Below are 56,513 nucleotides of genomic sequence, written 5' to 3' on the forward strand. Positions count from 1 at the left end.
CCGGGTCGAGGAGCCCGACGAGCGCGGCGACGTCCTTGGCCTCCCACGCCCGCCGGAACTCGCGGACCACCCCGGCCCGGCCGGACGATCCGGGCGCCTCGGCCGTGGACGCCCGGATCCGCCGCCGCGCCGAGGTCGCCAGCTGCCGGCAGGCCGCCGGTGTGCGCCCGACGACCTCGGCGACCTCGGCGAACGGGTAGCCGAACACGTCGTGCAGCACGAAGGCGACCCGCTCGGCCGGGGTCATCGCATCGAGCACCACGAAGGAACGCCATGGTCACCGACTCGTCCAGCGTCACCTGCGAGGCCGGGTCGGCCGGCCCGGCGGGCTCGGGCAGCGGCTCGGGGACCCAGTCCCCGACGTAGTGCTCGCGCTTGGCGCGGGCCGAACGGAGCTGGTCCAGGCACACCCGCCCGGCGACCCGGGTCAGCCAGGCGCCCGGATTCACGACAGCGCGGCGTCCCTCGTCGGAGAGGCCGTACCACCGGGCGTAGGCCTCCTGCACGGCGTCCTCCGCCTCGGCCAGCGAGCCCAGCAGCCGGTAGGCGAGGTTGAGCAGCTGCCGACGCTCACGGACGACCGCGTCGATCGCGGGATCGGTTCCGTCGGTCATCGGACCCTCCGTTTCCTGTCCATCCTTGCCCTGACCGACGTGCGAACCGCCCCGGTTGTGAGGCCCGACCTCACAACACGACCGGGTACGTCGTCGAACCCGGTGAGCCGCACGGGCTCCACGACACCCCAGGGGGAGACGATGACAGACCAGGCCACCGCGGACCGCGAGCGCGTCTACGAGCTCCGCCACCTCGACACCACCCCGTCCGCGGACGCCGCGCCGGGTCCGGCCGTGTCGTTCGCCGAGGCGGTTCCCGCGGAGCGTCTGGAGGCGGCGGCCGCGGCGCTGACGGCGCACGGCTTCGCCGTGGAGATCCTCGACGACGCCGCAGCCGCACGCCGCCGGGTCCAGGACCTGCTCCCCGCCGGGGCGACGGTGTTCACCTCCGCGAGCGAGACGCTGCGGCTGTCGGGCATCGACGCCGACATCAACGCCGGTACCCGGTACGTCCCCGCCAAGCCGCGGGTCCTGGCGATGGACCGTGGCACTGCCGCCGACGAGATCCGCCGGCTGATCTCCGTGCCGGACGTCGTGGTGGGCAGCGTCGCCGCGGTCACCGAGACCGGCTCGATCGTCGTCGCGTCGGGCAGCGGCAGCCAGGTCCCGGCGTATGCGGGCGGCGCGGGCCGGGCGGTGTGGGTGGTCGGGGCGCAGAAGGTGGTGCCCGACCTCGCCACCGCGCTGCGCCGGATCGAGGAGCACGCCCTGCCGCTGGAGAGCGTCCGTGCCAGGGCGGCCTACGGGCGGCCGAGCGCGGTCAACAGCCTGCTCGTGCTCAACGCCGAGCAGCGCCCCGGCCGCGCGACCGTCCTGCTGCTGCGGGAGGCGGTGGGGTACTGACCGGCCGACACGATCCCGGGCCCCCGCGCACACAGACTTACGCAGTTGCTAATGTCTGCAATTGATGAGCGCGTGTGAAGATAGGACGCCGAAGGAGGTGGGCGTTGATGAGCACGCCGCTGTATCAGGCGAAGGCGGAGTTCTTCAAGACGCTCGGCCACCCGGTGCGGATCCGGGTGCTGGAGCTGTTGAGCGTGCGCGAGCACGCCGTGTCGGAGCTGCTCGCCGAGATCGCCGTCGAGCCGGCGAATCTCTCCCAGCAGCTGGCCGTGCTGCGCCGGGCCGGTCTGGTCCGCACGCGCAAGGAGGGCTCGGCGGTGTTCTACTCGCTGACGGGCCCGGAGGTCTCGGAGCTGCTCGCCGTCGCGCGGGCGATCCTCACCGGCGTCCTGTCCGGGCAGGCGGAGCTGCTCGAGGAGCTGCGGCTGGCCTGAACCCCGACCGGGCCGGGGCGGCCCGGTGCTGAGCCTGGGGCGGGCGATCCGGCGGGTCGGCCGGATCGCCGAACCCGCGCCGGCCGCGGCCGAGGTCCCCGCGATGGCCGGTGAGCTGGCCGGGTCGGTGCAGATCCGCCACGTCGACGCGGGATCGTGCAACGGGTGCGAGGTGGAGATCGGCGCTGCGTTCGGGCCGGTGTACGACGCGGAGCGCTACGGCGCCCGGCTGGTCGCATCGCCCCGGCACGCCGACGCACTCGTCGTCACCGGCGTGGTGACCCGGAACATGGCCGAACCGCTGCGCCGGACCTACGAGGCGGTGCCCGAGCCGAAGGTCGTCGTCGCGGTGGGGGACTGTGCACGCAACTGCGGCGTGTTCGCCGGGGCGTACGGCGTCGTCGGGTCGGTCGCCGACGTCGTCCCGGTCGATCTGGAGGTCGCCGGCTGCCCACCGCGCCCGGAGACGATCGTGGCCGCGCTGCGACTGTTGACCGGCCGGTGAACGGGGTGGGTTCGTGAACGCGGTGGGCTGGGCCCTGGTGTCCGCGCTCACCGTCGCACTGGCCGGGACCGTGGCGGCCCCGCTGGTGCCGCGCCGCCCCCGGCCTGCCGTGACCGGGCTGAGCGTGGTGGCGGCGGGGTTGGGGGGCGCCGTTGCGGGCGTGGTCGCGATGACCGGTACGACCTGGTCGTTCGCGCTCCCCGAACTGCTTCCGCTGATCGGTCTGCAGCTCGACGTCGATCCGTTGTCGGGGGTGTTCCTCGCGGTGGGTGGCGCCGTGGCGGTCGCCGCCGGCACCTACGCGATCGGGGCCGCGCGCCACGGCCTCGACGGACCCGGCGTGCAGGCCGCACTGCCCGCGTTCGTCGGGTCGCTGCTCCTGGTCCCGGCCGCGGGCAGCGTCGGGACGCTGCTGTACTGCTGGGAGCTGATGGCGCTGACCTCGCTGGTGCTCGTCGTCGCCGAGCACCGGGAGCGTCGCGCGGTGGCCTCGGCCGGGCTCTGGTACGCGGTCATGACCCACGCCGGGTTCGTGGCGATCATGGTCGGGTTGCTGGTCGCGGCGGGCGGGGCCGGCGACGGCTCCTTCGCCGCGCTGCGCGCCGCCGCGGACGGGTTGTCGCCCGCGGCGGCGAGCCTGGCCTTCCTCGCCTGCCTGGCCGGGTTCGGGTCGAAGGCAGGCATGGTGCCGCTGCACCCGTGGCTGCCGCGGGCCCATCCCGAGGCGCCGAGCCACGTGTCGGCACTGATGTCGGCGGCGATGGTGAACCTGGGCGTCTACGGGATCGTGCGGGTCGGTGTCGACCTGCTCGGCGGCGGCCCCTCGTGGTGGTGGGTGACGGTGCTCGTGCTCGGTGCGGCCTCGGCGGTGTACGGAATCCTGCAGGCCGCGGTCGGCAGCGATCTCAAACGGCTGCTCGGCTACTCGACGACCGAGAACATGGGCCTCGTGCTGGTCGGTGTCGGCGCGTGCGGGATGTTCGCCGCCGGCGGCAACCGGGCGCTCGCCGGGCTGGCGCTGACCGCCGCGCTGCTGCACGTCATGACGCACGCGGCGTTCAAGACCGTGCTGTTCCTGTCCGCGGGCTCGGTCCTGCACGCGACCGGGACGCGTGACCTGGACGCGCTCGGCGGGCTGCGCCGCCGGATGCCCGTGACGACGGCGGCGTTCGGCCTCGGCGCGCTGTCGGCGTCGGCGCTGCCGCCCGGCGCCGCGTTCGTCAGCGAGTGGCTGCTGCTGCAGGCGCTGATCCACGGGCTGCCCGCACCCGGCGTGGTGCCCGCGGTGGTGCTGCCGCTCGGGGTCGCGGCGATCGCACTGACCGCCGGGCTCGCCGTCGCGACGTTCGTGAAGGCGTTCGGGATCGGGTTCCTCGGCCGGCCGCGCGGCGGGGGAGCGGCGAGCGCCACCGAGAGCGGCCCGACACTGCTCGGCGGGATCGTGGTGGCGGCGCTGGCCTGCGTGGCGCTCGCCGTCGGCCCGACGGCCGTGCTCCCGACGCTGGCCGAGGTCGCAGGTGCCGTCGTGCACGCCGCGCCCGCGGTCACCGGGACGGTCGCCGTCGAGCTCGTCGGGGTCACCGGCGTGCTCTCGCCCGTGCTCCTGGTCGCGGCGCTGGTCGCGGCGACGGCGACGGTCGTGGTCTTCGCGCGGCTGGCGGCCCGCCGCCGTGACCGCAGGCAGGCGCGCCTGTGGGACTGCGGGGCCGGGCCGCTGTCCTCACGCATGGAGTACACGGCGACGTCGTTCGCCGAACCGCTGCAACGGGTGTTCGACGACGTGCTGGCCCCGGAGCAGGACGTCGACGTGAGCCACCACCAGCAGTCGCGGCACCTGGTCGCCGCGGTGGCCTACCGGCGCACGCTGCCCGACCGGGTCGAACGCCGGCTCTACACTCCGCTGCTGCACGCGGCGACGGCGTGGGGCCGTGCCGGGCGCAACCTGGCGACCGGGAGCGTGCACCGCTACCTCGGCTACGGGTTCGTCACGCTGTGCGGGCTGCTCGCGCTGCTGGTGGTGACCAGGTGAGCGCCCTCGGGGTCGCCGGGGGCGTGCTGCAGGCGGTGGTGGTCGTCGGCGGGGCGCCGCTGCTGGTGGGTCTGATGCGCCAGGTCCGGGCCCGGCTGGAGGGCCGCGCCGGGCCGGGCGTCGGTCAGCCCTGGCGGGACCTGCGCAAGTTGGCGCGCAAGCAGTCGATCTCCCCGCGGGGCACGACGGAGGTCTTCCGGGCCGCCCCGGTGCTGCTCGTGGCGATGACCCTGGTCGTCGCGGTCGTGGCCCCGCTGGTCACCACCGCATCGGCGGTGCCGGGCGTCGCGGACCTGTTCGTCGTCGTCGCGCTGCTCGCCCACGCCACGGTGGTGATCGCGCTCGCCGGGCTGGACAGCGGGACCGCGTTCGGCGGGATGGGCGCGAGCCGGGAGGTGACGGTCCTCGCGCTGGTCGAGCCGACGGCCCTGGTCGCGATCTTCGCGCTGTCGGTCCCCACCGGCTCGACCAGCCTGCCGACGATCGTCGGCACCGCCCTCGACGACCCGCAGCGGCTGATCTCACCGACCACCGTGCTGGCGGCGGCCGCGCTGGCGACCGTGATCGTGGCCGAGACCGGCCGGCTGCCGGTGGACAACCCGTCGACCCACCTCGAGCTGACGATGATCCACGAGGCGATGGTCCTGGAGTACGCGGGCCCGGACCTCGCGCTCGTCGAGCTGGGCTCGGCGATGCGGCTGTCGGTCTACCTCGGGCTGTTCACCTCGCTGTTCGTGCCCTGGGGGATCGCCACCACCGCGACCCCGCTCGCCCTGGCCGTCGGCGTCGCCGCGCTCGTGGTCAAGGTCGCGCTGGTGGGCGCGGTGCTGGCCGCCGCCGAGGTGTTCCTGGCCAAGCTGCGGTTGTTCCGGGTGCCCGAGCTGCTGGCCGGGTCGTTCCTGCTGGCCCTGCTCGCCGTCGCCACCGCCTACGTCCTCGGCTGACCGAACCGATGCCAGGTGGAGGACACACCGGAATGGAGCACACGGCCATGAGCCCTCCCGCCCTCGCGCTGCTCGACGTCGCGGCAGGCGCGCTGCTGCTCACCGCCGTGCTGGTGGTGTGGCGGCGCGACCTGCCGACGATCCTGCGGATCTTCACCGCGCACGGGGTCGCGCTCGGAGCGCTGGTCGGGGTGCTGGCCTGGGCGCAGCACTCCGTCGAGCTCGGGCTCGTCGCGGTCGGGGTCCTGGCGGTGCGCGGGGGACTGCTGCCGTGGCTGCTGCGCCGCGCGCTCGCCGCGGCGGGACCTCTCCGCGAGGTGCGGCCGGTGCTCAACGTCGCGGCGTCGCTGCTGGCCGTCGCCGCGCTCGTGCTGCTGGCCTTCTCCGTCTCGGTCCCGCTCGTCGAGCTCGGCGGGTCGCCCGCGACGCGCGCGGTCCCGGTGGCGGTCGCCGTGGTCCTGATCGGGCTGCTCGTCCTCGTGACCCGCCGGCACACGGTCTCCCAGCTCGTCGGCTTCCTCCTGGTGGACAACGGGATCACCGCCGCCGGGTTCCTCACCACGTCGGGCATCGGGCTCGTCGTCGAGGTCGGGGTGGCGCTGGACGTGTTGCTGGTGGTGCTCGTGCTGCAGGTACTCGCGGGGCGGATCCGCGACACCTTCGGCGACGTCGACCTCGGCGAGCTGCGGGAGCTGCGGGACCGATGACGACACCCACCCTCACCGCGCTCGCGGTCGCGCCGATCGCCCTCCCGGCGCTCACCGCCGGCGGCTGCGCCGTCGCGGGCCGGCGCACGGCAGGCGTCGCGGGCATCGGCTGCGCGCTCGCCATGCTGACCGCCGCGGCCGTCCTCGCCGTGCACGTCGTCGGCGCCGGACCCGTCGCGACCGCCGGGCTGCGGGTCGATGCGCTCAGCGCCTTCATGCTGGTCGTGATCGGCGCGGTGGCGACCGTCGCCGCGACCGCGATGCCCGCGCACGTGGCGACGGAGGTCGCCGCCGGGCGACTCACACCGAGCACCGCCCGGCGCCAGGGCGTGCTCGTGCACGCGTTCCTGGCCGCGATGGCCCTGGCCGTGCTGGCCGCGGACCTCGGGGTGCTGTGGGTCGCGGTCGAGGCGACGACCATCGTCACCGCCTTCCTCGTCGGCCAGGGGCGCACCCGGGGCGCGGTGGAGGCCGCCTGGAAGTACGTCGTCATCTGCTCCACAGGCATCGCGCTGGCGCTGCTGGGCCTGGTGGTGCTCAACCACGCCGCCGCGCACGCGGCCGCCTCCGCGGGGGGCGACGGGCCTGGTCTCGACTGGGCCGGGCTCGTCGTCGCCGCTCCCACCCTCGATCCCGACGTCACCCGGATCGCGGTGGTCCTGCTCCTGCTGGGCTTCGGGACGAAGGCCGGGCTCGCCCCGCTGCACGCCTGGCTGCCCGACGCGCACAGCCAGGCGCCCGCCCCGGTCTCCGCGCTCATGTCCGGTGTCCTGCTGGCCGTGTCGTTCTCCGCCGTCCTGCGCGTCAAGGTCGTCGCCGACGCCGCGCTCGGCCCCGGGTTCACCCGGGCGCTGCTGCTCGGCGCAGCCCTCGCCTCCCTCGTCGTGGCGGCGTCGCTGCTGCTGGCCCAACGCGACTACAAGCGGATGCTGGCCTACTCCAGCATCGAGCACATGGGCTTGCTGGCCCTCGGCGCAGGCATCGGCGGACCGGCCGCGACCGCGGCCGTGCTGCTGCACATGCTCGGCCACGGGCTGGCCAAGAGCGTCGCGTTCGTCGGCGCCGGCCGGATCGCCCAGCTCACCGGAACCAGCCGGATCGACCGCGTGCGCGGGCTCGTCGCGACCCAGCCCGGCCTGGCGGCCGCGACGGGCCTCGCGGTGCTGGCCCTGCTCGGGTTGCCGCCGTTCAGCCTGTTCGCCAGCGAGGTGGCGATCGTGCGGGCCGGGCTGGGCGGCGACGCCGGACCGGCCGTCGGCTGGGCCGTCGTCGCCGCGCTGGTGCTCGTCGTCGTGATCGGGGCGGCGCTGCTGCGCCACACCGGGGCAATGCTGCTGGGGCCCGCACCGGACGGGCCCGGGGCGGCGGCCGCGTCCCGGCGGCTGCCACGGGCCACGGCGTTCGCCCTGGCCGCCGGGCTGATCGCCGTCGCGGTGCTCGGTGTGACGGCGGGCCCGCTCACCGAGCTGATCACCCAGGCCGCGCAGACCCTCACCGGAGCACCGTGACGACATCGACCTCCGCCCACCCCGGCCCGCGTCGGATCGTCTCGACGGTGCCCGCCGACGCGCTGCCCGAGCGCGCCGCGGCACTGCTCGCCGGGGGCGCCCGGCTCGCGCTCGTCGCCGGGCACGACGACCGCCCGTCCGGCGGCGGCCTGCGCACGGTCCACCTGTTCGTGCAGCCCGGAGTGGACGTGCGCACCGAGCTGCACGTCCACCTCGATCCCGGCAGACCGGCCATCCCGAGCCTGGCCGCGCTGTCGTTCCCGGCCGGCCGGTTCGAACGCGAGCTGCGCGACCTGTTCGGCATCGAGCCGGCCGGCCACCCGCTGCCGCGCCGGCTCGTCCGGCACTTCCACTGGCCCCGCGGCTGGTACCCGATGCTGTCCGACGCCGGTCCGGCCCCGGCGTTCGGCGACCCCGACGGCCCCTACCCGTTCCGCCCGGTGGACGGGCCCGGCGTCTACGAGATCCCGGTCGGGCCCGTGCACGCCGGCATGATCGAGCCGGGACACTTCCGCTTCTCGGTGGTCGGCGAGACGATCCTCAAGCTCAAGGCCCGGCTGTGGTTCGTCCACCGCGGGCTGGAGAAGCTCGTCGAGGGCCGCGACCCGGCCGACGCGCTCGAGATCGCCCAGCGGGCGAGCGGTGACACCACCGTGGGCCACGGGGTCGCGTTCTGCCAGGCGGTCGAGGACGCCCTGGGCGTCGACGTCGGCCCGCAGACCCACCGGCTGCGCGCGGTGCTGCTGGAGCTGGAGCGGCTCTACAACCACGTCAACGACCTCGGTGCGCTGTGCAACGACGTCGGCCACGGCATCCTGAACGCCCACGCCCAGCGTGTCCGGGAGCGGCTGCTGCGGCTCAACGACCAGGTCACCGGACACCGCCTGCTCCGCGGCGCCGTCGTCCCCGGTGGCGCGGCCGTCCACGCGCTGCCCGATCCCGCGGTGCTCGCCAGGGTGGCCGCCGACGTCGCGGAGATCGCGGGTCTCGCGCTCGGGCACAGCGTCGTCCACGACCGGTTCGCCGGCACCGCGGTCCTGACCCGCGACCAGGCCGCCGAGCTCGGCACCCTCGGCTACGTCGCGCGCGCCAGCGGCCTCGCCGTCGACGCCCGCCACGACCACCCCACGCTCCCCGGTGAGCTGCCCCGGGCCACGCACACCCACACCGGCGGTGACGTGCTCGCCCGCTTCCAGGTGCGCCGCGAGGAGATCGATCTCGCCGTCGCGACGATCGCCGCCCTGGCCGAACGTCTCGACGGACCGGCCCACCGCGTGGACCCGCACGCCCGGCCCGGCGCGGGCCGCTCGGGGGTGGGCCGCTCGGGGGTGGGCATCGTCGAGGGTTGGCGCGGCACCATCACCCACCGTGTCGAACTGGCCGACGACGGCACGGTGCGCCGCCTCAGGATCGTCGACCCGAGCTTCTTCAACTGGCCCGCGCTGCCGGTCGCGCTCGCCGACACGATCGTTCCCGACTTCCCGCTGGTCAACAAGAGCTTCAACCTCTCCTATGCCGGCAACGACCTCTAGCCGGAACGCCGGTGCCCGGGCCGCGGGGGAGCGCTCCGTCGACGCTGCTGTTGCAGATCATGGAAACTGTCGATCCCGGCAACCCGGTAGGGTGACACCGTGTGCGGGACACGTCGCCCATCCGGGGCGAGCGGGATGCGGGGGCGTGAGCCGTCGGGCCCAGCCGCATCCGGGGGGACCTCGACGATGGTGATGTGCAGACAGCACCACCGCACGCGGCGAGGGCGGCCGGAGCCGGGCCCGACATGACGACGCCGCAACGCCCGAACCTGTTCCGCTGGCTCTGGTACGCACTCGGGGGAGCCCTTCCCGCTCGCCACCGCGAGTGGGTCCTCCACGACGCGACCCGCCCCACGTGGCAGCTCCGCCATTTCGCCCGGGCCTGTGTGCAGCTCGGGCTGATCACGGTGCCGGTCCTGCTGCTGGTCCCCGGCCCGCTGTGGGTCAGAGCACTCGCCACCCTGCTCGGATGGCTCGTCGCCCTGCAGTACGTGCTGTTCACCGCCGACGGGTCCGTCGAGCACCGGGTCCGCCGGGCCGGCTACGCACCGGGTACCGCGCAACGGATCCGCGACGAGGCCAACGCCGACGAGCGGGCATCGGCCGCCGCACGCTACGCCCGTCGGTACCGTTCCTGACCCGTGTGCGCGCCGTCGTCGGCCTGCTCGACGCCTCCCGTCTGATGCAACGACGACCTCGGTAATGTCATAAGATCGATTATCGGATCGCCGGGTGGCGGGGCGGCTGGGGCGGACGAGGCCTTCCGTCGAGCTCGTCGGGCCGACGGGCCGACCCGATGCCGAGGCCTCGCAGGGACGCGTCCCGGACGTCGAGTCCGATGCGCGATGGTGAGCCTGACGCGGTCGCGCCGAGCCGGGGTGTCGACCCCGGAAGTCCTGTGGGACACCGAGTCCTGCCATCCCGGGAACCCGGGCCGAACACGTCGGAACTGTCATAATCACCCGCCCGACCCGCGTCCCCGTTCGTCGCCGCGTGCGGCGGATCAGGCTCCGACGTACGCCGCGAGGTGCTGGCCCGTCAGCGTCGACCGGTCGGCCACCAGCTCGGCGGGTGTGCCCTCGAAGACGACCGTGCCGCCGTCGTGCCCGGCGCCGGGGCCGAGATCGACGATCCAGTCGGCGTGCGCCATGACCGCCTGGTGGTGCTCGATGACGATCACCGACTTACCGTCGTCGACGAGCCGGTCCAGCAGGCCGAGCAGCTGTTCGACGTCGGCCAGGTGCAGGCCCGTCGTCGGCTCGTCGAGGATGTAGGTGCCGCCCTTCTCCCCCATGTGTGTGGCCAGCTTGAGCCGCTGGCGCTCACCCCCGGACAGCGTCGTCAGCGGCTGCCCGATCGTGAGGTACCCGAGGCCGACATCGACCAGACGTTCGAGGATCTTGTGCGCGGCGGGGACCTTGCCGTCGCCCGCGGCGAAGAACTCGGCCGCCTCGGCCACCGGCATGGTGAGGACCTGGCTGATGTCCTTGCCGCCCAGGTGGTAGTCGAGCACCGCCGAGTCGAAGCGCTTGCCCTCGCACACCTCGCAGGTGGTGGCGACGCCGGCCATCATCGCGAGGTCGGTGTAGATGACGCCGTTGCCGTTGCAGTTGGGGCAGGCGCCCTCGGAGTTGGCGCTGAACAGCGCGGGCTTGACCCCGTTGGCCTTGGCGAACGCCTTGCGGATGGGTTCGAGCAGGCCGGTGTAGGTGGCGGGGTTGCTGCGCCGTGAGCCGCGGATCGCGCCCTGGTCGACGGCGACTACGCCGTCACGGCCGGCCACCGAGCCGTGGATCAGCGAGCTCTTGCCCGAGCCCGCGACGCCGGTGACGACGACGAGGACGCCGGTGGGGATGTCGACGTCGACACCGCGCAGGTTGTGGGTGTCGGCGCCCCGGATCTCGATCGCGCCGGTCGCTGACCGTACGGACTGCTTGAGGGAGGAGCGGTCGTCGAGGTGGCGGCCGGTGAGGGTGCCGCTGGCGCGCAGGCCCTCCACGGTGCCCTCGAAGACGATCTCTCCCCCGCCGCTGCCGGCGCCGGGCCCGATGTCGACGACGTGGTCGGCGATCGCGATGGCCTCGGGCTTGTGCTCGACGACGAGGACGGTGTTCCCCTTGTCGCGCAGCTGGCGCAGCAGCGCGTTCATCCGCGCGATGTCGTGGGGGTGCAGGCCGACGGTGGGTTCGTCGAAGACGTAGGTGACGTCGGTGAGCGACGACCCGAGGTGGCGGATCATCTTGGTGCGCTGGGCCTCCCCGCCCGACAGGGTGCCCGAGGGGCGTTCCAGCGACAGGTAGCCGAGACCGATGTCGACGAACGAGTCGAGGGTGTGGCGCAGCGTCGTCAGCAGCGGCGCGACGGAGGGCTCGTCGAGGTCGCGGACCCATTCGGCGAGGTCGCTGATCTGCATCCGGCAGGCGTCGGCGATCGAGATGCCCTTGATCGTCGAGGACCGGGCGGCCTCGGACAGCCGGGTCCCGTCGCACTCCGGGCACGTCGTGAAGGTGGCGACGCGCTCGACGAACGCGCGGATGTGCGGCTGCAGGGCGTCGATGTCCTTGGACAGGTACGACTTCTGGATCGACGGGACGAGCCCGGAGAAGGTGAGGTTGATGCCCTCGACCTTGATCTTGGTGGGCTCCTTGTACAGCAGGTCGTTCAGCTCGCGCTTGGTGTACTTCGCGATCGGCTTGTCGGGGTCGAAGAAGCCGCAGCCGCGGAAGATGCGCCCGTACCAGCCGTCCATGCTGTAGCCGGGGATCATGACGGCGCTCTCGTTGAGCGACTTCGTCTCGTCGTAGAGCGCGGCGAGGTTGATGTCGTTGACGGAGCCGCGGCCCTCGCAGCGAGGGCACATGCCGCCGGTGATGGAGAACTCGCGGCGCTCCTTCACCTTCTGGCCGGCCTTCTCGATGGTGACGGCACCGGCGCCGCTGATCGAGGCGACGTTGAAGGAGAAGGCCTGCGCCGAGCCGATGTGCGGGGTGCCGAGGCGGCTGAACAGGATGCGCAGCATGGCGTTGGCGTCGGTCGCGGTGCCGACGGTGGAGCGCGGGTCGGCGCCCATCCGCTGCTGGTCGACGATGATCGCCGTGGTCAGGCCGTCGAGGACGTCGACGTCGGGGCGCCCCAGCGACGGCATGAAGCCCTGGACGAACGCGCTGTAGGTCTCGTTGATCAGCCGCTGGGACTCGGCGGCGATCGTGTGGAACACCAGGGAGCTCTTCCCGGAGCCGGAGACGCCGGTGAAGACGGTGAGGCGTCGTTTGGGGAGCTCGACGCTGACGTCCTTGAGGTTGTTGACGCGCGCGCCGTGCACGCGGATGAGGTCGTGGCTGTCCGCGGGGTGCTCGGCTCCCGTTGCCGCAGGCGGGGCGTCGGTCCTCGTGGCCGTGCTCATCGTGGCTCCCTCGGGTGTGGCGGGGTGGACGGCGCGACCCCCGTCCGGCACGGGCCGGCGGGGTCGCGCGGTGTGGTCGGCGGTCGGGTCAGCGCTGTTCCTGGATGCGGACCATGTTGCCCGCGGGGTCGCGGAACGCGCAGTCGCGCACGCCGTAGGGCTGCTCGGTGGGCTCCTGGACCACTTCCGCCTCGGTGGCCTGCACCTTCTCGAACGTGGCGTCGAGGTCCTTGGTCGCGAGCAGGACGCTGGCGTAGGTGCCCTTGGCCATCATCTCCTCGATGGTGCGCTTCTCCTCGTCGGTGAGGCCGGGGCTGGCCTGCGGCGGGTAGAGCACGATCGAGGTCGACTGGCCGACGGGGCCCACGGTGATCCAGCGCATCCCCTCGTAGCCGACGTCGAGGCGGACCTCGAAGCCGAGGGCGTCACGGTAGAAGGCCAGCGCGGCCTCCGGGTCGGTCTGCGGGAGGAAGCTGGAGTGAATGGTGATATCCATGCCGGTCACGCTAGGGGCGCCGCGGCCGCGGGTGCTTCTCGATTCCTGATCGGTCGGGTGACCTGTTTGGAGACGCACGGCACCATGCCCTCCGTCGCGTCGCCCTGGCTGCGCCGGTAGACACTCGGCGGCATGCCGACCAGCTCGGTGAACCGGGTGCTGAAGGTGCCCAGCGACGCGCAGCCGACGGCGAAGCACACCTCGGTGACCGACAGGTCGTCGCGGCGCAGCAGCGCCATCGCGCGTTCGATGCGCCGTGTCATGAGGTAGCTGTAGGGCGACTCGCCGTAGGCGCGGCGGAACTCGCGGCTCAGGTGGCCGGCGGACATGTGCACGCCGCGGGCGAGGGCTTCGACGTCGAGCGGCTGGGCGTAGTCGCGGTCGATCCGGTCGCGCACACGTCGCAGGCGCGCCAGGTCGCGCAGGCGGTCCGGGGACGGTCCCGTGTGCCCAGTCGGTTCGGCCACGCAGCGATCGTGCCACGTCCCGGCGGTGGCTGTCGCCGCCAGGACCGGGGAACGGCCGGGCGGCTCACCTGCCGCGGCCGGTGGCGTCGTGCAGCTCGTCGGGGCGCGTAGAGGTGGTGCGCGTGAAGGTGCCGGCTCGTGCGACGGAGCCCGCCCGCTGAGGCGACCCAGCGGACGGGCTCCGGAGACGTGGTGGGAGTGCGCGGTGGTGGATCAGCCCGGGTTGGGCGGCTGGTCGACGAGCTGGGCGAGGTAGAGCTGCTCGCCGAGCTTGTCGATCAGCTCGAGGTTGGTCTCGATGTAGTCGATGTGGTGCTCCTCGTCGGCGAGGATCTCCTCGAAGAGGTTCGCCGTCGTGTGGTCGCCCTTGGAGCGGCACATCGTGACGCCCGGGCGCAGCCGCTCGACGACCTCCAGCTCGACGGCCAGGTCGGACTGCAGCTGCTCGCGGACGGTCTGGCCGATCCGCAGCTGGAAGATCCGCTGGTAGTTGGGCAGGCCCTCGAGGAACAGGATGCGGTCGGTGATCTTCTCCGCGTGCCGCATCTCGTCGATGGACTCTGCGCGGGTGTAGGCCGCGAGCTTCGTCAGGCCCCAGTTCTGCTGCATCTTCGCGTGCAGGAAGTACTGGTTGATCGCCGTCAGTTCGCTGGTGAGCTGCTCGTTGAGCAGAGAGATGATCTCGGGGTCGCCTCGCATGACCAGCAGCGTAGTGACCCGCGGAATGCGCGGTCCGTGCAGGACCGACTACTGGAAACCTAGGCTGACCTTGCTGTTCGGTCGTATCGCCTAAGCCGTCATGGGTAGCTGTGACAGCTCCGAAGGGCAGTCCGCCGCTGCGAGGAAGACGTCGACGGTGTCGACGCAGCCGCCGCAGCCGGTGCCGGCACCGCATGCGTCGCCGATCTCGTCGACCGTGCGAGCACCGCTGTCGATGCACTCGAGCAGCTCCGTCTCGGTGACGGCTGCGCAGATACACACATACATTGAGGCGACCCTTCGCGACGGTCAGGTAAGGCTATGTTGTCACCCGGACGTGCTGTGGGCAAGGCCCCTGACACACCTCGACCCACGGGTGCCACCACCACCCCCCGGGGCCGCGGTCGCTCTAGCCTGGCCACGTGCCCCTCGACGAGTACCGGCGCAAACGCGACCGCGCGAAGACCCCGGAGCCGGTCCCCCACGACGACCCGGTCGTCGACGGCTCCGACCACGCGGGAGGCCGCTTCGTCGTCCAGGAGCACCACGCGAGCGCCCTGCACTGGGACGTCCGGCTCGAACGCGACGGGGTCCTCGTCTCCTGGGCGGTCCCCAAGGGGTTGCCGGTGGACGGCGAGACGGTCCGGCTCGCGGTCCGCACCGAGGACCATCCGATGGAGTACCTCGACTTCTCCGGTGAGATCCCGGCCGGCGAGTACGGCGCCGGGACCATGACGATCTGGGACACCGGCACCTACGAGACGCAGAAGTGGTCGTCGCGGGAGGTCGCCGTCGAGCTGCGCGGCGAGCGGGCGCGTGGCCGGTTCGTGTTCGTGCGCAGCGACAAGGAGCGCCGCGACGGCTGGATCGTCCGCCGGTCCGCGGGCGCCGAGGGCCGCGACCCGCTCCCCCGGGACGCCCTGCCGATGCTCGCCATACCCGGCCCGCTCCCCACCGGCGAGGACTGGTGGCTGCAGATCGGTTTCGGCGGCAGGCGCGTCCTGGTCCGTGTCGACGGCGGCCGGGCCCGGTTCACCGACGCCGACGGTGCGGAGCTGGAGGTGCCGGCGCTGCGGGCGTTCGGGCCCTCGGTCGGGGCGACACCGCTGCTGGTCGACGCCGAGCTCGTGGGCAACCCGCGACGCGACGCGCGGCTCTGGATCGGCGACCTGCTCCATCTCGACGGCCGCGACACCCTCGACGTGCCGTTCGCGCAGCGCCGCGAGCTGCTCGACGGTCTCGACCTCACCGGCCCGGCCTGGCGGCTCGCACCCGCCTACCCCGGTGCGGGGGCCGAGGTCGTCGACGCGGCGGCCCAGCAGGGGCTGCCGGTCGTCGTCGCCAAGCGGGGCGGGTCGCCGTACCGGCCGGGGAAGCAGAGCGAGGACTGGGTGGAGGTCGCGACCTCGGCGGCGGCACCGGCCCGCGAACCCGCTCCCCCCGCCCCGCGCGACGGAGTCGGGCGGGCGCGGCTGACCAACCCCGACAAGGTCCTCTACCCGCTCACCGGGACGACGAAGGCGCAGGTGCTCGGCCACTACCTCGCCGTCGCCGAGGTGATGCTCCCGCACCTGCGCGACCGGCCCGTGACGATGGTGCGCTGGCCCGACGGGGTGGAGAAGCAGTCGTTCTTCGAGAAGGACGTCTCGCGGCACGCGCCGTCGTGGGTCCGCACCGCCCGCGTCGGGACGCCGGGCGGCCGTTCGGAGTCGGCCGACTTCCCGCTGCTCGACGACGCCGAGGCCCTCGCCTGGGCGGCCAACCTCGCCGCGCTGGAGCTGCACGTGCCGCAGTGGACGGTCGGCCCCCGCGGCGGGCGCAACGTCCCCGACCTCGTCGTGTTCGACCTCGACCCCGGCGAGGGCACGACGATCGTCGACTGCTGCCGCGTCGCCGAACGCATCGTGGACCTGCTCGCCGACGACGGGCTCACCGCTCACCCGCGGACCAGCGGCAGCAAGGGCATGCAGGTCTACGTGCCGGTCACGGTGCCCGATGCCGAGCGCACCGGCGAGTACGCCCGGCAGGTCGCCGAGACGCTGGCCGCCGAGATGCCGCGCCGCGTCACCGCCGTCATGGCCAAGGCACGCAGGCGCGGCAAGGTGTTCGTCGACTGGAGCCAGAACAACCCGGCGAAGACGACGATCGCGAGCTACTCGCTGCGCGGCCGTGCCCGCCCCACCGTCGCCACGCCCGTGACGTGGGACGAGGTGCGGGCCTGCCGTGCCCCCGGCGACCTCGTGTTCACCCTCGACGACCTCCCCGCCCGCATCGGCGAGCACGGCGACCTGATGGCCCCACTGCTGGCGCCGGACCGGCCCCGGCTGCCGCGCCGCAGCTGAGTCGCTGTTCACCCGACGGCCACGACGGGCTCGTCGCGCCGTACCGGTCCGTGCTGGCAAGGTGGTCGCGTGTCCCGCCATCCCTACCTCGACGGGCCCTACCCGCGTGCCTACGCCCACCGGGGCTGGCACGTCGGAGAGCTCGCCGGCTGCGAGAACACGCTCGCGGCGTTCCACCGGGCGGTCGACGAGGGCTTCGGCTACCTGGAGATGGACGTCCACGCCAGCGTCGACGGCGTCGTGATGGTCCACCACGACCGTTCCCTCGACCGCACCACCGACGGCCGGGGGCTGCTGGGCGCGCTGCCCGCCGTCGAGATCGAGCGGGCGAAGGTCGCCGGCAGGCAACCCGTGCCGCGGCTGGAGCAGGTGCTCGCCGAGCTGCCGGACACCCGCATCACCATCGAGATCAAGTCCGCGGCCGCGGTGCTGCCGACGCTCGACGTCCTCGACCGCGCCGACGCCTGGCACCGCGTATGCCTCGGCTCGTTCGACGAACGCTGGCTGCGTCAGGCCCGCGCCGCCGCCGGCGACCGGCTCATGACGTCGATGGCGCAGCTCTCCGCGGTCGGCCTGCGCGGGCGGGCGTGGCTCGAGGCGCTGCCCGGCCCGCTGTCGTTGCTGGCCCGGGTGCCGCTGCTGCCGCCCGTGCTCGGCGGGCTCGCGCAGCTGCCGCGCCGCTTCGGTGCGCTCACCGTCGTCGACGCCGCGCTGCTCGCCATCGCCCACGCGACCGAGCGCGAGGTCCACGTGTGGACCGTCGACACCGCCGACGAGATGGGCGAGCTGCTCGACATGGGCGTCGACGGTCTGCTGTCGGACCGTCCCGACCTGCTGCGTGAGGTGCTGCAGAGCCGCGACGCGTGGGCGGGCTGAAATCGCGTCCGGGCGCCCCGCCCGCCGCTACGCTGCGCGCGTGAGTGCTCCCGTCCCGACCGAACCGTCCGTTCCGGCGCGGGTACCCCGCCGTCAGGTCGTGGCGTGGGGACTGTGGGACACCGGGTCCTCGGCGTTCAACGCGGTCATCCTCACGTTCGTCTTCTCGGTCTACCTGACCGACTCCGTCGGCAAGGACCTGCCCGGGCCGGTCAGCGCGAACAGCTGGCTCGGCTGGTCGCTGGGCATCTCGGGCCTGTTCATCGCGCTGCTCGCCCCAGTCATCGGCCAGCGCGCCGACGGTGGCCGGCGCAAGCTGTCCGTCGGCATCTGGACGGCGGTGACCGTCGCGTCGATGGCGGCGATGTTCGCCGTGCAGAGCGACTGGCGCTACCTGTGGCTCGGCCTGGTCCTGCTCTCGATCGGCTCGGTCTGCTTCGAGCTCGCCTCGGTCTCCTACAACGCGCTGCTGCGCCAGGTCTCCACCCCGGCGACGATCGGCCGCGTCTCCGGCTTCGGGTGGGCGATGGGCTACTTCGGCGGCATCATCCTGCTGCTGATCGTCTACGTCGGGCTGATCGCGGGCGACGGTGGCGCGCTGGGGGTCAGCACCGAGGGCGGGCTCAACATCCGGCTCGTGGGGATCGTGGCCGCGGTGTGGTTCGCGGCGTTCGCGATTCCGCTGTTCCTGTCGGTCCCCGAGCCGCCCGCCCGGGCCCGCGAGGTGCGCCTCGGCGTCGTCGCCTCCTACCGGCGACTGTTCCTCGACCTGCGTGACCTGTACCGCCACGAGCCGCACACCGTGTACTTCCTCGGCGCGAGCGCGCTGTTCCGCGACGGCCTCGCCGCGATCTTCACCTTCGGCGCCGTGCTCGCCGTGACGGTGTACGGGATCGACGCCGGTGACGTGCTGATCTTCGGCGTCGCTGCCAACGTCGTGTCGGCACTCGGAGCGTTCACCGCGGGCTGGATCGACGACAAGGTCGGGCCGAAGGCAGTCGTGATGGGGTCGCTGGTCGGGCTGCTGCTGTTCGGCACGACGCTGGGCCTGCTCTCGGGCCCGACGATGTTCTGGATCTTCGGGCTGGGGCTGTGCCTGTTCGTCGGCCCGGCGCAGGCGTCGGCGCGGACCTACATGGCGTTGCTGGCCCCGCCCGGGCGGGAGGCGCAGATGTTCGGCCTCTACGCGACGACGGGGCGCGCGGTGTCGTTCCTCGCCCCGACGCTGGTCGGGGTGTTCACCTTCTGGTTCCAGTCCGACCGCGCGGGCATCATCGGCATCCTCGCGGTGCTGCTGATGGGGCTCCTCGCGATGTGGCGCGTCCGGCCGCCCGCTCGTGGCGTAGAGGTTCCGGTGGTCGGCGAGCGGGCGTCCTGACCGCTGCGTCCCGGCGGCAGGACGCGGCATCCGGGTGCGGCACGGGGGCCGCGGCACGTCCCGGGACGCTTCGGTAACGGCACTTTTCGGCCGTGTGAACAAGTTGCCGAACGAGTGTGAGCTAAGTCACATATGGCAGACACGTCACAACCGCGTGTGTCAGCGCGTCGGATAGTGGACACTCTGCTGTCGGGGCGTCCGTAGTCAGGCGACGGTCAACAGTGACCGACACCTGTACGGGCGCCCGTCGATTGGGAATGGACGCCTGTGCCGGTGACGTTACACCGCGTGGCAGGTACGTAACCGTCGAGGGCAACGTCCCTCGGCTGAGGACGGGAGGGTGACGCATGGCCGACCGCGTGCTCCGTGGCAGCCGGCTCGGGGCTGTCAGCTACGAGACCGACCGCAACCACGATCTTGCACCGCGGCAGATCGTCCGCTATGTGTCCCCGAACGGCCGCGAGTTCGAGGTGCCTTTCGCCAACGACGCGGAGGCCCCCGCCACCTGGGAGTCTCCACAGGGTGGCCTCGGCAAGCGCGTCGACGGGGCCGAACCGGAGCAGAAGAAGACCAAGCCGCCGCGTACCCACTGGGACATGCTCCTCGAGCGTCGTTCCCTGGGTGAGCTCGAGGAGCTGCTCTCCGAGCGCCTCGAACTGCTGCGCGAGCGGCGCGCAGAGATCGCCTGACACCGCTCGCCCGCACAGGGCGAGCCGGTGCGGCGATCGCCGCGGAACCAGCCGGAGCCGGGCCACCTCCCGTGGGGCCCGGCTCCGGCTTTTCGTCTGCCCGGATCAGGCCGCGGTCGTCGACGGCCGCCGGAAACGCCGGAGCCGGTGCCGCACACCCCACGTCGCGATCCGGTACAACGCCTCGACCATGACCTCGAGGCTCATCTTGGACGCCCCGAGCTCGCGCTCGGTGAACGTGATCGGAACCTCGCGCACCCGGAACCCGGCCTGCTGCGTGCGCCACGCCATGTCGACCTGGAAGCAGTAGCCCGTCGACGCGACCGTCGAGATGTCGAGATCCTCGAGCACCTGGCGGCGGAACGCCCGGTAGCCGCCCGTGATGTCCTTGATCGGCGCGCCCAGCGCCAGCCGCGCATACAGGTTCGCCCCGCGCGAGAGCAGCTGCCGGTGCGCCGGCCAGTTCACGACGCGACCGCCCGGCACGTAGCGCGACCCCAGCACCAGATCCGCTCCCCCGCCGGACTCGAGCGCCGCGAGCAGCTCCGGCAGGTCCTCGGGGGCGTGCGAACCGTCGGCATCCATCTCGACGATCACCTGGTACGGCCCCGCGAGCGCCTGCCCGAACCCGGCCACGTACGCCGCACCCAGCCCGGCCTTCTCGGTGCGGTGCAGCACCCGCACGCGCTCGTCGGCGGCCGCCATCTCGTCGGCCAGCTCCCCGGTGCCGTCGGGGCTGCCGTCGTCGACGACGAGGACGTCGGCCTCCGGTACCGACGCGTGGACCCGCTTCACGATCAGGGCGATGTTCTCGCGCTCCTGATAGGTGGGGATCACCACGAGCACCGGCCCGACGGGCTCAGCCATGTCCGTCCTCTCGTGCGGCGGGGGCCACGTCGTGCGGTCCTCCCGTTGCGACCCGGTCGCGGCGGCCGCGGATGACCGCGGCACCGATGGCCAGGACGCCGACAGCGGTCAGTACCCACTCGGGAACCGACCGCAGCCGGGTAGCAAGCGTAGTCGTGTGCTTCAGCACGGTTCGATCGACCAGCACTCCCGGCACGAACTGCCCGGTCCGGGCCGTCACCGCGCCGTCGGCGTCGATGGTCGCCGAGACGCCCGACGTCGTCGCCACGACGACCGAGCGGTCGTGCTCGACAGCCCGCACCCGCGACATCGCCAGCTGCTGGAACGTCATCTCCGACAGCCCGAACGTCGCGTTGTTGCTGGGCACCGCGAGCATCGTGGCACCGGCGTCGACACTGTCGTCGACCAGGTCGTCGAACGCGACCTCCCAGCAGATCGCGACGCCCACCTGCACCCCGGCCATGTCGACCACACCCGCGCCCGGCCCGGGCACGAAGTTGCCGGCCCGGTCGACGTAGGAGGAGAACAGCCGGAAGAACGACCGCCACGGCATGTACTCGCCGAACGGCATCACGCGCCGCTTGTCGGTGCGCTCCACGACGCCCGCGCCCGCCTCCCACACCAGCGCCGAGTTCGACGTCGTCGCACCGTCGGGGTTGACCAGGACGGCGCCGACGAGGATCGGGGCCCTGATCGCCGTCGCGGCCCGGTCGATCCGGGCGGCGGCGTCGGCGTTGCGCAGCGGGTCGATGTCGGAGGAGTTCTCCGGCCAGATCACGATGTCGGGCTGCGGCTGCCGGCCGGCGGCGACGTCGGCGGCGAGCTGCTCGGTGACCGCCACATGGTTGTCGAGGACGGCGCGGCGCTGGGCGTTGAAGTCCAGCCCCAGCCGCGGCACGTTGCCCTGGACGGCGGCGACGACGACCGTCGTCGACGGTGCGGCGCTCGCGACCGGCACGAGCAGCGACAGCGGGCCGGCCGCGAGCGCCAGGACGACCAGGATCGCGGGCCACGCGGCGCGCCGGCGACCGGCCGGCTCGGCCAGCCGGCGCGCGGTCTCCGCGACGGCGAGACCGGCCAGGACCGTCACGAACCCGAGGATCTCCACACCGCCGACCGACGCGACCGGCAGCAGCGGGCCGTCGGCCTGGCCGAACCCGATCCGCCCCCACGGGAACCCGCCGAACGGGACGCGGCTGCGGACCGCCTCCCCCGCGATCCACACCGCGGCCGCCCACAGCGGCCCGGCCGGCAGCGTCGACACCCGCGCCATACCCGCGGCGGCGGCGCCCATGAACACCGCCTCGGCCACCGACAGCGCGAGCCACGGCAGCGCACCGACGTAGCCGCCCGTCCAGTGCAGCAGCGGCAGCAGGAAGCCGAGGCCGAACACGAACCCGAGCAGGAACCCGGTACGGGCCCGCCGGCCCCGCAGCACGGCACCGAGCAGCGCGAACGCGATCGGGGCGAGCCACCACAACGTCCGCGGCGGGAAGCTCCCGTAGAGGAGGACGCCGGCGCCCGCGGCGACGAGGAGCCGCAGGAGCGCGTCGACGCGGGCTCGCCTGCGTGACGGCGCGGGCGGCTCGGACGCCGGCCCGGCGGTCACGGTGGGTGCGGCCACGCGGTGAGCCTACGGCCCGCCCACGTGGGGTGGGGATGAGGTCAGGCGGCGGCGGACAGGCCGGCGAAGAAGTGCGCGTTGCCCAGCTCGTCGAGCACGCCGGGGGCGCCGCTGCGGACGAACCACTCGTAGCCGTAGGCGGGCGCGAGGTCGGTCGGCAGGTGCTCCGGGCCGATCTGGGAGGAGTGCGCCGCGATGGCGTCACGCTTGATGTCGAGGTGGCGCTGGTCGCCGGTGACGGCGAGGGTGATCTCGGCGGTGGCGCGGCCGAACGCGACCCGCGCGGAACGGGCCGCGCCGTGCACGAGGTGCCCGTCCGGGGCGGCGAGGTGCAGGTGCTCGCGGTCGACGGTCATCCGGTAGCCGGTCGCACCGACGATGTCGGCGGCGATGGCACCGATGGTGTGCGCCATGCGGTGGTCCGGGTGGCCGTAGATGCCGGACTCGTCGTCGTAGATCAGGGTGTCGGCACCCTCGGCGTCGGCGATCTCGGCGATGCGGCCGGCGAGCGCGAGCGGCTGGGCGGCGGCCAGGGCCAGCGGGTGGTTGTTGCTGGCCCAGCCCGGCAGGCCCGAGTCGCGACGGTCGAGCATGACGAGCCGGTCGACGCCCAGCAGCTCGGCGGATCGCTCGAGCTCGGCGGTGCGGCGCTGGGCGATGCTCTCGCCCGCGGCGAGCCCGGTGCGGGACTCGCCCATGTCGCCGTTGGTGGCCATCACCAGCACGACGCGCGCGCCGGCGTCGGCGAGGCGGCGGAGCGTGATGCCCGTGAAGATCGACTCGTCGTCGGGGTGGGCGTGAAGGGCGAGGACGGTGTGACCGGTGAGGTCGGGGGTGCGGATCATCGGAAGCTCGCAGGGTGTGAGGTGCCGCGCTCGCGGCAGGGTGGACTGGTCCGGGGGGTCAGCTGCAACAGAGACAGCGACAACAGCCCGGACAGCAGGCGCCCTGGGGGCGAGTGCTCGTCCACGTGTTCACGAGGAAGATGATGGCACAGCCGGCGACGGCTCCGGAGTGGGGTTGACCCCACGAAACCGCAGGTGGGGTCAACCCCCGGCGAGTGGCATGCGGTCGTCGCCACCGAGCGCGTCGAACAGCGTGCGGCCCCGGTGAACGGTCCGCAGGCAGCGACCGGCGGCACCGTCGGCGCAGCCGGGGTCGGTCGGGTCGCCGTCCCACACCGCGAGACCGGCCGGGGCGCCCACGACGATCCGCCCCGCGAGCGGGTCGGTGCCGCGGGCCGCATGGTGGCCGCCGGTGACGTGCGCGGCGAACGCGACGTCGGCGGGGACCCCGCTGCCGGGGGTGCGGTGGGCCGTGGCGGCCCGGACCGCGCCCCACGGGTCGAGCGCGGTGACCGGGGAGTCCGAGCCGAACGCCAGGACGACCCCGGCGGCGTGCAGCGCGGCGAACGGGTTCATCCCCGCCGCCCGGCCGGCGCCCAGACGTCGCGCGTACAGCCCGTCCGGTCCGCCCCAGGCCGCGTCGAACGCGGGCTGGACGCTGGCGACGACACCGAGGTCGGCCAGGACCGCCAACCGGGCCGGGTCGGGCATCTCCAGGTGCTCGATGCGGTGCCGGGCATCACGCACCATCCGGGCCGGTACGGCCTCGGCAGCGGCGGCCAGCCCGTCGAGGACCCGGTCGACCGCGGCGTCACCGATCGCATGGAACCCCGCCTGCACCCCTGCCGTCGAGCACGCGACGAGATGCGCGGCCACGGCGTCGGCGGACACGAAGGTGCGGCCGCAGTGGTCGGCGTCGCGGTACGGGTCGCGCAGCGCCGCGGTACGCGAACCCAGCGAGCCGTCGACGAACAGGTCACCCGCCAGCCCCTGCGCCCCGGTCGCCGCCAGCAGCGCGCGGGCGTCGCGGGCCGAGTCGACGACCTCACCCCAGTAGCCGACGACGTCGACGCCCGCGTCGATGGTCGACAACGTGGCGAGATCCTCCCGCCCCGAGACCAGCGGGCCCGCGCACTCGTGCACGGTGCCGATCCCGGCACGGGCCGCCGCGGCGAGGAACGAGCGCTGGGCGCGGTCACGCTGGTCGCGGCCCACAGCCGCGAGGGCCGCCCGGCGGACGTGGTGGTGCGCGTCGGCCGAGAGCGGTCCCGACGTGGACCAGCCGACGGCGTCGACGGCCTCGCGCGCCCGGTCGACCAACGCCGACGACACCAGCGCGGAGTGCACGTCGACCCGGGTCAGATAGGTGGGCCGGCCACCGGTGGCGCGGTCGATCGCGGCGCGCGACGGTGGGGTGGGGTCGGCCCAGTCGTCCTCGGCCCAGCCGTGCCCCCACACCACGTCGCCGCCGTGGCCGGCCGCGTGCGCGGCGAGCGCGTCGAGCAGCTGCGTGGCGCTGCGGCAGGAGCCGAGATCGAGGCCGTCGAGGAGCAGGCCCGACGAGGTGGCGTGCACGTGGGCATCCACGAACGTCGGCGTCAGGGTCGTGCCGGGGACGTCGAGGACCGTGGCGCCGGCCACCCGGTCGGCCGCCTCGTCGGCGCGACCCACCCAGGTGATGGTGTCGCCGTCGGTCTCGACGGCGGCGGGACCGTCGACGGACGGGCCGCCGGGATCGAGGACCCGGACCCCGACCAGCACGCTGCGCACGCAACCAGGTCTACCCGACGGGACCTGCGGCGCCGCCGACCGCCCCCCGCGGTCGGCGGCGCCGCGGCCGTCACCAGCCGCGACGCGGCATGAGCACCCACAGCACGAGGTAGACGACGAACTGCGGCCCGGGCAGCAGACAGGACAGCAGGAACAGCAGGCGGACCGTGCCCACGCTCCAGCCGAAGCGGTCGGCGAGCCCGGCGCACACTCCCGCGATCATCCGGCCGTGCTCGGGGCGGGTCAGGGTGGCGGTGGTGGTCACGCTGGGTGCTCCTTCCGATGCCGGCGCGTCTCGCCGTCTGACGTCCACGATGCCGCCGCGGGTGCCCCGCTCCCTCGGGGATGGCCCGGAGAACGACCCGGAGACCGTCCCTGGTCGTCCCCATGCGCCGCAGCTGTCCACAGGCCGCGCCGAGACGTCCTCGTCGTTGCTACGCGGCCGTAGCGTCCGCCGGGTGATCCACATGCGCTCCGGCCTGCGGCTCTGCCTGGTCCTCCTGCTGACCGTGGGCGCCGCCGCGACCCTCGGCGCCGCCCCGGCCGCCGCGTCCGCCGGGGAGGCCGTCGTCGCGCTCGGCGACAGCACCGCCTCCGGCGAGGGCGCAGGCGACTACGAACCCGGCACCCGCGGCGAGGGCGGCAACTGGTGCCACCGCTCCCCCGCCGCCTACGTCCACCGCAGCGGGCTCGCCCCGGTGACGGTCAACCTCGCCTGCTCCGGCGCCGACACCGCCGCCGTGCGCCTCGGGTCGGGCCCCGGCTCGCAGGCGGCGCAGCTCGCGAGCGTCGCCCGCGCGCACCGGGTCACGACCGTCACGGTGCAGATCGGCTCCAACGACGACGTCGCCCTCACCACCGTCCTCACCGCCTGCATCAGGGCGTTCCTCGACCCGCGGCGCGGCCCCTGCCGGGACGCCGCGGCCGCGGCCTGGCCGGCGCGGCTGGCCGCGACCGTCCCGAAGGTCGAGGCGGCCGTGGCGGACATCCGGTCGGCGATGCGCGACGCCGGCTACACCGACGACGGATACGTCCTGGTCCTGCTGTCGTACGCCGCACCCGTGACCGAACGGATGGGCCGGTTCCACAGCACCCGCGGCTGCCCCTACCACCGTGTCGACGCCGGATGGGCCCGCACCGTCGCGCTCCCCCAGCTGGCCGGGGCGCTCGCCGGCGTCGCGTCCCGGGCCGGAGCACGGTTCCTCGACCTGTCGCGCGCCACCGAGGGACGCGAGGCCTGCAGCCGCGACGACCCCGCCGCGGAGTGGCAGCGGCGGCTGTCCGTCGACCCGGAGGCGCTGCGGCACGGCGGGCTCGGGACGCCGCTGGTGCAGGAGTCGTTCCATCCCAACGCCGCCGGGCACACCGCGATCGGCGGCTGCCTCGGCTCGTTCGTCCGCGGCGGCGCACCCGCGGCGGCGTGCCTGCCGACACCCGACGGCACCCTGCAGGCGGTCCCCGTCCTCAGTCCAGGACGACCAGGTCCCGCGGCCGCGAGTTGAGCCGCTCGCACCCCGTGTCGGTGACGACGACGATGTCCTCGATCCGGGCCCCCCACGCCCCGTCCAGGTAGATCCCCGGCTCCACGCTGAACGCCATCCCCGGCTCCAGCGCCAGGGCGTTCCCGCCGACGATGTAGGGGTCCTCGTGCACGTCCAGCCCGATGCCGTGGCCGGTGCGGTGCACGAACCTCTCCCCGAACCCGGCCGCCGCGATGGGTTCGCGCGCCGCGGCGTCGACCTGCTCGGCCGTCACTCCCGGCCGCACCGACGCCACCGACCGCTCCTGGGCGTCCTGCAGCACCGCATACGTCTCGGCGACCTCCGCCGACGGCGCCGCGCCCACCGCATAGGTCCGCGTCGAGTCGGAGTAGTAGCCACCCGGCAGCGGACCACCGATGTCGATGACGACGACGTCGCCACGCTCGACCACCCGGTCCGACACGTCGTGGTGCGGGCTCGCGCCGTTGGGGCCCGACCCCACGATCACGAACGCCGCGCTGGTGTGGCCCTCCTCGACGATCGCCGCCGCGATGTCGGCACCGATCGCGGCCTCGGTCCGGCCCGGCGTCAGGAACTCCCCCATCCGGGCGTGCACCCGGTCGATCGCCGCGCCGGCCTCGCGCAGCTGCGCGACCTCCGCGGCGTCCTTGCGCATCCGCAGCTCCCGGATCACCGGGCCCGCGAGCTTCTGGGCCGCGTCGGGTAGCGCGTCGCGCACCCCGAACACGTGCACCGCCGGCATCGTGTCGGCCACCGCGACCCGCGTCGGTCCGCCCGCCAGATCGCTGACCAGCAGATACGGGTCCTCGCCGTCGGTCCAGGTCACGACGTCGACACCCAGCTCCTCCAGCGGGACACCCGCATAACCGGGCGCCTCCAGCCGCGGCACGACGATCGCGGGCGGTGCCCGGTGCCCCGCCGCGGGCACCACCAGACACGTCAGCCGTTCATGCGACTCGCCGCCCGCCCCGAGCAGGTAGCGCAGGTCGGTTCCGGGAGTGATCAGCAGCAGGTCGACGCCCTGCTCGGCGGCGACCTCGCCGGCGCGGCGGAGCCGGTCGGCGAGCAGCTCGGTGGGGACGGCCGGAGTCATGGGCGCAGCCTATGCCGCCACGCGTCGTCACCGGCGGCGGTGCCGGTGGTGGTCGGGTCGGCGCGCCCGCGGTCGGCAGGGCTCGGGACCGAACCCGCCCGCCGAGCGTGTGGTCGGTGCGCGCGTGGGGCTCTCACGTCACGCCCGGGGTTGGGGCCGCCTGGGCCCGATCGTGTCGTGGGAGCGGGCCGGGGGCACTCACGACACCCTCGGCGGCGGGGTGTGGGTTCCGCCCGGCGAGCGTGTTCTGTGAGCGGGCGGGGGCGCGCCCACGACACGCTCGGTGGCTGGGGGCGAGCCCCGGACCGCGATCGTGTCGTGGGAGCGGGTCGAGTGCGCTGAGAGCACGCTCGGCGAGGGCGAGCCCGACGAGCCGAGCGTGTCATCGGAGTAGGCCGGGTGCGCTCACGACACGCCCGGCGTGCGGGGTGGGCGCCGACCCGCGAGCGTGTCATCGGAGCTGCCCGGCCGCGCTCACGACACGCTCGGTCACGCGGGGGCCGGCTCTGCACGGCGAGCGCGTCATCGGAGTGGGTGGGGGCGCGCGGGCGACACGTTCGGTGCGGGCGGGGGCGGACGGCGGAGGTGCGGGGCCGGACAGGGGCCCGACCTGGCAAGCTGCCCCGTGTGACGCCGCCGCCCCCGACGCTGATGCTCCTCGACGCCGCGAGCATGTACTTCCGCGCCTACTACGGCGTGCCGGAGTCGATCACCGCCCCCGACGGTACGCCCGTCAACGCGATCCGCGGGTTCACCGACATGGTCGCGCGGCTCGTCTCGGAGCGGAGGCCGACGCGTCTCGTCGCCTGCCTCGACCTCGACTGGCGGCCCCGGTTCCGGGTGGAGGCGCTGCCGTCGTACAAGGCGCACCGGATCGCGGGCGGTGCCCCCGACACCGCGCCCTACGGCATCCCCGAGGAGGTGCCCGACACCCTCGGCCCGCAGGTCCCGATCCTGCTCGAGGTGCTGGCGGCGGCGGGGATCGCCGTCGCCGGGGCGAAGGGCTACGAGGCCGACGACGTCATCGGCACCCTCGCCGCCCGTGAACGCACCGACGCGGTGTCGGTCGTCAGTGGCGACCGCGACCTGATGCAGGTGGTGCGGGAGGACCCGACCCCGGTTCGGCTCATCTACGTCGGCCGCGGGCTGGCGAAGGCGGAGACCATGGGGCCGAAGGAGGTCGCGGACAAGTACGGGGTGCCCGTCGACCGTGCCGGCGAAGCGTACGCGGAGATGGCGATGCTGCGGGGCGATCCGTCCGACGGGCTGCCCGGGGTGCCGGGGGTGGGCGCGAAGACGGCGGCGACGCTCGTGAGCCGCTTCGGGTCGTGGCAGGAGCTGCGGGACGCGATCGTCGACACCGGCGACAAGCGGCTCAGCCCCCCGGTGCGGGGCAAGCTCGCCGCGGCGGCGCCCTATCTGTCGGTGGTCGAGCCCGTGGTGCGCGTCGCGGTGGACGCGCCCGTCGAGTTCTCCGACGACGACCTGCTGCCCGCCGAGCCCGTGAACCCTGCCCGGTTGGCGGAGCTGGCGCAGACCTGGGGGCTGGCCGGCTCGGTGGACCGGTTGGTCGCGGCGCTCGCACGCTGAGGCCCCGGCGGCTCGGGTCCCGCGGCGGGCCGGTCAGACCCTGCCGACCTCGTAGTTCCCGCTGCTGCTGGTGACGCGGATGGGAATCTGGGTGTTCGGCTCGCCGTCGACGGTGGCGGAGCAGGTGAACGTGTCGCCCTCCTGGACCTTGCGGTCGGCGGGGCACGACACGGCCGAGACCTGGTGGCCGTAGTCGGTGGTGAGGACGCGTTCGACACCGGTCTGGAGCCCGGCCTGGTCGAACACCCGGGTGACGACGAAGCCGGGCTTCCAGAACAGCAGCACCGCTGCGACGCCGAGCACCACGACGACCGCGGCGACGATGACCCAGGGCAGGGCACGGCGCTTGCGGGCGGGCGCGGTGGGCGACGGCCCCGGCTGCCACGGCTGCTGTTGCGACTGCGCTGCCCAACCGGCGGCGGACCCGGCGGCGGGTGAACCCCACGGCGCCTGCTGGCCCTCGGGCTGCGGTGTCCACGCCTGCTGGGTCTGCTGGTCGCCCTGACCCCAGGCACCGGGGCCCGCGGCGCCCCACGCGGGCTGCTGGTGGCCGCCCCACTGCTGCTCGGCGCCGGGGAGCTGGGCCGTCGACTGCTGGGCCTGCGGGCCCGGCTGCCCGGGTGGGCTCCAGGCGGACGCGGCGTCGTCCTGCTGCTGGGCGCCGCCGAGGTGCTGGGTGGCGCCGGCGTCGAAGCCCTGCGCGGTGTCACCGGGGCCGGACGCGGCCGGCCCCGGGGCGGCACCCGCGTCGGCCGGTGCCGCCCAGGGCGAGCCGGTGCCCGCGTACTGGGTGCCGGCGTCGGCGGCGGCGTCCCACTGGGGCGTCTGCGCCGGCTGCGCCGGGTTCTGCGGTGCGGTCGGCGGCTCCGCCTGCGGCTGGGCCGGGGCGCCGGGCTGGGCTGGGGCGCCGGGCTGGGCCCAGGCACCCGTACCGGGCTGCGCCCACTGCTGCTGCGGGGGCTGCTGCCCCCACTGGCCCGGTGCGGCCGGCGGGACCTGGCCGGGCTGCTGCCAGCCCGGCTGTACCCACTGGCCGCGTTGCGCGTCCCAGACGGGCTAGGCCTGCGGCGGGTACGGCTGGCCCTGTTGTGGATGGGCAGCCTGCGGTGCACCGTACTGGGCGGGGTCGTACTGGGGCGTCTGGCCGGCCCACTGGCCGCTCGGCTGCTGGCCCCACTGAGGCTGCCCGGGCTGGCCCCACTGCGGTTGCGCGGCCTGCTGGCCCCATCCGGGGGCGGCCTGCGGCTCGGCTGCCGGTTGCTGCGGCGCCGGTTGCTGGTGGGCCGGGAACTGGTGGGCCGGGGTGGCGGGCTCGGCCTGCGGCTGGGCGGGAGGCTCGCCCGACGCGGCCGGCGGGTCCTCCTTCTGCAGCGACGGGGGCTGCACGTGCAGGACGTTCGTGGACTCGGTCGCGGACGTGCTGTCGGCGGCCTGCTGCTGCGCACGGGGGTCGACGTCGGCCGAGCCGGGAGCCTCGTCGGCGGGCGGTGGCTGCGGCGGTGACTGCGGCGAGGACGACTGCTCGGCCGGCGTGTCGGCTCCGCCCCGCTCCGCGCTGTCGCCGCTGTGCGGGGGGTTGCTCATGGGGAACCTTCCTCGTCGCGACTGTGCCCTCGTACCCGTGCCGACGGGGCGCCCGTGCCGCCGGGGTGTGACCCGGCGATCAAAGCACAGTGCCCACCGGCCCGGCAGGACCGGGCGAACCGGCTGTCCGGGACGACCCGTCCGTGTCTCGTCGTCGGGTGCCGCATGACGCTCCTACACCATCCCGGCCGCCACGACACCCCGCCGGACCGATGCCGCGGCCTCTCTGGCGACCTGCCCGAACGGGGTCGACCGGCCGACGACCCCGGCGATCTGGTCGAGCAGGTCGAGGACCTGGCGGCACCACCGGACGAAGTCGCCCGCCGAGAGCTCGTGACCGTTCTGCTCGGCAGCGGCCAGCACCTGCGCCAGGGACTCACCGCGCGCCCACCGGTGCACCGGCCAGGCGAACCCCAGATCGGGCTCGCGGGTGCGGTCGATGCGGTGGCGGCGCTCGTCGGCCTCCAGCTCCGACCACAGCCGCACCGTGTCGGCCAGCGCGTCCGACACCGGGCCGGTGGGCACCCGCGGGACGGGCCCGTTGTCGCGGCGCGACTCGTAGACCAGCGCGGACACGACGGCCGCCAGCTCGGGTGGGTCGAGGTTCTCCCACACCCCGTGGCGCAGGCATTCCGCCGCGAGCAGGTCGGACTCGCCCCACAGCCGGGCGAGTCGCTCGCCGTGCTCGGTGACGGCGGCCTCCCCGTCGGCCCCCGGGACGACGTAGCCCCGTTCGGCGAGCAGCGCCCGGATGCGGTCGAAGGACCGGGCCAGCGAGTGGGTGGTGGCACGGACCTTCTGGCGGATCTGCTCGGTGTCGCGGGAGAGCCGGTGGTAGCGCTCACCCCAGCGGGCGTGGGCCTCGCGGTCGTCGCAGCCGTGGCACGGGTGGGCCCGCAGCGCGCGGCGCAGCGTGGCGAGCTCGGGATCGTCGTGGGTGTTCCCGCCGCGGCGCCGCGCGGGTGCGGGGGCCTGGATCCCGGTGTTGCGCAGCGTGGAGGCCAGGTCGCGGCGCCCGCGCGGGGACCGGACGTCGAGGTTGCGCGGCAGCCGGATGTGGCCGAGTGCCGCGACGGGCGTCGGGAAGTCGGCGGTCGACAACCGGCCGGCCCAGCGGTCCTCGGACAGCACGAGCGGGCGGGGGTCGTCGTCGCCGTCGAGGCCGGGGTCGATGACGACGGCCAGTCCGGACCGTTTGCCCGACGGGACGGCGATGACGTCGCCGGGGCGCAGCGCGCGCAGGGCCTCGGCCGACGCCACCCGGCGGTCGGACGCGCCCTGGCGCGACAGGGCCTTCTCCCGGTCGGACACCTTGCGGCGCAGGCCGGCGTACTCGGCGAAGTCGCCGAGGTGACACTGCATCGAGGCCGCGTACCCGGCGAGCGTCTCGTCGTTGCGTTCGATGCGCCGGGCCAGGCCCACGACCGACCGGTCGGCCTGGAACTGCCCGAACGACATCTCCAGCAGCTCGCGGGCGCGCTGCACCCCGAGCCGGGCGACGAGGTTGATCGCCATGTTGTAGCCGGGGCGGAAGGAGCTGCGCAGCGGGTAGGTGCGGGTGGAGGCGAGGCCGCCGACGCGTTCGGGATCGACCCCGGGCTGCCAGACGACGACGGCGTGGCCCTCGACGTCGATGCCGCGGCGCCCGGCCCGGCCGGTGAGCTGGGTGTACTCCCCCGGGGTCAGTTCGACGTGGGCCTCGCCGTTGTACTTGACGAGCCGTTCGAGGACGACGGTGCGGGCGGGCATGTTGATGCCGAGCGCGAGGGTCTCGGTGGCGAACACGCACCGCACGAGGCCCTTGACGAACAGTTCCTCGACGGTCTCCTTGAACGCGGGCAGCAGCCCGGCGTGGTGGGCGGCGATGCCGCGTTCGAGGCCTTCCCGCCACTCCCAGTACCCGAGGACGCCGAGGTCGGCCTGCGGGAGGTCGCCGGTGTGCTTCTCGATGACGCGCCGGATCTCGGCGACGTCGTCCTCGGTGGTGAGCCGCAGCCCGGACCGCACGCACTGGCCGACGGCGGCGTCGCACCCGTTGCGGGAGAACACGAACGTGATCGCCGGCAGCAGGCCGTCGCGGTCGAGCCGGTCGATGACGGTGGTGCGCGAGGGCGGGCGGAACCCGACGCGCCGTGGCGGGGGCGCCCCGCGGCTGCGCCGGCCCCGGTCCCACACCGCGGTGGCGGACTGCCGGTCGAGCTCGCGGGTCTGGCGGACCAGGTCGGGGTCGACGCGCAGCTCGGCGCCGGGTGTCTCGGTGCCGCCGGTCAGGGTGAACAGGTCGAGCAGCCGGTTGCCGACCATCATGTGCTGCCACAGCGGCACGGGCCGGTGCTCGTCGACGACGACGGTGGTGTCGCCGCGGACGGTGACGAGCCAGTCGCCGAACTCCTCGGCGTTGGACACGGTGGCGGACAGGCTGACCAGTGCGACGTGCGGCGGGAGCTGGAGGATGACCTCCTCCCAGACGGCGCCGCGGAACCGGTCGGCCAGGTAGTGCACCTCGTCCATGACGACGTAGCCGAGCTGGTCGAGGTTGCGCGACCCGGCGTAGATCATGTTGCGCAGGACCTCGGTGGTCATGACGACGACCTGCGCGTCGCCGTTGACCGAGGTGTCGCCGGTGAGCAGCCCGACCGCGGACTCGCCGTGGCGGGCGACGAGGTCGGCGTACTTCTGGTTGGACAGCGCCTTGATCGGCGTGGTGTAGAAGCACTTGAGGCCCTGGGCGAGGGCCAGATGGACGGCGAACTCGCCGACGACGGTCTTCCCCGCGCCGGTCGGGGCACACACGAGGACGCCGTGGCCCTCCTCCAACGCGTCGCACGCGGCGCGCTGGAACCCGTCGAGCTGGAAGGGCAACCCGGCCGTGAACTCGGTCAGGTGCGGGCGTGCGACTCGGGACTTCGCTGCGGCGTAGGCCTCAGCCGGACTGCTGGACACCCCACCAGGCTGTCACATCCGGCCGACGATCTCCGCGAGGAACGCTCCGGCGCAGCTCAGGGCCCTGTCGAAGGGCCGGTCAGGTGACGTCGTCGAGGCGCTGCGGCTGGGGCTGCGCGGCCGGGACGGCCGTCGGGGCGACGGGGGCGGACGGGTCGATCCGGCTCGGGGCGGTGTCGATGGGCGACGGCTCGTCGGGATCCCAGCTGTCCCAGCCCTCGGCGGCCCGCACCCGCGCCTTCTTGCGGTCGTGCAGGCGGGAGAGCTGGATCGCGAACTCGAACAGGATGGTGAGCGCCGCCGCCAGGGCGGTCATCGAGATCGGGTCCTGCCCGGGCGTGGCGATGGCCGCGAACACGAACAGGCCGAAGATCAGGCCGCGTCGCCACTTGCGGAGCTTGTCGTAGCTGACGACGCCGACACGGTTGAGCATCACGACCAGCAGCGGCAGCTCGAAGCTCACCCCGAAGATGAGCAGCAGCGCGATGACGAAGCTGAAGTAGGACTCACCGGTGAGCGCGGTCGTCTGCACCTCGCTGCCGATGGTGAGCAGGAACGACAGGCCCTGCGACACGACCAGGAACGCGAGGACGGCGCCGGCGACGAAGAGCACCGCCGCGATCGAGACGAACGTGAGCGCGAACCTGCGCTCCTTGGCGTACAGGCCGGGGGTGATGAACGCCCACAGCTGGTAGAGCCACACCGGGCAGGCCAGCACGATGCCGGCCGTGGTGCCGACCTTGAGCCGCAACATGAACTGGTCGAACGGGCCGGTGCCGAGCAGGGCGCAGGACCCGTCGGCGGTGAACACGGCGCGCGAGGAGTCGGGCAGCGAGCAGTAGGGCTCCTTGAGGAGCTCACCGAGGCTCGGGATGCCGAACATCGCGACCTCGAACCAGATGTAGCCGAAGACCGTCGTGACGAGGATCGCGAGGATGGAGATCGCGAGACGCCGACGCAGCTCGTAGAGATGCTCGATGAGCGTCATCGTGCCGTCGGGGTTGGCCGGCCGACGGCGACGCGGGAGGAACCTGGCCACCTGCGTGGGTCAGGCGGTGGTGTCGGTGCGCCCCTGGGTGCCGGGCGCCGGCGTGGACCCGCCGGCCTGCGGCGGCGCGGACGGCGGGGGTAGCTGCGCGGGCGGCGGGGTGGCCGGGTCCGGTGTGGCGGCCTCGTCGTCCTTCTTCATGCCCTTCATCTCGCCCTTGAAGACGCGGGCGGACTGGCCGACGGAGCGTGCCATGTCCGGGAGCTTCTTCGCGCCGAAGAGCAGGACCAGGACGCCGATGATGATGACGATCTCCCAGCCACCGAGGCTGCCCATGGGATGGTCCTTCCGAAAGCGGTGCAGAGGTGCGGTGGCCGGTCGTCGCACCTGCGAACGTCGCCCGACCGCCCCCGACGGTACCCGACGTCGCCGGTCAGCGGTCCGGCGTCCCCGTGCGCGCCCGGGTGGCGGCGATCGGCCCGGCGGCGGCGGTGATGCCGCTGCGCAGCGATCCGGCGTCGCGGGCGAGGCGGCGCAGGCGCAGGCCGAGCGAGACCGCGAGGGCGATCATCACGAGCAGCCCGACGCCCGCGAGCGCGACGGCGATCCAGTACGCGAGGGTCATGTGGTCCTCTCCGGGGGTGCGACGGGGACGTCGGCGGCCGCGAGTGCGGCCGCGGCGCGGTCGGCGACGGTGTCGCCCAGTTCGGGGGGCTCGACGATGCGCGCTCCCCCGCCGAGGCCGAGCACGAGCCGGACCAGCCAGCCCGGGTCGGCGTAGCGCAGGCTCACGGTGGCCCGGCCGTCGCCGGAGGGGTCCTCGACGACCTCTTCCACGGGGTAGTACTCGGCGAGCCAACGGGCCTCGGGCTGCAGTTCCAGCACGGCGGTGAGGTGGTCGTCGCGGGCGGTGAACACGCCGTCGGAGACGTCGGTGGGTTCGGCGTCGGGCGGTGGGGCGGCGGGTTCGTCGAGCTCGGCGACGTCCTCGACGCGGTCGAGCCGGAACATCCGCACGCCCTCGGCGCGGCGGCACCACGCCTCCAGGTAGCCGCGGCCCTCGACGAGCAGCAGCCGCATCGGGTCGATGGTGCGGCGGGAGACGGCGTCGCGGCCCGCGGTGTAGTAGGTGATGCGCAGGGCGTGGCCGCGTTCGAGGGCGCCGCGGACGGCGGCGGTGGTGGCCTGCTCCTCGGGGGACAGCTCGACGGCGACGCCGGTGAGGCCGGCGTCGCCGACCGCCTTCTCGATCTTCGCGGTGGCGCGGCGGACGGCGGCGGTGTCGACGATCCCGGGCACGTCGCCGAGCGAGCGCAGCGCCACGAGCAGGGCGGTGGCCTCGGCGGTGGTGAGCCGCAGGGGTCGGCGCATCCCGGCGTCCTCGGTGACGGTGACGGTGTCGCCGGAGAACGACAGGTCGACGAGGTCGCCGGGCCCGTACCCGGGCAGCCCGCACATCCACAGCAGTTCCAGGTCGCGGCGCAGCCGGCGCTCGGTGGTGCCGAAGTCGGCGGCGGCGTCGGCGATCCGTACGCCCGGGTGGGCCAGCAGGTAGGGGACCAGCGACAACAGCCGTGGCAGCCGCTCCGCGATGCCCGTCATGTGTGGCCCTGCTCGTGCACGGCCGCGGCCGCCTTCCACCGGTCCCGGACGGCGGCGGCGAGCTCCGGCGGGTCGAGGACGACGACGTCGGGGCCGTGCCCGGCCAGCCAGCGGGCGACGATGTCGACGCTGCGCAGCTCCAGCTCGAGCTCCTCCCCCGCCCGGCCGTCGTGCTCGCGGGCGGCGACGACCCGGCCGAGGCGGCGCAGGCCGTGTGCCTGACCGACGGGCAGCCAGATGCGGGCGGTGCCGGTGGCGCGTCCGTGGTCGAACCCGGCCTTCACCCGGGCCAGCAGGTCGACCCCCTCGGGGACGACGACCGCGCCGGCCGGGCCGACCGCGGTGACGGGTTCGAGGATGCGGGAGATGCGGAAGGAGCGGGCGGCGTCGCGGCCGCGGTCGTGGCCGACGAGGTACCAGCGTCCGCGCCACGACACGATCCCCCACGGTTCGACGGTGCGGCGCACCACCTCTCCGGTCGGGCCGCCGCGGCGGTGGTCGAAGGTGACGGCGCGTCCGGCCTGCACGGCGGCCATGAGCGGTCCGAACGCCGGGTCGGTGGCGCGGACGCGGGGCTGGACGGGGCCGCCGGACTCGTCGACGTCGATTCCCGCGGCGCGCAGCTTGACCAGTGCGCCGTGGGCGGCGCCGGCGAGCTCGGGAGAGTCCCACAGTCGGGCCGCGAGCGCGACGGCGGCGGCCTCCTCGGTGTCGAGGTCGATCTCGCCGAGCTCGTAGTCCTGGCGGGCGATGCGGTAGCCGTCGGTGGTGTCGAACGTCGAGCGGCGCCCTGTCTCCAGGGGGATGCCGAGCTCGCGCAGCTCGGTCTTGTCGCGCTCGAACATCCGGAAGAACGCGTCGTCACTGGGGGCGTCCGCGTAGCCGGGGACGGTGTCGCGGATCCGCTCGGCCGACAGGTACTGCCGGGTCGAGAGCAGGCAGAGGACCAGGTTGACCAGTCGCTCGGCACGTGCAGCGGACACGTCGGCATCGTACGGCCGCGGGTCGGCGCGCATGCCGCGACGGGCGGAAACGGTCACGACGGCACCGCTGGGCGGCTGCGGCGCAACGGTGCTGTGCGCACTCTCACGGTCGTCGGAGCGGCCGGGGACGGCGGTGGCGCCGGGTGCGAACCACTGGTCGCGACGTCGCCGCCGGCGAGCGGGTCTCCTCTGTCAGCCGGGGTGTCTCATGTTGCGACGCCGCGCGGCTTGACTCCCGGGCCTCACGAGGGAAAGGGTCGTGTGACCCGGGGCACGTCGGAGGATCCCGGACGAACGGTGAGTGAGGATGCGCGATGAGCGAGGCGGACACCCAGGAGACCTTCAACCCGTGGAGCGTCGTCAACCTGGTGTTCCACCACCTCGCCGACCTGGGCCTGCACCCGGTGCTGGGCGAGAGCGGTGACCCGGCGCAGGCGGCGTCGGACCTGCTGACGGCGATGGGTATCGGCTCGGCTCCCGACAGCGCGGGCCCCGCAGCGGCTCCGGTGCAGGACATGCTCGCGGACCTGCGCCGCAAGATGATGCCCGGGGTCGAGTAGGCCGGACCGCACGGGTCCGGACCGGGCGGGCCCGGTCCGGGCCCGTGCTCAGGCCAGGAGCAGCAGCACGATCCCGACGGCCGCGGGTGCGGCCTGCACGAACAGGATGCGCCGCGACGCGGTGAGCCCGCCGTAGATCCCGGCGACGAGTACGCACGCCATGAAGAACAGGGCGACGGCGTGTCCGAGGTCGCCGCCCGCGATCAGCGACCAGATCAGCCCTGCCGCGAGGAACCCGTTGTAGAGGCCCTGGTTGGCGGCGAGCGTCGCGGTGGCCTCGGCGAACTCCGGTGTGGTGCCGAATGCGGCGCGGGCCCGCGGCGTGCGCCACAGGAACATCTCCAGCACCAGGATGTACAGGTGCAGCAGCGCGACCAGCGCCACGACTACGACGGCGAGTACCTCGACGATCATCGGCAGATCATGCCGGTGACCGGTGCGGAGCCGTCGTCGGCGCGCCGGTGATCAGGAGCGGGTCGAACGGCTCCGGCCTGCGGTGCGTGGGGGCCGGAGCCGTTCGATGCCCGCCCGGGGCGTCGGATGCCCGAGTCAGAGCGAGGCGATCAGCCGGTCGACGCGTTCGTCGACCGCCCGGAACGGGTCCTTGCACAGCACGGTGCGCTGCGCCTGGTCGTTGAGCTTGAGGTGCACCCAGTCGACGGTGAAGTCGCGCCCGGCGGCCTGGGCCGCGGCGATGAAGTCGCCGCGCAGCTTGGCGCGCGTCGACTGCGGCGGGGTGTCCTTGGCGGCCTCGATCTCGCCGTCGTCGGTGACCCGGTCGACCATGGCCTTGCGCTGCAACAGGTCGAACAGGCCGCGGCCTCGACGGATGTCGTGGTAGGCCAGGTCGAGCTGGGCGATGCGGGCGTGGGCGAGGTCGAGGTTGTTGCGCTCCTGGTAGCGCTCGACGAGGCGGTGCTTGATGGCCCAGTCGATCTCGCGGTCGATCAGGGAGAGGTTCTGGGTCTCGACGGCGTCGAGCACGCGGCCCCACAGCTCGACGACGCGCTCCATCGCCTTGTCGTCGCCCTCGCGGTTGCGCATGTGCTCGACGGCCCGGGCGTGGTACTCGCGCTGGATGTCCAGGGCGCTGGCCTCGCGGCCACCGGCGAGGCGGACGGTGCGCCGGCCGGTGAGGTCGTGGCTGATCTCGCGGATGGCGCGGATCGGGTTGTCGAGGGTGAAGTCGCGGAACTGGACCCCCGCCTCGATCATCTCCAGCACCAGCGTCGCCGAGCCCACCTTGAGCAGGGTGGTGACCTCGGACATGTTCGAGTCGCCGACGATGACGTGCAGCCGGCGGTAGCGCTCGGCGTCGGCGTGCGGCTCGTCGCGGGTGTTGATGATGGGCCGGGACCGGGTGGTGGCGCTGGAGACGCCCTCCCAGATGTGCTCGGCGCGCTGCGACAGGCAGTACACCGCGCCCCGCGGGGTCTGCAGCACCTTCCCGGCGCCGCAGATGAGCTGGCGGGTCACCAGGAACGGGAGCAGGACGTCGGCGATCCGGGAGAACTCGCCCTGGCGGGCGACGAGGTAGTTCTCGTGGCAGCCGTAGGAGTTGCCGGCCGAGTCGGTGTTGTTCTTGAACAGGTAGATGTCGCCGCCGATGCCCTCGTCGACGAGCCGCCGTTCGGCGTCGACGAGGAGGTCCTCGAGGATGCGTTCGCCCGCCTTGTCGTGGGCCACGAGCTGGCTCAGGGAGTCGCACTCGGCGGTGGCGTACTCGGGGTGGGACCCGACGTCGAGGTAGAGCCGCGCTCCGTTGCGGAGGAAGACGTTGGACGACCGTCCCCAGGACACGACACGCCGGAACAGGTAGCGCGCCACCTCGTCCGGTGAGAGTCGGCGCTGGCCGTGGAAGGTGCAGGTGACCCCGAACTCGGTCTCCACACCGTAGATCCGACGCTGCATGCCCTTCAGCGTAAGCGGAGAACCGCCTCTAGGGTCACGTCTGTGTGGGACAGGTTGCGGCGCGTCGACCCTCGGGTGAAGGTCACGAGCACTCGGCCGCTGCGGCGGATCGATGTGTGGGACCGCGAGATATCGCGTCGGATAGCGGCTCGCCCACCCGGCGCGCTGGACACGGTGATGAAGACGCTGTCCCCCGCGGCGAACCACGGCATGTTGTGGTTCGTGGTGGCGGCGGTCCTGGGGGCCCGCCGCGGCGCGGGCCGCAAGGCCGCCCAGCGCGGGGTGCTGAGCATCGCCGGGGCGAGTCTCACCGCGAACGCGGTCCTCAAGCCGCTGCTGCCGCGGCGGCGCCCCGCGGCGCGTGAGCTGCCCGCCTACCAGACGATCGACGACCCGCCGACGTCGTCGTCGTTCCCGTCGGGCCACGCGGCGTCGGCGGCGGCGTTCGCCACGGCGGTCGCCCTGGAGAGTCCCCGGCGCGGCCTGGTCGTCGCGCCGCTGGCCGCGGCGGTGGCCTACTCGCGGGTCCACGTGGGCGTGCACTGGACCTCCGACGTGCTGGCCGGCGCGGCCCTCGGGTCGGGCGTCGCCCTGCTGACGCGGCGCTGGTGGCCGGTGCGGGGCACCGACGAGGCGCGGGCGCGGCCCGTCGACAGCGTCGATCCGCTGCCCGGCGGCGAGGGCCTGGTGATGATCGTCAACCCGATGGCCGGGGAGGAGGGTGTCGACCCCGGTGACGACATCGCGGCCGCCCTGCCCCGGGCCAGGGTGCTGCGTACCGAGAATGGCCTCGACGTCGGCGAGCAGCTCGAGGAGGCGCTGTCGCGGGCCGACGGCTGGGTGCGGGCGGTCGGCGTCGCCGGGGGCGACGGGACGGTCGGCGCGGTCGCGGCCGTCGCCCACCGGCACGGGATGCCGCTGGTGCTCGTCCCGGCGGGCACCCTCAACCACTTCGCCCGCGACGTCGGCGTGTACGACCTGCAGGAGGCCGTCGACGCCTCGCAGGCGGGCGAGGCCGTCGCGGTCGACCTGGCGCTCGTGGAGGCCCATCCGGGCCGGGGCACGGATCCGGTCAGCGAGGAGGTCACCCGGACCTGGTACTTCCTCAACACCTCCAGCATCGGGTCCTACCCGGAGCTGGTGCGGCTGCGGGAGAAGTGGCAGCCGCGGTGGGGCAAATGGCCGGCGTTCGTCGCGGCGCTGGTGGCGGTGCTGCGCAAGTCCGAGCGGGTCGAGGTCAAGATCGACGACCGCTGGCACACGGTCTGGTTCCTGTTCGTCGGCAACGGGCCCTACCACCCGCGGGGCATGGTCCCGGCGTGGCGCCCGACGCTGGACTCGGGGCTCCTCGACGTCCGCTGGATCCGCGCCGACATCCGGTTCTCCCGGCTCCGCGCGTTCCTCGCGCTGATGCTGGGGGCGTTGGGGCACAGCAGGGTCTACACCCAGCGCGAGGTCGACCACCTCGACGTGGAGCTCCGCACACCGGGCATGCTCGCCACCGACGGCGAGGTCGTCGAGGAGGCGGGCCGCTACACGTTCCGCGTCGCCGACAAGCCGATCCCGGTGTACCGGCGCGACGAGGAGCAGTGGTCGGGCCGCGACCGTCCCTACCTCGGGTAGCCGGCGGCCGGCCGGGACGCTAGGCCGGCGGTGCGTACCGGAGGGTCGCGGCCACGTCCCCGCCCTGCGGGACGTCCTCGCGCCGCACGGCCAGCAGCCGGGCGCCGGAGAGCCACGCCCGCCGCGCGATCTCGTCGACCACACCGCCCGAGCCGTCCGTGTCCGGCGTACCGAAGGTCACCTCGCCGAGCGGGTCGACGCGCCCGGGGACCTCGGCGTCGATGTCGACGAACAGCGTCTCCACGGCGCCCCGGGTCGCGAAGCGGGCCAGCTCGGCGACGTCGATCGAGGTGCGGCCCTGCTCGGAGCGTTCGGCGAACGTCCGCTTCTCCTGCTCCAGCCGGTCGGCGTACCAGCCGTCGAGGACCGTCCGGGCCTCGGTGACCAGCTCGCCGTCGCCGCGCCCCTCCGGGTTGCCGGGCACGCTGTGCGGCACCAGGTCCGGGTAGCGGCAGTGCGCGCGGAAGATGCTGTCCAGCGGTTCGGTCGCGGCCACGACCAGCGGCACCCCGTGGCCCGGCAGCACCTCGCGCAGCGCGGAGTCGACCAGCCGGGAGAACTGGGCCATCCGTAGTTTCTGCCCCTCCGAGCCCTGCAGCCGGCGGATGGGCGCCCGGTCCTTGATCGAGGACTTGCCGACCGCGCTCGCCACGTCGGTGGGCATGTCGGGGACGCGCACCTCCCGAGGCGCCGCGTCGGGCACGGTCTCCAGCAGCCGGACCGACCCCTGCGCCAGTGCCAGCACGAAGGCCGTCTGCGGGAACGTCACGGCGCGCATGAGCGGCAGGACGAGGAACCGTGTCCCCCCGGCCGCCCGTGGTGCGAGCCGGTTCGGCAGCCGGAAACTGCGCAACGAGGTGGGCGTCGCGAACACGGCCAGGCTGCGGGCCTGGTGCCGCCAGAAGTCCCCGGAGTCCTCGTCCTCCAGGACGGCGAGCTGCTCCGCCAGCTCCTCGTGGTCCTTCCGGGCCACGTCACCCAGCTGGGCCAACGCCTCCCGGACCGCGTTCTTGTAGGCGATCCGCTCCGCGTCCCCCGACGACTCGGGCGCGGTCTCCAGGTAGATCGAGACGGCGGCGGGCGCGTCCACCTGCACCAGCGCGTCGATCTCGGATCGGGTCGGGATGTCGGTGTAGAGCGTCATGCGTCCCTCCTCGGGGCAGCCGTCCACCCACCCTGCCGCGCCCGCGGCGGCCCCGGAAGGTCTTGGCGCGCGCTCAGAGGTTCTGGACGTGCTGGAACCCGAACCGGCCCTTGACGCAGAGGTGGCCGTGGGTGACCGAGTGGTCGGCCGGCGAGGTGACGTTGACGATCGAGCCCTGCTGCACGTGCAGCTCCAGGTTGCAGCCGACACCGCAGAACGAGCAGATCGTCGTCGTGACGGTCTCCTCCTCGGGATGCCAGTCGTCGGCCTCGCGCAGCTCGTGCTCGCGGACCGACTTCAACGCGCCCGTCGGGCACACCCCGATGCAGTTGCCGCAGTACACGCACGCGGAGTCGGGCAGCTCCGCGTCGAGCTCGGTGGCGATGCGGGCGTCGAAGCCGCGGCCCGCGGCGGTGATGGCGAAGGTGAACTGGGCGTCGGTGCCGCAGGCCTTCACGCACTTGTAGCAGAGGATGCAGCGCGAGTAGTCGCGCACGTAGAGGTCGTTGTCGATCTTCACGGGCTGGGCGACGGTCTCGGCGTGCGACCCGTCGGGGGCGTGGTGGTGCCCGGCGTGGCGGCGGTCGCGCTCCCCCGCGGCGGCCGGTGGGGCGGGCGGGCCGTAGCGCTCGGCGTCGACGCCGTACTCGGTCATCCAGCGGGCGACGTCGGCGCTCGCCTGGCTCATGTCGACCGACGACGCCAGCAGCTCCAGGACCATCCGCCGCGAGTGCCGCACCTTCTCGCTGTCGGTGCGCACCACCATGTCGTCCTCGACGGTGCGCGCGCACGACGGCACGAGCACCCGGGAGCCCTCGACCTCGACGACGCACACCCGGCACGCGTTGACCGGGGCGAGGTTGGGCGCCCAGCACAGGGTCGGGGTGTCGGCCTGCTCGGGCGTGCCCTCGGCCTTCATGGCCTGCAGGATCGTCGAGCCCTCGGGGACGCGGACCTCGCGGCCGTCGACGGTCAGCGTGATGACCCGCTTGATCTCCCCCAGCATCACCGGCGCGGTCGTCGTCATGTGCTCACCTTCCTGTGGCCGTTCGAGGACGGATCCGAGGGCGCGGTGAGCAGCTGCAGCGCCAGCGCCGACTGCACCGCCGCCGGCGCGGTCTGCCCGAGCCCGCAGATCGAGGCGTCGCGCATGACGCGGGCGAGGTCGTCGAGCAGCGCCAGCTCGGTGTCGCGGTCGCCGATCGGGGTGCCGCGTTCGAGCCGGGCCAGCGCCTCCTCCTGCCGGACGGTCCCGACGCGGCAGGGCACGCACTGCCCGCAGGACTCGTCGCGGAAGAACTCGGCGATCCGGCGCAGGGTGGCGACGAGGTCGGCGTCGGTGTCGAACGCGAGCACGACACCCGAGCCGAGGGTCGCCCCGATCTCGCGGGCGCCCTCCAGGGTCAGGGTGACGTCGAGCTGGTCGGGCATGACGAACCCGCCCGCCGCCCCGCCGAGCAGGATGGTGCGCAGCTCGCCGCGCAGCCCGCCGGCGAGGGTGAGCAGCTCGCGCAGCGTGGTGCCGAACTCGACCTCGTAGACGCCGGGGGTGTGCACCGCGCCGGAGACGCAGAACAGCTTCGTGCCCGTCGACCGCCCGCCGCCGACCGCGGCGAACGCGGGTCCGCCGGCGTCGAGTACCTGCAGCACGTTGTACAGCGTCTCGACGTTGTTGATCACTGTCGGCTTGCCGAACAGCCCCGAGACGCTCGGGAACGGCGGCTTGTTGCGCGGCTCGCCGCGGAACCCCTCGATGGAGTTCAGCAACGCGGTCTCCTCGCCGCAGATGTAGGCTCCGGCGCCGCGGCGCAGCTCGATGTCGAAGGTGAAGCCCTCGCCCATCACGTCCGCACCCAGGTAGCCGCGGCGGCGCGCCTCGGCGATCGCATGCTCCAGCCGTCGGGTCGCGAGCGGGTACTCCCCGCGGACATAGAGGTAGCCGCGTTCGCAGCCGGTGGCCCAGCCGGCGATCGTCATCGCTTCGACCAGCCCGAACGGGTCGTACTCCATCAGCACCCGGTCCTTGAACGTGCCGGGCTCGGACTCGTCGGCGTTGCAGACCAGGTAGTGCGGCCGGACCGGGGCGGCCGCGACACCCTCCCACTTGACCCCGGTCGGGAACGCGGCGCCGCCCCGCCCGGTCAGCGACGAGTCCTTGAGCTCGGTGATCACCCGGGCGGCGCCGAGGCCGACGGCGCGCCGCAGGGCCTCGTAGCCGCCGTGGGCGCGGTAGTCGTCGAGGCTTCCGGGGTCGACGACCCCGATGCGGCGCAACAGCTTCAGCGTCTCCGCGCGCGGGGTGCGGGTCTGCGGGACGCTGACGCCGGGGTCGGCGAAGGCGGCGTCGGCCGCGACGGCCGTGGCGCCGCCCCGCGCCGCCGCCACCACGTCGTCGGCGTGTGCGGGGGCGTGGCTGAAGTCGGGTTCCCCGGCCAGCTGGAACATCACCGCGGGAGCCCGCTCGCACAGGCCCAGGCAGGGGCTGCGGACCCAGCAGGCCTGCTCCCCCGTGCCCGCGGGGCCCAGTTCGGCGGTCAGCCGGGCGGCCAGGTCCTCACCACCGGCGGGGCCGCACGCGACGTCGTCGCACACGTGCACGACGCGTGGCGCCCGCGGCTCGACGGCGAACATGGCATAGAACGTCGCCACGCCGTAGACGTCGGCCGGAGGGACCGAGAGCCGGGTGGCGACGTGGTTGAGCGCCCCCTCCGACAGGTGCCCGACGGCGTCGGACACCGCGTGCAGCACCGGCAGCAGCAGATGCCGGCGGCCCCGGGCCTCGTGCCCGGAGTCCGGGCCGGCGCGATCGTCGGCGGCCCGGGGGCCCAGCAGCGGGTCGAGCAGGGCGTCGACGGCCGCCCGTTCCTCCGCGGTCGCCTCGGCGCCCGACAGACGCAGGTCCACGTGCCTCCCTACTCAGCTTCCGGCGGCGGGCAGCCGAGGCTCACCCGTGTCCGCCAGCTTCTCGATCCGGATCGCGGTCGCCTTGAACTCCGACGTGCCCGACTTCGGGTCCCAGGCGTCGTTGGTCAGCACGTTCGTGTCGACCTCCTCGGAGAAGTGCGGGGTGAACGACGCCAGCCCGGGCCGCAGCGACGGGTCCAGCGCCACCGGCGCCTCGACCGACCCGCGCCGCGACACCACGCGCACCCGCTCGCCGTCGCCGATCCCGAGCCGCGCGGCGTCCTCCCGGTCCATCCGCAGCGACTCCCGGCGCCGCATCGGCGACGAGTACCCGCCCGACTGGACGCCGGAGTTGTAGGCGTCGAGCAGGCGGACCGTCGTGAGCCGGATCGGGAAGTCGGCGTCGAGGGCGTCCACCGGTGGCACGTGCTCGACCGGCGTGAACGGCGCGGGCCTGCCCAGCTCGGCCGGGTCGTCCGACCACAGCCGGGCATGCATCAGCGGCGTGCCCGGGTGGTCGAGGGTCGGGCACGGCCACTGCAGCCCGCCGTGTTCGTCCAGCCGGGCGTAGCTCATGCCGTGGTGCCAGTTCAGCGACAGCGAGCGCAGCTCGTCCCACACCTGCTCGGCCGTCGGCTCGCCCCAGTCGTGGCCGAGGCGGTCGGCGACCGCGCAGATGATGTGGGTGTCCGGCCGGGCCTGCCCGGGCGGGTCGAGGGCCTTGCGGACCCGCTGCACCCGTCGCTCGCTGTTGGTGACGGTGCCCTCGTACTCGCACCAGTCGGCGGCTGCGGGCAGCACGACGTCGGCCAGGTCGGCGGTCGCCGTGCGGAAGATGTCCTGCACCACCAGGTGGTCCAGGCCCTCCAGCAGGTGCCGGGCGTGCGTGGCGTTGGCCTCGGACTCCGCCGGGTTCTCCCCGATGCAGTACAGGGTCGTGAGGGTCCCGGCCTCCATCGCCTCGAACATCTGCGACAGGTGCATGCCCGCCGTCGGCGAGATCGGGGCGCCCCACGTCGCCTCGAACCGGGCGCGGGCCTCGTCGTCGCCGAGGTCGTAGCCGCCGGGCAGCTTGGCCGGGATGGAACCCATGTCGCCGCCGCCCTGCACGTTGTTCTGCCCGCGCAGCGGCACGAGCCCCGACCCGTAGCGGCCGACGTGCCCGGTCAGCAACGCCAGGTTGATCAGCGCGAACACGTAGTCGGCGGCGTTGTGGTGCTCGGTGATGCCCAACGTCCAGCAGATCTGGGCGCGGTCGGCGCGGGCGTAGGCGTGGGCCAGCTCCTTGATCAGCGCGGCGTCGACACCGGTGATCTCCGCCGCCCGTTCCAGGGTGTACGGCTCCACGGTGCGCGCGTACTCGTCGAAACCCGTCGTCGCGCGGTCCACGAAGGCGTGGTTGACCAGGTCGGCGTGGATGATCTCGCGGCCGATGGCGTTGGCCAGCGCGATGTCGGTACCGACGTCGAGACCCAGCCAGCCGTCGGCCCAGCGGGCGGTGGAGGTGCGCCGCGGGTCGACGGAGTACATCCGGGTGCCCTTGCGCAGCCCCTGCAGGACGTGGTGGAAGAAGATCGGGTGGGTCTCACGCGCGTTGGAGCCCCACAGGACGAGGAGGTCGGCGTCTTCCGCCTCGACATAGGCGGAGGTGCCGCCGCCGGCACCGAACACTGCCGTCAGACCGACGACGCTGGGAGCGTGTCAAGTCCTGTTGCAGGAGTCGACGTTGTTGCTCCCCATCACCACCCGGGCGAACTTCTGGGCGGTGTAGTTCATCTCGTTCGTGGCCTTCGAGCAGCTGAACATGCCGAACTCGGCGCCGCTGCGGCCGCGGAACCCGGCCGCGGCGCGGTCGAGGGCCTCGTCCCAGGTCGCGGGGCGCAGCACACCGTTCTCGCGCACCAGCGGCTCGGTGATCCTCACGTGCCGGGGACGGCGGGGCATCGGTCCTCCACGGGTCGACTGCGGTGACGTCAGGGCTGACGGCGTCCACGATATGCCTGCGCCGCGGGCTCCGTCAGGCCCGGCGTGAGGCCGCGTGCCCCGCGACCACCCCGGCCGGGCCCGGCGTGACCCGCACCGCGAGGACGTCGCCGGGCACGAGCGGCGTGGCGGGATCGGTGACACCGACGGCTCCGGCCAGCACGATCCGGGCCGCCGAGCCGTGCCGGGCCGCCAGCAGCGTCGTCGCGTCGCCGAGGGTGCGGGCGGCGACCGGCGGCCCTTCGGCCACCACGACCCGCGGCGCGGGCCGGGCCCGCACGGCCGCCAGCTCGTCGGGGGTGTTGATGTTGCGCAGCGAGTCGAGCTCGGCATCGGCCCGGGCCAGCGCGGTGTCCGCCAGGAGCACCGCCTCGTCGGGGCGGGTCACCCGGCACCGGCTGAACAGGTCCGGTGGGCGGCGGACCCCGTCGTCGACGAGGCTGGTGACCAGCGGTGCGAGCGCGACCCGGTAGGCGGCGGCGAGCGGCTGCGGATGGCCGTGGGCCTGCGGGACGACGACGTCGGTGTGCTCGTCCAGCAGCGCGAGCACCCGGCGCACGTAGGCGGGGTGCAGCAGCGGCAGGTCGGTGGCGGTGACGAACGCCGCCCCGGCCCGGCCGGTGACGGCGTCGAGGCCGGTCGCGATGCCCTGCAACGGGCCCCGCCCTTCGACGGGGTCGTCGACCACCTCGGTCCCCGCCGGCAGCGGCGGCAGGCCCTGTCCGGGGGCGCGCACGACCACCACCGGCCCGTCGACGGCCCGCCCGACCAGCCCGACCATCCGGGCCAGCAGCGGCGTCCCGAACCAGTCCAGGTCGGCCTTCGACGTGCCCATCCGCGACGACCGTCCCCCGGCCAGCACGATCCCCGCCGCCCGCGCGGTCCCCGACAGCCCGCTCCTCATGGGCGGCGATGCTACGACGGGCCGCCGCGACGTGCCTCGGCGCGGTCCTCCCGCGATGTCGCGACCCGCGTGCATCTCGCGATCGGGGCCGGGCCGGGACCCGCGCGGCCGGGCGGGCGCGCCCGGGGCCGCCGTGACCGGTCTCCGGAGTAGGAACCGCGGCCCGCGGCTCCTACTCTGGAGGGCGGCGCGACCGACCGCGGCTGCGCCGGACGGGAGTGGACATGGGCCGGGTCACGGTGCGACGACCGGTGCTGCGGCTCGGGCCCGACGGGCAGGAACGCCGCCGCCCCGACACGCTCGCCGCCGAGGAGCCGCTGGAGATCCGCGTCGACGGCAAGCCCCTGTCGGTCACCATGCGCACCCCCGGCCACGACGTCGAGCTCGCGCACGGCTTCCTGCTCACCGAGGGCGTCATCGGCTCCCCCGGCGACCTGCTCTCCGCCCGCTACTGCGACTCCCTCGACGACGAGGGCAACAACACCTACAACGTCCTCGACGTCACCCTCGCCCCCGGCGTCGAGCCGCCCGACACGTCGCTGGAGCGCAACTTCTACACCACGTCCTCGTGCGGCGTGTGCGGCAAGGCCTCGCTCGACGCGGTGAAGCTCAAGTCCCGCTTCTCCCCCGCCGCCGACCAGGTCCGGGTGCACTACCGCACGATCGTCGAGCTGCCCGACGCCCTGCGGGAGGCGCAGAAGGTCTTCTCCTCCACCGGCGGGCTGCACGGGGCCGCGCTGTTCACCGCCGCCGGCGAGCTGATCGTCGCCCGCGAGGACGTCGGCCGGCACAACGCCGTCGACAAGGTGCTCGGTCGCCGCCTGCTCGACGGTGCGGTCCCCGCCGTGGGCACCGTGCTGATGGTGTCGGGCCGGGCGTCGTTCGAGCTGGTGCAGAAGGCCGTCATGGCCGGGGTGCCGATGATGACGGCGGTGTCGGCGCCGTCGTCGCTGGCGGTGGAGCTCGCCGCCGAGGCGGGGATGACGCTGGTCGGGTTCCTGCGCGGGGAGACGATGAACGTGTACGCCCACGAGGAGCGGATCGACCGGTGAGGGTGACCGCGCTCGACCACGTCGTGCTCGTCTCCGCCGACCCGGAGCGGCTCATCGCCTGGTACCGCGAGGTGCTCGGCCTCGAGGTGCTGCGCCTGCAGGAGTGGCGCCGCGGGGAGGTGCCGTTCGCGTCGCTGCGGGTCAGCACCGACACGATCGTCGACGTCCAGCGCGGGGTGCGCGACGGGCAGAACATGGGGCACCTGGCCCTCGTCGTCGACGGCGTCGACCTGGCGGCGCTGGCCGCCGAGCACGGGGTGGCCCCGCCGCGGTCGCTGTTCGGTGCCCGCGGCCAGGGCGAGGGCATCTACCTGCGCGACCCGGACGGCAACGGCGTGGAGCTGCGCCGCTACCCCTGACCCCGGGGCCCGGGCCTCACGCGTACGGGGTCGTCAGGACCTCGAGGTTGTGGCCGCTCGGCGAGTCGAAGTACATGCCGCGGCCGCCGTTGTGGGTGTTGTGCCCGGCGGTGCGGTGGCCCGGGTCGGCCCAGGTGTCGCGGCCCGCGAGCCGGGCGGCGACCTCGTCGAACTCGGACTCGCTGATCAGGAACGCGTAGTGCTGCGGGGTCGGCGAGGCGTCGGTCATGAAGTCGAGGCTCACCCCGTTGGCGACCTCGACCACGGTGAAGGGCCCGAACCGGGTCGGGACCGGGAGGCCCAGGATCTCGGCGACGAAGCTCGCCTCGGCGTCCGCGTCGGTGGAGTTGACGATCGTGTGGTTCAGCTCGACGGCCATGCCCACACGGTGCGCCCTCGACCCGGGTTCAGGTCAAGGGCGCACGGCGCATCAGCTCTCCGGCGTGGGGTCGGCGCCGGCGGCGGCCGGGGCGTCGTCGCCCCCGACCTCGGGCTCGGCGTCGTCGGCGCCGCGGTTGGCGGCGGGCAGCAGCTCCCGCAGCGCGGCGCCGGTGATGCGGCGGAACGAGCGTCGCGGCCGCCCGCGTTCGAGGACCGCGACCTCCAGGGCGCTGACCCCGAGGATCCGCTCCTCGGCGTTCGCGCCGTTGCCGGGTCCGGGGGCACCCCCGGCCTGCAGGCCGCCGACGGCGACACCGATCGCGTCGGCCAGCTCCTGTCCCGGCTCGAAGGTCTCGCCGAGCTTCGCGCTGATCGGCTCGGTCTGCCCGCCCATCACGACGAACTTCGGCTCGTCGGTGATGGAGCCGTCGTAGGTGATGCGGTAGAGCTGGTCGGCCGCTGCGGTCGCACCGACCTCGGCGACACACACCTCGACCTCGAACGGCTTCTGCTGGTCGATGAAGATCGAGCCGAGGGTCTGGGCGTAGACGTTGGCCAGCCAGCGGCCGGTGACGTCGCGCCGGTCGTAGGAGTAGCCGCGGACGTCGGCGGCGCGGATGCCACCGGTGCGCAGGTTCTCGAACTCGTTGTAGCGGCCGACGGCGGCGAAGCCGATGCGGTCGTAGATCTCCGAGACCTTGTGCAGCGCGGTCGAGTGGTTCTCAGCGACGAACAGCACGCCGCCGGCGTAGGTCAGCACGACGACGCTGCGCCCGCGGGCGATCCCCTTGCGCGCCAGCTCCGAGCGGTCGCGCAGCAGCTGGTCGACGGAGGAGTAGAACGGCATCGTCACGGGGAGCGCTCCTGGGTCGTGAGTACGTGCGGGGTGGTCGGGGACGACACGTCAGCCTCCCGGCTTCTCCGTGCGCCCGGCGATCACCTGGTCGACGATGCCGGAGATCTCCTCCTCCGGGCGGCGGTGGGCGCCCTCGGCGGTGATGCTCACGACGATCGGGTAGATGCGCCGCACCGTGTCCGGGCCACCGGTGGCGGTGTCGTCGTCGGCGGCGTCGTAGAGCGCCTCGATCGCGGTCCGGATCGTGCGCGGCAGGTCGTGCGCGGGGTCGTGCAGCTTCTTCATCGACGACTTCGCGAACACCGAGCCGGAGCCGACCGAGTGGTAGCCGAGCCACTCGTCGTAGCGGCCGCCGGTGGGGTCGTAGGTGACGATGCGGCCGGCCTTCGAGGCGTCGGCGGCGTCGGTGTCGTAGCCGACGAACAGGGGGACGACGACGAAGCCCTGCATGGCGGCGCCGAGGTTCTGCCGGACCATCCCGGCGAGCTTGTTGGCCTTGCCGTCGAGGGAGAGCGGGACGCCCTCGATCTTCTCGTAGTGCTCCAGGTCGACGGTGAACAGCCGGACCATCTCCAGCGCGATGCCCGCGGAGCCCGCGATGCCGACGGCGGAGTAGGAGTCGGTGACGAAGACCTTCTCGATGTCGCGCTGGGCGATGACGTTGCCCGAGGTGGCGCGCCGGTCGCCGGCGATGACGACGCCGTCGGCGCAGACGAGCGCGACGATCGTGGTGCCGTGCGGCACGTCGAGGCCCGCGCCCGCGTGCGCGGCGGCGTGGGCCCCGGTGGGACGGCCGGGCAGCAGGTGGGGGGCGGTGGCGGCGACGTAGTCGGTGAACGACGCGGTCGCCGGAGCGGTGAACGGGTCGAGCAGGCCGGGGTGTCGTGCGTCGAGCGGCGACCGGTGGTCCATGGTCGGGTGCGTACCTCTCCTTCGTGCGGCCGGAAACCCTCGACGGGTCACCGGTCCCTGATCGTGACGCTTCGGTCCCCACGTTCGTGACGCGGTGTCGGCGTCACACCGCCCGGCGGACCGGTCTCGTGGACCGGACCCACCGGGCGGCACGGTACTGCGGACGACCGGGCCGGCGCACGCCGGCCACGGTCGCGGCGGACGGCTACTGGCCGCCCTTCTGGACGTAGGCGCGGACGAACTCCTCCGCGTTCTCTTCGAGGACGTCGTCGATCTCGTCGAGGATCGTGTCCACGTCCTCGCCGAGCTTCTCGCGACGCTCCTGACCCGCGGCCTCGGCGCCGGAGCCGTCCTCGTCGTCCCCGCCGCCACCGCCCTGACGTTTGGTCTGCTCCTGCGACATCGCCGTCTCCTCCTCGCTCACCCCGAGTTCGGGGCTGGGTCCCGGCCGACACCCCGTACAGGAGCGCCGGGCCGAGGTCCGGTCCCGTCAGGATACCGACCGCGGAGCCGACACGCCCGTGATCGACGTCGGTGTCGTCGGCGCGTCCGGCCAGCGCCCGTTCCCCCGGACGGGGTGATCCACGGCGACGTTGCCCAGGTCAGCCCCGGGTGAGGGCCTCCACGAGCTCCTCGGCGGTACGCGAACCGTCGATCAACTCGCCGACGTGCCGGCGGGTCCCGCGCAGCGGCTCGAGGGTCGGGATCCGCACCAGCGACTCGCGGCCGAGGTCGAAGATGACCGAGTCCCACGACGCCGCGGCCACCTCGGCGGGGTAGCGCTCCAGGCAGCGGCCGCGGAAGTAGGCGCGGGTGTCGTCGGGCGGGGACTGCACCGCGGCGGCGACGTCGTCCTCGCTGACGAGGCGCTTGATCGAGCCGCGGGCCGCGAGCCGGTTGTAGAGGCCCTTGCCCATCCGCACGTCGGAGTACTGCAGGTCGACAAGCGCGAGGCGGCCGGCGTTCCAGTTCAGGCCGTCGCGCTCGCGGTACCCTTCGAGCAGTCGCAGCTTCGCCGTCCAGTCGAGCCGGTCGGCGGTGCTCATCGGGTCGCGGGCCAGGTCGTCGAGGACCTCGCCCCACAGCTGCAGGACCTCGGCGGTCGCCGCGTCGACGTCGCCACCCTGGGTGTTCTCGACGTGCGCGCGGGCCTTGTCGAAATAGATCCGCTGCAGGTCGACGCCCGTCATCTTCCGGCCGTCGAGCAGCTCCACGGTCGTGGTCAGGCCGGGGTCGTGGCTGATGCGGTGCACGGACTTCACCGGCTCGGCCAGCCGCAGGTCGTCGAACCGGATGCCGTGCTCGATCATGTCGAGGACCAGCGCGGTCGTGCCGACCTTGAGCAGCGTCGAGTACTCGCTCATGTTGGCGTCGCCGATGATGACGTGCAGCCGGCGGTACTTGTCGGCGTCGGCGTGCGGCTCGTCGCGGGTGTTGATGATGCCGCGCTTGAGCGTGGTCTCCAGGCCGACCTCGACCTCGATGTAGTCGGCGCGCTGGGAGAGCTGGTAGCCGGCCTCGTCGCTCGACGGGCCGATCCCGACCCGCCCGGACCCGGTCACGACCTGGCGCGACACGAAGAACGGGGTGAGGCCGGACACGATCGACGGGAACGTCGTCTGCCGCGACATCAGGTAGTTCTCGTGGGTGCCGTAGCTGGCGCCCTTGCCGTCGATGTTGTTCTTGTACAGCTGGATCCGTGGCGCGCCCGGCACAGTGGCGGCGCGCATCGCCGCCTCCTCCATGATCCGCTCCCCCGCCTTGTCCCAGGCCACGACGTCACGTGGCGTGGTGACCTCCGGGGTGGAGAACTCGGGGTGGGCGTGGTCGACGTAGAGCCGGGCGCCGTTGGTGAGGATGACGTTGGCGGCGCCCAGGTCGTCGAGCTCGGAGTCGTTCTGCGGGCTCAGCGTGGGCGCCGACAGGTCGAAACCGCGGGCGTCGCGTAGCGGGGACTCCACCTCGTAGTCCCAGCGGGCCCGCCGCGAGCGCGGGATCTCCTGCGCCGCGGCGTAGGCGAGGACGATCTGGGTGGAGGTGATGACCGGGTTGGCGGTCGGGTCGCCCGGGACGGAGATCCCGTACTCGACCTCGGTGCCCATGATGCGGCGGGCGGTCACGAACCGGCCCCGGCGGCGACGTCGACATGCATTGGCCGAGCCTATCCCGCGGTGTCGTCGGCGGGGCGGCGTGAGACGGACCCGGCGGGTGCGAGACTCGGCCACGTGTCCGATCCCGCCGCCGAGCCGATCGCCCTCTACGACGCCGCCGGCCACCAGATCGGCACCCTGGCGCGCGGCGAGGTGTACGCGCGGTCGCTGTGGCACGGCAGCGCCGGCGTCCTGCTGCGCAGCGTGGACGGCACCCGCGTCCACGTGCACCGGCGGGCCGACACGAAGCTGGTCATGCCCGGTGTGCACGACTGTGTGGCCGGCGGGGTCGTCGACCCGGGTGAGACGCCCGCGCAGACCGCGGCCCGCGAGCTGGCCGAGGAGCTGGGGGTCCGGGGTGTGGAGCTGACCCCGGTGCTGTCGAGGGCGTGGGAGTCCGGGCCCGGCCCGGGGCTGGGCGGGCCGCAGGGCCTGCGCTGCCACCTGTTCGCGTTCGAGGCCCGCTGGGACGGGCCGGTGGTCACGCAGGCCTCCGAGGTGGCCGAGAGCTGGTGGATGCCCGTCGACGAGCTGCGGGCGCGGCTGGCCGATCCCGCGTGGCCGTTCGCGCCCGACAGCCGGATACTCGCCGAGTGGTGGCTGGCGCGGCTCTGACCGCGCCGTGACTCAGAAGTTGATCATATGGCCGGCGAGGCCGTGGATCGCCTCCTGCAGCGCCTCCGAGAGCGTCGGGTGCGCGTGCACGTTGCGCGCCAGCTCGTGCGAGGTCAGGTCCCACTTCTGGGCCAGCGTCAGCTCGGGCAGCAGCTCGGTCACCTCGGGGCCGATCAGGTGCCCGCCCAGCAGCTCGCCGTAGGTCTCGTCGGCGATCAGCTTGACGAAGCCCGACGCGTCGCCCAGGCCCTGGGCCTTCCCGTTGGCGGTGAACGGGAACTTGGCGACGACGATCTTCCAGCCCTTCTCGTCGGCGAGCTCGCGGGCCTGCGCCTCGGTGTAGCCGAAGCTCGCGACCTGCGGCTGGCAGAACGTGGCGCGCGGCATCATCACGTACTCGAGCTCGACGGTCTCGGCACCCGCGATCGTCTCGGCGGCGACGACACCCTGCGCCTCGGCGACGTGGGCCAGCATCAGCTTGGCCGTGACGTCGCCGATCGCGTAGACGTTCGCCACGTTGGTGCGCATGTGGTCGTCGATCGCGATGGCGCCGCGCTCGGTGAGCTCCACGCCGATCTTCTCCAGGCCGTAGCCCTCGGTGCGGGGCTTGAACCCGATGGCCTGCACGACCTTGTCGGCGGTGAGCTCGCGCTCGCCCTCGGCGTCGGAGATCCGGACGGTGACCCGGTCGCCGCCGGCGTCGATCGACTCGACCTTCGTCGAGGTGAGGACCGTGACGCCGAGCTTGCGGTAGTGCTTGGCCAGCTCCTTGGACACCTCGGCATCCTCGAGCGGGAGCAGCCGGTCGAGGTACTCGACGATCGTCACGTCGACGCCGTAGTTGGCCATGACGTAGGCGAACTCGACCCCGATCGCGCCGGCCCCGGCGATGATCACGCTGCGCGGCAGGTCGCGCGTGACGATGTGCTCCTCGTAGGTGACGACCCGTTCCGACAGCGACGTGCCGGGCAGCAGCCGGGTCTCGGTGCCGACGGCGATGATCACGTCGTCGAAGGTGACGGTCTGCGTGCCGCCTCCGTTGAGCGCCACCTCGACGGTGTGCGCGTCGACGAACGTGCCGCGGCCGTCGATCTCGGTGATCTTGTTCTTCTTCATCAGGAAGTGGACGCCCTTGACGCGGCCGTCGGCGACGACGCGGGAGCGGTCGAAGGCGGCGCCGTAGTCGAACGAGGCCTCGCCGGAGATGCCGAACGTCTTCTTCTCGTGGTTGAAGATGTGGGCCAGCTCGGCGTTGCGCAGCAACGCCTTCGAGGGGATGCAGCCCACGTTGAGGCAGACCCCTCCCCAGTACTTGTCCTCGACGACCGCGACGCTGCGCCCGAGCTGCGCGGCGCGGATCGCGGCCACGTAGCCGCCGGGGCCGGCTCCGAGGACGAGGACGTCGACGTGCGTGTCTGCCATGTCTCCAGCCTAGGACTGTGTCGGGTCGGGGGTGGTCGTGCGGTGACGAGCGCCGCGTGCGCTCAGGTGTGGTCCGCGGTGGCGGGTTCGGGGGCGCCGACGCCGAGCGGGTGCGCCCCGTCGGCCAGGGCGGCGACGATGGTCTCCGCGACGTCGCGCAGGGCCGCCTGCTGGTCGCGGGTGAGCGGGTCGAACACGGCGGTGCGGACCGTCTCGACGTGCCCGGGCGCGGCGGCCTCGAGAGCGGCCATGCCCTCGTCGGTGAGCCGGGCGAAGGAGCCACGGCGGTCGGTGAGGCAGGCGCTGCGCTCGACCCAGCCGGTCTCCTCCAGGCGGGCCACGGCGTGCGAGAGCCGGCTGCGCGAGGACAGGGCGGTGTCGGCCAGCGCGCTCATCCGCAGCGTGCGGTCGGGCGCCTCGGAGAGCCGGACGAGCAGCTCGTAGTAGGTCTGCGGGATGCCGGACTCCTGCGACATCTGTCGCTCGACGCGGTCGAGGACGAGCCGGGTCGCGGCGAGGAATGCCCGCCATGTCCGTTGTTCCTCGTCGTCGAGCCACCGTGTGTGCTCCACGTCACCCTCCTCATGGTTGAACTGTCAAGTGCGTCGGGTCTAGCGTGACTCTCAACAGATGAGCGCTCAACAAATTATACGGAGGACGACATGACTGCCGCCACCACGCAAATCCCCGGCTACATCGCGGGTGTCTGGGACATCGACACGTCGCACTCGGACATCTCCTTCAGTGTCCGCCACATGATGGTCAGCAAGGTCAAGGGACGCTTCGGGACATTCAGCGGTGTCATCACAACAGGTGAGACCGTCGAGACCTCCGCCGTCGAGGTCACCATCGACGCCGACTCCATCGACACCAACAACGA

At 73.6% G+C, this 56,513-nt stretch carries 54 protein-coding genes and 1 pseudogene (2 of these 55 cut by a window edge); 22 read left to right on the plus strand and 33 right to left on the minus strand.

The window, feature by feature from the left end:
- Positions 1-614, minus strand: a pseudogene (gene sigJ / locus AB7F12_RS02355) (RNA polymerase sigma factor SigJ) (it extends 275 nt beyond the left edge of the window).
- Between the two features lie 141 nt (positions 615-755).
- Here sigJ and AB7F12_RS02360 point away from each other — a divergent pair.
- The 9 genes from AB7F12_RS02360 (at position 756) to AB7F12_RS02400 (ending at position 9,754) form a co-directional block, all read left to right on the plus strand.
- Entirely contained in the window at positions 756-1,457 is a 702-nt protein-coding gene (locus AB7F12_RS02360) for an LUD domain-containing protein (protein ID WP_428501244.1), read from the plus strand.
- Positions 1,458-1,564: 107 nt separating this feature from the next.
- Positions 1,565-1,891: an ArsR/SmtB family transcription factor gene (locus AB7F12_RS02365; protein WP_428501243.1), complete on the plus strand. Its 327-nt coding sequence runs from the start codon at positions 1,565-1,567 to the stop codon at positions 1,889-1,891.
- Between the two features lie 25 nt (positions 1,892-1,916).
- On the plus strand, positions 1,917-2,396 hold the full coding sequence (locus tag AB7F12_RS02370; RefSeq protein WP_428501242.1) for an NADH-quinone oxidoreductase subunit B family protein: 480 nt from the start codon (positions 1,917-1,919) through the stop codon (positions 2,394-2,396).
- 13 nt (positions 2,397-2,409) lie between these two features.
- Positions 2,410-4,425 carry a proton-conducting transporter membrane subunit gene (locus AB7F12_RS02375; RefSeq protein WP_428501241.1) on the plus strand — a complete coding sequence of 672 codons (2,016 nt, stop codon included), beginning with the start codon at positions 2,410-2,412 and terminating at the stop codon, positions 4,423-4,425.
- Positions 4,422-5,369, plus strand: coding sequence for a respiratory chain complex I subunit 1 family protein (locus AB7F12_RS02380; protein ID WP_428501240.1), 948 nt, complete (start codon positions 4,422-4,424; stop codon positions 5,367-5,369). Before AB7F12_RS02375 ends, AB7F12_RS02380 begins: the two co-directional genes overlap by 4 nt.
- A 47-nt stretch (positions 5,370-5,416) precedes the next feature.
- The gene (locus AB7F12_RS02385) at positions 5,417-6,076 is read left to right on the plus strand and encodes a hypothetical protein (protein ID WP_428501239.1); all 660 of its coding nucleotides are present in this window, start codon (positions 5,417-5,419) and stop codon (positions 6,074-6,076) included.
- Positions 6,073-7,584: a proton-conducting transporter membrane subunit gene (locus AB7F12_RS02390; RefSeq protein ID WP_428501238.1), complete on the plus strand. Its 1,512-nt coding sequence runs from the start codon at positions 6,073-6,075 to the stop codon at positions 7,582-7,584. Before AB7F12_RS02385 ends, AB7F12_RS02390 begins: the two co-directional genes overlap by 4 nt.
- Positions 7,581-9,116 (plus strand): nickel-dependent hydrogenase large subunit, encoded by a 1,536-nt coding sequence (locus AB7F12_RS02395; protein ID WP_428501237.1) that lies wholly within the window; start codon positions 7,581-7,583, stop codon positions 9,114-9,116. Before AB7F12_RS02390 ends, AB7F12_RS02395 begins: the two co-directional genes overlap by 4 nt.
- Before the next feature lie 245 nt (positions 9,117-9,361).
- Positions 9,362-9,754, plus strand: coding sequence for a DUF5313 domain-containing protein (locus AB7F12_RS02400; protein ID WP_428501236.1), 393 nt, complete (start codon positions 9,362-9,364; stop codon positions 9,752-9,754).
- 365 nt (positions 9,755-10,119) lie between these two features.
- Here the strand turns inward: AB7F12_RS02400 and AB7F12_RS02405 are convergent, their stop codons facing one another.
- From AB7F12_RS02405 to AB7F12_RS02425, 5 genes are all read right to left on the minus strand, one after another.
- Positions 10,120-12,519, minus strand: coding sequence for an ATP-binding cassette domain-containing protein (locus tag AB7F12_RS02405; RefSeq protein ID WP_428501235.1), 2,400 nt, complete (start codon positions 12,517-12,519; stop codon positions 10,120-10,122).
- 88 nt (positions 12,520-12,607) lie between these two features.
- On the minus strand, positions 12,608-13,015 hold the full coding sequence (locus tag AB7F12_RS02410; protein WP_428501234.1) for a VOC family protein: 408 nt from the start codon (positions 13,013-13,015) through the stop codon (positions 12,608-12,610).
- A 5-nt stretch (positions 13,016-13,020) separates the two neighbouring features.
- A complete protein-coding gene (locus tag AB7F12_RS02415) occupies positions 13,021-13,482 on the minus strand; it encodes a helix-turn-helix transcriptional regulator (protein WP_428501233.1) in 462 nt (153 codons plus the stop codon).
- Positions 13,483-13,695: 213 nt separating this feature from the next.
- On the minus strand, positions 13,696-14,181 hold the full coding sequence (bfr, locus tag AB7F12_RS02420) for a bacterioferritin (protein WP_428501232.1): 486 nt from the start codon (positions 14,179-14,181) through the stop codon (positions 13,696-13,698).
- Between the two features lie 90 nt (positions 14,182-14,271).
- Entirely contained in the window at positions 14,272-14,469 is a 198-nt protein-coding gene (locus AB7F12_RS02425; RefSeq protein WP_428501231.1) for a (2Fe-2S)-binding protein, read from the minus strand.
- A 134-nt stretch (positions 14,470-14,603) separates the two neighbouring features.
- On the opposite strand from AB7F12_RS02425, the gene ligD reads away from it, so the two are divergent.
- From ligD to AB7F12_RS02445, 4 genes are all read left to right on the plus strand, one after another.
- Positions 14,604-16,523 (plus strand): non-homologous end-joining DNA ligase, encoded by a 1,920-nt coding sequence (gene ligD / locus AB7F12_RS02430; RefSeq protein WP_428501230.1) that lies wholly within the window; start codon positions 14,604-14,606, stop codon positions 16,521-16,523.
- Between the two features lie 69 nt (positions 16,524-16,592).
- Positions 16,593-17,399 (plus strand): glycerophosphodiester phosphodiesterase family protein, encoded by an 807-nt coding sequence (locus tag AB7F12_RS02435; protein WP_428501229.1) that lies wholly within the window; start codon positions 16,593-16,595, stop codon positions 17,397-17,399.
- A 40-nt stretch (positions 17,400-17,439) separates the two neighbouring features.
- Complete coding sequence (locus AB7F12_RS02440; protein WP_428516285.1) at positions 17,440-18,777, plus strand: MFS transporter; 1,338 nt, start codon at positions 17,440-17,442, stop codon at positions 18,775-18,777.
- 347 nt (positions 18,778-19,124) lie between these two features.
- Positions 19,125-19,466, plus strand: coding sequence for an RNA polymerase-binding protein RbpA (locus AB7F12_RS02445; RefSeq protein WP_428498058.1), 342 nt, complete (start codon positions 19,125-19,127; stop codon positions 19,464-19,466).
- Positions 19,467-19,571: 105 nt separating this feature from the next.
- Here the strand turns inward: AB7F12_RS02445 and AB7F12_RS02450 are convergent, their stop codons facing one another.
- The 5 genes from AB7F12_RS02450 to AB7F12_RS02470 form a co-directional block, all read right to left on the minus strand.
- Positions 19,572-20,333, minus strand: coding sequence for a polyprenol monophosphomannose synthase (locus AB7F12_RS02450; protein ID WP_428498059.1), 762 nt, complete (start codon positions 20,331-20,333; stop codon positions 19,572-19,574).
- Positions 20,326-21,957 (minus strand): apolipoprotein N-acyltransferase, encoded by a 1,632-nt coding sequence (lnt, locus tag AB7F12_RS02455; protein WP_428498060.1) that lies wholly within the window; start codon positions 21,955-21,957, stop codon positions 20,326-20,328. Before lnt ends, AB7F12_RS02450 begins: the two co-directional genes overlap by 8 nt.
- Positions 21,958-21,998: 41 nt before the next feature.
- Positions 21,999-22,802, minus strand: coding sequence for a PIG-L deacetylase family protein (locus AB7F12_RS02460; protein ID WP_428498061.1), 804 nt, complete (start codon positions 22,800-22,802; stop codon positions 21,999-22,001).
- 201 nt (positions 22,803-23,003) lie between these two features.
- Positions 23,004-24,572, minus strand: coding sequence for an amidohydrolase (locus AB7F12_RS02465; protein ID WP_428498062.1), 1,569 nt, complete (start codon positions 24,570-24,572; stop codon positions 23,004-23,006).
- Between the two features lie 70 nt (positions 24,573-24,642).
- Positions 24,643-24,837: a PspC domain-containing protein gene (locus AB7F12_RS02470; protein WP_428498063.1), complete on the minus strand. Its 195-nt coding sequence runs from the start codon at positions 24,835-24,837 to the stop codon at positions 24,643-24,645.
- A 202-nt stretch (positions 24,838-25,039) separates the two neighbouring features.
- Between AB7F12_RS02470 and AB7F12_RS02475 the strand changes: the two genes are divergently transcribed.
- Positions 25,040-26,074, plus strand: a complete 1,035-nt coding sequence (locus AB7F12_RS02475; RefSeq protein WP_428498113.1) for a GDSL-type esterase/lipase family protein — start codon at positions 25,040-25,042, stop codon at positions 26,072-26,074.
- Here the strand turns inward: AB7F12_RS02475 and AB7F12_RS02480 are convergent.
- Positions 26,037-27,167: a M24 family metallopeptidase gene (locus AB7F12_RS02480; protein ID WP_428498064.1), complete on the minus strand. Its 1,131-nt coding sequence runs from the start codon at positions 27,165-27,167 to the stop codon at positions 26,037-26,039. The two genes, AB7F12_RS02475 and AB7F12_RS02480, sit on opposite strands and share 38 nt — an antisense overlap.
- A gap of 651 nt (positions 27,168-27,818) precedes the next feature.
- On the opposite strand from AB7F12_RS02480, the gene AB7F12_RS02485 reads away from it, so the two are divergent.
- Positions 27,819-28,757: a 5'-3' exonuclease gene (locus AB7F12_RS02485; protein ID WP_428498114.1), complete on the plus strand. Its 939-nt coding sequence runs from the start codon at positions 27,819-27,821 to the stop codon at positions 28,755-28,757.
- A gap of 33 nt (positions 28,758-28,790) precedes the next feature.
- Here the strand turns inward: AB7F12_RS02485 and AB7F12_RS02490 are convergent, their stop codons facing one another.
- On the minus strand, positions 28,791-29,060 hold the full coding sequence (locus tag AB7F12_RS02490) for a DUF4333 domain-containing protein (protein WP_428517854.1): 270 nt from the start codon (positions 29,058-29,060) through the stop codon (positions 28,791-28,793).
- A gap of 243 nt (positions 29,061-29,303) precedes the next feature.
- Between AB7F12_RS02490 and AB7F12_RS02495 the strand changes: the two genes are divergently transcribed.
- Complete coding sequence (locus AB7F12_RS02495) at positions 29,304-30,260, plus strand: hypothetical protein (protein WP_428498066.1); 957 nt, start codon at positions 29,304-29,306, stop codon at positions 30,258-30,260.
- A 255-nt stretch (positions 30,261-30,515) separates the two neighbouring features.
- Here the strand turns inward: AB7F12_RS02495 and AB7F12_RS02500 are convergent, their stop codons facing one another.
- The 6 genes from AB7F12_RS02500 to AB7F12_RS02525 all read right to left on the minus strand — a co-directional run bounded on the left by AB7F12_RS02500 (position 30,516) and on the right by AB7F12_RS02525 (position 36,857).
- Positions 30,516-33,284 (minus strand): DEAD/DEAH box helicase, encoded by a 2,769-nt coding sequence (locus AB7F12_RS02500; protein WP_428498067.1) that lies wholly within the window; start codon positions 33,282-33,284, stop codon positions 30,516-30,518.
- A 79-nt stretch (positions 33,285-33,363) separates the two neighbouring features.
- Complete coding sequence (tatC, locus tag AB7F12_RS02505) at positions 33,364-34,272, minus strand: twin-arginine translocase subunit TatC (RefSeq protein ID WP_428498068.1); 909 nt, start codon at positions 34,270-34,272, stop codon at positions 33,364-33,366.
- A 60-nt stretch (positions 34,273-34,332) separates the two neighbouring features.
- Complete coding sequence (gene tatA, locus AB7F12_RS02510) at positions 34,333-34,608, minus strand: Sec-independent protein translocase subunit TatA (RefSeq protein ID WP_428498069.1); 276 nt, start codon at positions 34,606-34,608, stop codon at positions 34,333-34,335.
- Between the two features lie 97 nt (positions 34,609-34,705).
- The gene (locus AB7F12_RS02515) at positions 34,706-34,897 is read right to left on the minus strand and encodes a hypothetical protein (RefSeq protein WP_428498070.1); all 192 of its coding nucleotides are present in this window, start codon (positions 34,895-34,897) and stop codon (positions 34,706-34,708) included.
- On the minus strand, positions 34,894-35,874 hold the full coding sequence (locus AB7F12_RS02520) for a helix-turn-helix transcriptional regulator (protein WP_428498071.1): 981 nt from the start codon (positions 35,872-35,874) through the stop codon (positions 34,894-34,896). The genes AB7F12_RS02515 and AB7F12_RS02520 overlap by 4 nt, the downstream gene beginning before the upstream one ends.
- Positions 35,871-36,857: a helix-turn-helix transcriptional regulator gene (locus tag AB7F12_RS02525; RefSeq protein ID WP_428498072.1), complete on the minus strand. Its 987-nt coding sequence runs from the start codon at positions 36,855-36,857 to the stop codon at positions 35,871-35,873. Before AB7F12_RS02525 ends, AB7F12_RS02520 begins: the two co-directional genes overlap by 4 nt.
- Before the next feature lie 314 nt (positions 36,858-37,171).
- Between AB7F12_RS02525 and AB7F12_RS02530 the strand changes: the two genes are divergently transcribed.
- Positions 37,172-37,417: a hypothetical protein gene (locus AB7F12_RS02530; protein ID WP_428498073.1), complete on the plus strand. Its 246-nt coding sequence runs from the start codon at positions 37,172-37,174 to the stop codon at positions 37,415-37,417.
- 48 nt (positions 37,418-37,465) lie between these two features.
- Here AB7F12_RS02530 and AB7F12_RS02535 read toward each other — a convergent pair whose 3' ends face one another.
- Positions 37,466-37,831, minus strand: coding sequence for a DUF1304 domain-containing protein (locus AB7F12_RS02535; RefSeq protein WP_428498074.1), 366 nt, complete (start codon positions 37,829-37,831; stop codon positions 37,466-37,468).
- A 135-nt stretch (positions 37,832-37,966) separates the two neighbouring features.
- On the minus strand, positions 37,967-39,328 hold the full coding sequence (gene pafA, locus AB7F12_RS02540) for a Pup--protein ligase (protein WP_428498075.1): 1,362 nt from the start codon (positions 39,326-39,328) through the stop codon (positions 37,967-37,969).
- A gap of 177 nt (positions 39,329-39,505) precedes the next feature.
- Here pafA and AB7F12_RS02545 point away from each other — a divergent pair, with 177 nt between their 5' ends.
- Positions 39,506-40,951, plus strand: a complete 1,446-nt coding sequence (locus tag AB7F12_RS02545; protein ID WP_428498076.1) for a bifunctional phosphatase PAP2/diacylglycerol kinase family protein — start codon at positions 39,506-39,508, stop codon at positions 40,949-40,951.
- Positions 40,952-40,970: 19 nt separating this feature from the next.
- Here AB7F12_RS02545 and AB7F12_RS02550 read toward each other — a convergent pair whose 3' ends face one another.
- From AB7F12_RS02550 to mobA, 5 genes are all read right to left on the minus strand, one after another.
- Positions 40,971-42,095: a hypothetical protein gene (locus tag AB7F12_RS02550; RefSeq protein ID WP_428498077.1), complete on the minus strand. Its 1,125-nt coding sequence runs from the start codon at positions 42,093-42,095 to the stop codon at positions 40,971-40,973.
- A 73-nt stretch (positions 42,096-42,168) separates the two neighbouring features.
- The gene (locus AB7F12_RS02555) at positions 42,169-43,122 is read right to left on the minus strand and encodes a 2Fe-2S iron-sulfur cluster-binding protein (protein WP_428498078.1); all 954 of its coding nucleotides are present in this window, start codon (positions 43,120-43,122) and stop codon (positions 42,169-42,171) included.
- Positions 43,119-44,999, minus strand: coding sequence for an NAD(P)H-dependent oxidoreductase subunit E (locus tag AB7F12_RS02560; protein ID WP_428498079.1), 1,881 nt, complete (start codon positions 44,997-44,999; stop codon positions 43,119-43,121). Before AB7F12_RS02560 ends, AB7F12_RS02555 begins: the two co-directional genes overlap by 4 nt.
- A 12-nt stretch (positions 45,000-45,011) precedes the next feature.
- Complete coding sequence (locus AB7F12_RS02565) at positions 45,012-46,943, minus strand: molybdopterin oxidoreductase family protein (RefSeq protein WP_428498080.1); 1,932 nt, start codon at positions 46,941-46,943, stop codon at positions 45,012-45,014.
- A gap of 73 nt (positions 46,944-47,016) precedes the next feature.
- A complete protein-coding gene (mobA, locus tag AB7F12_RS02570) occupies positions 47,017-47,886 on the minus strand; it encodes a molybdenum cofactor guanylyltransferase (protein ID WP_428498081.1) in 870 nt (289 codons plus the stop codon).
- Between the two features lie 224 nt (positions 47,887-48,110).
- Between mobA and fdhD the strand changes: the two genes are divergently transcribed.
- Positions 48,111-48,938 carry a formate dehydrogenase accessory sulfurtransferase FdhD gene (gene fdhD / locus AB7F12_RS02575; RefSeq protein WP_428498082.1) on the plus strand — a complete coding sequence of 276 codons (828 nt, stop codon included), beginning with the start codon at positions 48,111-48,113 and terminating at the stop codon, positions 48,936-48,938.
- A complete protein-coding gene (locus tag AB7F12_RS02580) occupies positions 48,935-49,297 on the plus strand; it encodes a VOC family protein (protein ID WP_428498083.1) in 363 nt (120 codons plus the stop codon). The genes fdhD and AB7F12_RS02580 overlap by 4 nt, the downstream gene beginning before the upstream one ends.
- Before the next feature lie 16 nt (positions 49,298-49,313).
- On the opposite strand, the gene AB7F12_RS02585 is transcribed toward AB7F12_RS02580, so the two are convergent.
- From AB7F12_RS02585 to dop, 5 genes are all read right to left on the minus strand, one after another.
- Positions 49,314-49,676 carry a VOC family protein gene (locus tag AB7F12_RS02585; RefSeq protein WP_428498084.1) on the minus strand — a complete coding sequence of 121 codons (363 nt, stop codon included), beginning with the start codon at positions 49,674-49,676 and terminating at the stop codon, positions 49,314-49,316.
- Positions 49,677-49,727: 51 nt separating this feature from the next.
- Positions 49,728-50,531 carry a proteasome subunit alpha gene (gene prcA, locus AB7F12_RS02590; RefSeq protein ID WP_428498085.1) on the minus strand — a complete coding sequence of 268 codons (804 nt, stop codon included), beginning with the start codon at positions 50,529-50,531 and terminating at the stop codon, positions 49,728-49,730.
- A gap of 51 nt (positions 50,532-50,582) precedes the next feature.
- Positions 50,583-51,446 carry a proteasome subunit beta gene (gene prcB / locus AB7F12_RS02595; RefSeq protein WP_428498086.1) on the minus strand — a complete coding sequence of 288 codons (864 nt, stop codon included), beginning with the start codon at positions 51,444-51,446 and terminating at the stop codon, positions 50,583-50,585.
- 205 nt (positions 51,447-51,651) lie between these two features.
- Positions 51,652-51,849 carry a ubiquitin-like protein Pup gene (locus AB7F12_RS02600; RefSeq protein WP_428498087.1) on the minus strand — a complete coding sequence of 66 codons (198 nt, stop codon included), beginning with the start codon at positions 51,847-51,849 and terminating at the stop codon, positions 51,652-51,654.
- 199 nt (positions 51,850-52,048) lie between these two features.
- Entirely contained in the window at positions 52,049-53,548 is a 1,500-nt protein-coding gene (dop, locus tag AB7F12_RS02605; protein ID WP_428498115.1) for a depupylase/deamidase Dop, read from the minus strand.
- Between the two features lie 123 nt (positions 53,549-53,671).
- Between dop and AB7F12_RS02610 the strand changes: the two genes are divergently transcribed.
- Complete coding sequence (locus AB7F12_RS02610) at positions 53,672-54,211, plus strand: NUDIX domain-containing protein (RefSeq protein ID WP_428498088.1); 540 nt, start codon at positions 53,672-53,674, stop codon at positions 54,209-54,211.
- Between the two features lie 12 nt (positions 54,212-54,223).
- On the opposite strand, the gene lpdA is transcribed toward AB7F12_RS02610, so the two are convergent.
- Positions 54,224-55,633 carry a dihydrolipoyl dehydrogenase gene (lpdA, locus tag AB7F12_RS02615; RefSeq protein WP_428498089.1) on the minus strand — a complete coding sequence of 470 codons (1,410 nt, stop codon included), beginning with the start codon at positions 55,631-55,633 and terminating at the stop codon, positions 54,224-54,226.
- 62 nt (positions 55,634-55,695) lie between these two features.
- Positions 55,696-56,205, minus strand: a complete 510-nt coding sequence (locus tag AB7F12_RS02620) for a MarR family winged helix-turn-helix transcriptional regulator (RefSeq protein ID WP_428498090.1) — start codon at positions 56,203-56,205, stop codon at positions 55,696-55,698.
- A 90-nt stretch (positions 56,206-56,295) separates the two neighbouring features.
- On the opposite strand from AB7F12_RS02620, the gene AB7F12_RS02625 reads away from it, so the two are divergent.
- A protein-coding gene (locus tag AB7F12_RS02625) for a YceI family protein (protein ID WP_428498091.1) crosses the window boundary here: on the plus strand, positions 56,296-56,513 show its start. It continues 343 nt past the right edge of the window; only the first 218 of its 561 coding nucleotides appear in the window; the start codon lies at positions 56,296-56,298; its stop codon lies off the right edge, out of view.

Source organism: Pseudonocardia sp. (assembly GCF_050250275.1).
In the GTDB taxonomy this organism is placed as follows: Bacteria; Actinomycetota; Actinomycetes; order Mycobacteriales; family Pseudonocardiaceae; genus Pseudonocardia.

Bases quoted from the DNA above. Each gene is read 5' to 3' on its own strand.
- AB7F12_RS02385 (WP_428501239.1), top strand. From the start codon at position 5,417: ATGAGCCCTCCCGCCCTCGCGCTGCTCGACGTCGCGGCAGGCGCGCTG.
- AB7F12_RS02450 (WP_428498059.1), bottom strand. From the start codon at position 20,333: ATGGCTGAGCCCGTCGGGCCGGTGCTCGTGGTGATCCCCACCTATCAG.
- bfr (WP_428501232.1), bottom strand. From the start codon at position 14,181: ATGCGAGGCGACCCCGAGATCATCTCTCTGCTCAACGAGCAGCTCACC.
- prcB (WP_428498086.1), bottom strand. From the start codon at position 51,446: ATGGACCACCGGTCGCCGCTCGACGCACGACACCCCGGCCTGCTCGAC.
- AB7F12_RS02550 (WP_428498077.1), bottom strand. From the start codon at position 42,095: ATGACGCTCTACACCGACATCCCGACCCGATCCGAGATCGACGCGCTG.
- AB7F12_RS02480 (WP_428498064.1), bottom strand. From the start codon at position 27,167: ATGACTCCGGCCGTCCCCACCGAGCTGCTCGCCGACCGGCTCCGCCGC.
- AB7F12_RS02485 (WP_428498114.1), top strand. From the start codon at position 27,819: ATGCTCCTCGACGCCGCGAGCATGTACTTCCGCGCCTACTACGGCGTG.
- AB7F12_RS02530 (WP_428498073.1), top strand. From the start codon at position 37,172: ATGAGCGAGGCGGACACCCAGGAGACCTTCAACCCGTGGAGCGTCGTC.
- AB7F12_RS02390 (WP_428501238.1), top strand. From the start codon at position 6,073: ATGACGACACCCACCCTCACCGCGCTCGCGGTCGCGCCGATCGCCCTC.
- fdhD (WP_428498082.1), top strand. From the start codon at position 48,111: ATGGGCCGGGTCACGGTGCGACGACCGGTGCTGCGGCTCGGGCCCGAC.
- AB7F12_RS02555 (WP_428498078.1), bottom strand. From the start codon at position 43,122: ATGACGACGACCGCGCCGGTGATGCTGGGGGAGATCAAGCGGGTCATC.
- AB7F12_RS02445 (WP_428498058.1), top strand. From the start codon at position 19,125: ATGGCCGACCGCGTGCTCCGTGGCAGCCGGCTCGGGGCTGTCAGCTAC.
- pafA (WP_428498075.1), bottom strand. From the start codon at position 39,328: ATGCAGCGTCGGATCTACGGTGTGGAGACCGAGTTCGGGGTCACCTGC.
- AB7F12_RS02425 (WP_428501231.1), bottom strand. From the start codon at position 14,469: ATGTATGTGTGTATCTGCGCAGCCGTCACCGAGACGGAGCTGCTCGAG.
- AB7F12_RS02405 (WP_428501235.1), bottom strand. From the start codon at position 12,519: ATGAGCACGGCCACGAGGACCGACGCCCCGCCTGCGGCAACGGGAGCC.
- AB7F12_RS02520 (WP_428498071.1), bottom strand. From the start codon at position 35,874: ATGACGGGCATCGCGGAGCGGCTGCCACGGCTGTTGTCGCTGGTCCCC.
- AB7F12_RS02365 (WP_428501243.1), top strand. From the start codon at position 1,565: ATGAGCACGCCGCTGTATCAGGCGAAGGCGGAGTTCTTCAAGACGCTC.
- dop (WP_428498115.1), bottom strand. From the start codon at position 53,548: ATGGGCACCGAGGTCGAGTACGGGATCTCCGTCCCGGGCGACCCGACC.
- AB7F12_RS02515 (WP_428498070.1), bottom strand. From the start codon at position 34,897: ATGACCCTCGCGTACTGGATCGCCGTCGCGCTCGCGGGCGTCGGGCTG.
- AB7F12_RS02400 (WP_428501236.1), top strand. From the start codon at position 9,362: ATGACGACGCCGCAACGCCCGAACCTGTTCCGCTGGCTCTGGTACGCA.
- AB7F12_RS02475 (WP_428498113.1), top strand. From the start codon at position 25,040: ATGCGCTCCGGCCTGCGGCTCTGCCTGGTCCTCCTGCTGACCGTGGGC.
- AB7F12_RS02410 (WP_428501234.1), bottom strand. From the start codon at position 13,015: ATGGATATCACCATTCACTCCAGCTTCCTCCCGCAGACCGACCCGGAG.
- AB7F12_RS02535 (WP_428498074.1), bottom strand. From the start codon at position 37,831: ATGATCGTCGAGGTACTCGCCGTCGTAGTCGTGGCGCTGGTCGCGCTG.
- AB7F12_RS02545 (WP_428498076.1), top strand. From the start codon at position 39,506: ATGAAGACGCTGTCCCCCGCGGCGAACCACGGCATGTTGTGGTTCGTG.
- tatC (WP_428498068.1), bottom strand. From the start codon at position 34,272: ATGACGCTCATCGAGCATCTCTACGAGCTGCGTCGGCGTCTCGCGATC.
- AB7F12_RS02360 (WP_428501244.1), top strand. From the start codon at position 756: ATGACAGACCAGGCCACCGCGGACCGCGAGCGCGTCTACGAGCTCCGC.
- lpdA (WP_428498089.1), bottom strand. From the start codon at position 55,633: ATGGCAGACACGCACGTCGACGTCCTCGTCCTCGGAGCCGGCCCCGGC.
- mobA (WP_428498081.1), bottom strand. From the start codon at position 47,886: ATGAGGAGCGGGCTGTCGGGGACCGCGCGGGCGGCGGGGATCGTGCTG.
- tatA (WP_428498069.1), bottom strand. From the start codon at position 34,608: ATGGGCAGCCTCGGTGGCTGGGAGATCGTCATCATCATCGGCGTCCTG.
- AB7F12_RS02585 (WP_428498084.1), bottom strand. From the start codon at position 49,676: ATGGCCGTCGAGCTGAACCACACGATCGTCAACTCCACCGACGCGGAC.
- AB7F12_RS02600 (WP_428498087.1), bottom strand. From the start codon at position 51,849: ATGTCGCAGGAGCAGACCAAACGTCAGGGCGGTGGCGGCGGGGACGAC.
- AB7F12_RS02460 (WP_428498061.1), bottom strand. From the start codon at position 22,802: ATGATCCGCACCCCCGACCTCACCGGTCACACCGTCCTCGCCCTTCAC.